56 protein-coding genes and 1 riboswitch (1 of these 57 running past the window's edge) are annotated in these 57,671 nt (G+C 43.7%); of the genes, 2 read left to right on the top strand and 54 right to left on the bottom strand.

The genetic code is table 11. The annotated features are described in order from the left end of the window. Nucleotides 1-159: 159 nt before the first annotated feature. Together GT575_RS06995 and GT575_RS07000 are read left to right on the top strand one after the other, a co-directional pair. Nucleotides 160-1,224, top strand: coding sequence for a tyrosine-type recombinase/integrase (locus tag GT575_RS06995; RefSeq protein ID WP_055144446.1), 1,065 nt, complete (start codon nt 160-162; stop codon nt 1,222-1,224). Nucleotides 1,225-1,254: 30 nt separating this feature from the next. Then, nucleotides 1,255-1,974: a tRNA 2-thiocytidine biosynthesis TtcA family protein gene (locus GT575_RS07000; protein ID WP_161171783.1), complete on the top strand. Its 720-nt coding sequence runs from the start codon at nt 1,255-1,257 to the stop codon at nt 1,972-1,974. Between the two features lie 156 nt (nt 1,975-2,130). On the opposite strand, the gene GT575_RS07005 is transcribed toward GT575_RS07000, so the two are convergent. The 54 genes from GT575_RS07005 to feoB form a co-directional block, all read right to left on the bottom strand. Further along, entirely contained in the window at nt 2,131-2,745 is a 615-nt protein-coding gene (locus GT575_RS07005; protein WP_022216466.1) for a cytidylate kinase-like family protein, read from the bottom strand. A 183-nt stretch (nt 2,746-2,928) separates the two neighbouring features. After that, nucleotides 2,929-3,852 carry an RluA family pseudouridine synthase gene (locus GT575_RS07010; RefSeq protein WP_161171784.1) on the bottom strand — a complete coding sequence of 308 codons (924 nt, stop codon included), beginning with the start codon at nt 3,850-3,852 and terminating at the stop codon, nt 2,929-2,931. A gap of 3 nt (nt 3,853-3,855) precedes the next feature. Continuing rightward, nucleotides 3,856-4,374, bottom strand: coding sequence for a signal peptidase II (gene lspA / locus GT575_RS07015; RefSeq protein ID WP_015534938.1), 519 nt, complete (start codon nt 4,372-4,374; stop codon nt 3,856-3,858). A gap of 23 nt (nt 4,375-4,397) precedes the next feature. Then, nucleotides 4,398-5,483 carry a 3-dehydroquinate synthase gene (gene aroB, locus GT575_RS07020; protein WP_015534937.1) on the bottom strand — a complete coding sequence of 362 codons (1,086 nt, stop codon included), beginning with the start codon at nt 5,481-5,483 and terminating at the stop codon, nt 4,398-4,400. Between the two features lie 32 nt (nt 5,484-5,515). After that, on the bottom strand, nt 5,516-6,232 hold the full coding sequence (locus GT575_RS07025) for a DivIVA domain-containing protein (protein ID WP_015534936.1): 717 nt from the start codon (nt 6,230-6,232) through the stop codon (nt 5,516-5,518). Between the two features lie 25 nt (nt 6,233-6,257). Beyond that, nucleotides 6,258-6,911: a cell division protein SepF gene (locus GT575_RS07030; RefSeq protein WP_015534935.1), complete on the bottom strand. Its 654-nt coding sequence runs from the start codon at nt 6,909-6,911 to the stop codon at nt 6,258-6,260. Nucleotides 6,912-6,923: 12 nt separating this feature from the next. Beyond that, nucleotides 6,924-7,619, bottom strand: coding sequence for a YggS family pyridoxal phosphate-dependent enzyme (locus GT575_RS07035; RefSeq protein ID WP_161171785.1), 696 nt, complete (start codon nt 7,617-7,619; stop codon nt 6,924-6,926). 22 nt (nt 7,620-7,641) lie between these two features. Continuing rightward, complete coding sequence (locus GT575_RS07040) at nt 7,642-9,048, bottom strand: HlyD family efflux transporter periplasmic adaptor subunit (RefSeq protein ID WP_161171786.1); 1,407 nt, start codon at nt 9,046-9,048, stop codon at nt 7,642-7,644. A 94-nt stretch (nt 9,049-9,142) separates the two neighbouring features. Beyond that, nucleotides 9,143-9,562, bottom strand: coding sequence for a hypothetical protein (locus GT575_RS07045; protein ID WP_015534931.1), 420 nt, complete (start codon nt 9,560-9,562; stop codon nt 9,143-9,145). Between the two features lie 73 nt (nt 9,563-9,635). Next, nucleotides 9,636-10,631, bottom strand: coding sequence for a D-alanyl-D-alanine carboxypeptidase family protein (locus GT575_RS07050; RefSeq protein ID WP_242849648.1), 996 nt, complete (start codon nt 10,629-10,631; stop codon nt 9,636-9,638). A gap of 52 nt (nt 10,632-10,683) precedes the next feature. Beyond that, a complete protein-coding gene (locus tag GT575_RS07055; protein WP_022216472.1) occupies nt 10,684-11,079 on the bottom strand; it encodes a methylglyoxal synthase in 396 nt (131 codons plus the stop codon). Between the two features lie 10 nt (nt 11,080-11,089). Further along, nucleotides 11,090-12,253, bottom strand: a complete 1,164-nt coding sequence (locus tag GT575_RS07060) for an FtsW/RodA/SpoVE family cell cycle protein (RefSeq protein ID WP_015534929.1) — start codon at nt 12,251-12,253, stop codon at nt 11,090-11,092. Further along, complete coding sequence (locus tag GT575_RS07065; protein ID WP_015534928.1) at nt 12,204-12,533, bottom strand: cell division topological specificity factor MinE; 330 nt, start codon at nt 12,531-12,533, stop codon at nt 12,204-12,206. Before GT575_RS07065 ends, GT575_RS07060 begins: the two co-directional genes overlap by 50 nt. A gap of 16 nt (nt 12,534-12,549) precedes the next feature. Further along, nucleotides 12,550-13,341 carry a septum site-determining protein MinD gene (gene minD, locus GT575_RS07070; protein WP_022216474.1) on the bottom strand — a complete coding sequence of 264 codons (792 nt, stop codon included), beginning with the start codon at nt 13,339-13,341 and terminating at the stop codon, nt 12,550-12,552. 25 nt (nt 13,342-13,366) lie between these two features. Then, nucleotides 13,367-14,071 carry a septum site-determining protein MinC gene (locus tag GT575_RS07075; protein ID WP_055144455.1) on the bottom strand — a complete coding sequence of 235 codons (705 nt, stop codon included), beginning with the start codon at nt 14,069-14,071 and terminating at the stop codon, nt 13,367-13,369. A 46-nt stretch (nt 14,072-14,117) separates the two neighbouring features. Next, the gene (locus GT575_RS07080; protein WP_161171787.1) at nt 14,118-16,955 is read right to left on the bottom strand and encodes a penicillin-binding transpeptidase domain-containing protein; all 2,838 of its coding nucleotides are present in this window, start codon (nt 16,953-16,955) and stop codon (nt 14,118-14,120) included. Further along, nucleotides 16,955-17,464, bottom strand: coding sequence for a rod shape-determining protein MreD (mreD, locus tag GT575_RS07085; protein WP_022216476.1), 510 nt, complete (start codon nt 17,462-17,464; stop codon nt 16,955-16,957). Before mreD ends, GT575_RS07080 begins: the two co-directional genes overlap by 1 nt. A 22-nt stretch (nt 17,465-17,486) precedes the next feature. Further along, complete coding sequence (gene mreC / locus GT575_RS07090) at nt 17,487-18,353, bottom strand: rod shape-determining protein MreC (RefSeq protein ID WP_070098451.1); 867 nt, start codon at nt 18,351-18,353, stop codon at nt 17,487-17,489. Further along, nucleotides 18,353-19,081: a RadC family protein gene (gene radC, locus GT575_RS07095; RefSeq protein ID WP_015534923.1), complete on the bottom strand. Its 729-nt coding sequence runs from the start codon at nt 19,079-19,081 to the stop codon at nt 18,353-18,355. The genes mreC and radC overlap by 1 nt, the downstream gene beginning before the upstream one ends. A gap of 59 nt (nt 19,082-19,140) precedes the next feature. Further along, nucleotides 19,141-20,427 (bottom strand): methionine gamma-lyase family protein, encoded by a 1,287-nt coding sequence (locus GT575_RS07100; RefSeq protein ID WP_055144461.1) that lies wholly within the window; start codon nt 20,425-20,427, stop codon nt 19,141-19,143. Next, nucleotides 20,424-21,380, bottom strand: a complete 957-nt coding sequence (gene miaA / locus GT575_RS07105) for a tRNA (adenosine(37)-N6)-dimethylallyltransferase MiaA (protein WP_192934963.1) — start codon at nt 21,378-21,380, stop codon at nt 20,424-20,426. Before miaA ends, GT575_RS07100 begins: the two co-directional genes overlap by 4 nt. Before the next feature lie 11 nt (nt 21,381-21,391). Then, the gene (gene mutL, locus GT575_RS07110; protein WP_055222636.1) at nt 21,392-23,545 is read right to left on the bottom strand and encodes a DNA mismatch repair endonuclease MutL; all 2,154 of its coding nucleotides are present in this window, start codon (nt 23,543-23,545) and stop codon (nt 21,392-21,394) included. A 16-nt stretch (nt 23,546-23,561) separates the two neighbouring features. Beyond that, entirely contained in the window at nt 23,562-26,159 is a 2,598-nt protein-coding gene (gene mutS / locus GT575_RS07115; protein WP_082419759.1) for a DNA mismatch repair protein MutS, read from the bottom strand. Between the two features lie 29 nt (nt 26,160-26,188). Next, on the bottom strand, nt 26,189-27,640 hold the full coding sequence (gene miaB, locus GT575_RS07120; protein ID WP_055222632.1) for a tRNA (N6-isopentenyl adenosine(37)-C2)-methylthiotransferase MiaB: 1,452 nt from the start codon (nt 27,638-27,640) through the stop codon (nt 26,189-26,191). A 53-nt stretch (nt 27,641-27,693) separates the two neighbouring features. After that, entirely contained in the window at nt 27,694-28,725 is a 1,032-nt protein-coding gene (locus GT575_RS07125; protein ID WP_055222630.1) for a patatin-like phospholipase family protein, read from the bottom strand. 10 nt (nt 28,726-28,735) lie between these two features. Beyond that, complete coding sequence (locus GT575_RS07130) at nt 28,736-29,308, bottom strand: 5-formyltetrahydrofolate cyclo-ligase (protein WP_055222628.1); 573 nt, start codon at nt 29,306-29,308, stop codon at nt 28,736-28,738. An 8-nt stretch (nt 29,309-29,316) separates the two neighbouring features. Beyond that, nucleotides 29,317-29,550 (bottom strand): DUF896 domain-containing protein, encoded by a 234-nt coding sequence (locus GT575_RS07135; protein ID WP_015534916.1) that lies wholly within the window; start codon nt 29,548-29,550, stop codon nt 29,317-29,319. 2 nt (nt 29,551-29,552) lie between these two features. Then, complete coding sequence (proB, locus tag GT575_RS07140) at nt 29,553-30,413, bottom strand: glutamate 5-kinase (RefSeq protein WP_055222626.1); 861 nt, start codon at nt 30,411-30,413, stop codon at nt 29,553-29,555. After that, on the bottom strand, nt 30,406-32,049 hold the full coding sequence (locus tag GT575_RS07145) for an NAD(P)/FAD-dependent oxidoreductase (RefSeq protein WP_055222624.1): 1,644 nt from the start codon (nt 32,047-32,049) through the stop codon (nt 30,406-30,408). The genes proB and GT575_RS07145 overlap by 8 nt, the downstream gene beginning before the upstream one ends. Then, on the bottom strand, nt 32,036-33,280 hold the full coding sequence (locus GT575_RS07150; RefSeq protein ID WP_055222622.1) for an aminoacetone oxidase family FAD-binding enzyme: 1,245 nt from the start codon (nt 33,278-33,280) through the stop codon (nt 32,036-32,038). The genes GT575_RS07145 and GT575_RS07150 overlap by 14 nt, the downstream gene beginning before the upstream one ends. A gap of 37 nt (nt 33,281-33,317) precedes the next feature. After that, nucleotides 33,318-33,725, bottom strand: a complete 408-nt coding sequence (locus tag GT575_RS07155) for a hypothetical protein (RefSeq protein WP_055222620.1) — start codon at nt 33,723-33,725, stop codon at nt 33,318-33,320. Nucleotides 33,726-33,815: 90 nt separating this feature from the next. Further along, entirely contained in the window at nt 33,816-34,913 is a 1,098-nt protein-coding gene (locus GT575_RS07160; protein ID WP_015534912.1) for a DUF3048 domain-containing protein, read from the bottom strand. Further along, on the bottom strand, nt 34,900-35,412 hold the full coding sequence (gene ybeY, locus GT575_RS07165) for an rRNA maturation RNase YbeY (protein ID WP_015534911.1): 513 nt from the start codon (nt 35,410-35,412) through the stop codon (nt 34,900-34,902). The genes GT575_RS07160 and ybeY overlap by 14 nt, the downstream gene beginning before the upstream one ends. A gap of 1 nt (nt 35,413) precedes the next feature. Then, a complete protein-coding gene (locus GT575_RS07170; RefSeq protein ID WP_161171788.1) occupies nt 35,414-36,436 on the bottom strand; it encodes a PhoH family protein in 1,023 nt (340 codons plus the stop codon). 28 nt (nt 36,437-36,464) lie between these two features. Further along, the gene (locus GT575_RS07175) at nt 36,465-37,736 is read right to left on the bottom strand and encodes a sporulation protein YqfD (RefSeq protein WP_161171789.1); all 1,272 of its coding nucleotides are present in this window, start codon (nt 37,734-37,736) and stop codon (nt 36,465-36,467) included. A 4-nt stretch (nt 37,737-37,740) separates the two neighbouring features. Further along, nucleotides 37,741-38,016: a YabP/YqfC family sporulation protein gene (locus GT575_RS07180; protein WP_015534910.1), complete on the bottom strand. Its 276-nt coding sequence runs from the start codon at nt 38,014-38,016 to the stop codon at nt 37,741-37,743. Nucleotides 38,017-38,128: 112 nt separating this feature from the next. Next, entirely contained in the window at nt 38,129-38,305 is a 177-nt protein-coding gene (rpsU, locus tag GT575_RS07185; RefSeq protein WP_004851031.1) for a 30S ribosomal protein S21, read from the bottom strand. A 148-nt stretch (nt 38,306-38,453) separates the two neighbouring features. Next, nucleotides 38,454-41,117, bottom strand: a complete 2,664-nt coding sequence (gene alaS / locus GT575_RS07190) for an alanine--tRNA ligase (RefSeq protein ID WP_161171790.1) — start codon at nt 41,115-41,117, stop codon at nt 38,454-38,456. An 18-nt stretch (nt 41,118-41,135) separates the two neighbouring features. Next, complete coding sequence (gene hisIE / locus GT575_RS07195) at nt 41,136-42,410, bottom strand: bifunctional phosphoribosyl-AMP cyclohydrolase/phosphoribosyl-ATP diphosphatase HisIE (RefSeq protein ID WP_015534908.1); 1,275 nt, start codon at nt 42,408-42,410, stop codon at nt 41,136-41,138. A gap of 17 nt (nt 42,411-42,427) precedes the next feature. Further along, nucleotides 42,428-43,030 carry an imidazoleglycerol-phosphate dehydratase HisB gene (hisB, locus tag GT575_RS07200; protein ID WP_015534907.1) on the bottom strand — a complete coding sequence of 201 codons (603 nt, stop codon included), beginning with the start codon at nt 43,028-43,030 and terminating at the stop codon, nt 42,428-42,430. A gap of 37 nt (nt 43,031-43,067) precedes the next feature. After that, nucleotides 43,068-44,360, bottom strand: a complete 1,293-nt coding sequence (gene hisD, locus GT575_RS07205) for a histidinol dehydrogenase (protein ID WP_161171791.1) — start codon at nt 44,358-44,360, stop codon at nt 43,068-43,070. Nucleotides 44,361-44,469: 109 nt separating this feature from the next. After that, entirely contained in the window at nt 44,470-45,120 is a 651-nt protein-coding gene (gene hisG / locus GT575_RS07210; protein WP_022216493.1) for an ATP phosphoribosyltransferase, read from the bottom strand. 58 nt (nt 45,121-45,178) lie between these two features. Further along, complete coding sequence (gene hisZ / locus GT575_RS07215) at nt 45,179-46,429, bottom strand: ATP phosphoribosyltransferase regulatory subunit (RefSeq protein WP_022216494.1); 1,251 nt, start codon at nt 46,427-46,429, stop codon at nt 45,179-45,181. Between the two features lie 130 nt (nt 46,430-46,559). Further along, complete coding sequence (locus GT575_RS07220; RefSeq protein ID WP_022216495.1) at nt 46,560-47,093, bottom strand: Holliday junction resolvase RecU; 534 nt, start codon at nt 47,091-47,093, stop codon at nt 46,560-46,562. Next, entirely contained in the window at nt 47,094-48,098 is a 1,005-nt protein-coding gene (locus GT575_RS07225) for an RluA family pseudouridine synthase (RefSeq protein ID WP_161171792.1), read from the bottom strand. A 6-nt stretch (nt 48,099-48,104) separates the two neighbouring features. Then, nucleotides 48,105-48,674: a hypothetical protein gene (locus GT575_RS07230; RefSeq protein ID WP_161171793.1), complete on the bottom strand. Its 570-nt coding sequence runs from the start codon at nt 48,672-48,674 to the stop codon at nt 48,105-48,107. Nucleotides 48,675-48,734: 60 nt separating this feature from the next. After that, nucleotides 48,735-49,502: an SDR family NAD(P)-dependent oxidoreductase gene (locus GT575_RS07235; protein WP_015534903.1), complete on the bottom strand. Its 768-nt coding sequence runs from the start codon at nt 49,500-49,502 to the stop codon at nt 48,735-48,737. After that, nucleotides 49,499-50,884 (bottom strand): RsmF rRNA methyltransferase first C-terminal domain-containing protein, encoded by a 1,386-nt coding sequence (locus tag GT575_RS07240; protein ID WP_161171794.1) that lies wholly within the window; start codon nt 50,882-50,884, stop codon nt 49,499-49,501. The genes GT575_RS07235 and GT575_RS07240 overlap by 4 nt, the downstream gene beginning before the upstream one ends. Before the next feature lie 11 nt (nt 50,885-50,895). Next, entirely contained in the window at nt 50,896-51,699 is an 804-nt protein-coding gene (locus GT575_RS07245; protein WP_022216499.1) for a GTP pyrophosphokinase, read from the bottom strand. Nucleotides 51,700-51,726: 27 nt separating this feature from the next. Beyond that, the gene (locus GT575_RS07250) at nt 51,727-52,545 is read right to left on the bottom strand and encodes a tetratricopeptide repeat protein (protein WP_161171795.1); all 819 of its coding nucleotides are present in this window, start codon (nt 52,543-52,545) and stop codon (nt 51,727-51,729) included. Nucleotides 52,546-52,731: 186 nt separating this feature from the next. Next, complete coding sequence (locus GT575_RS07255) at nt 52,732-53,910, bottom strand: phosphoribosylaminoimidazolecarboxamide formyltransferase (protein ID WP_015534899.1); 1,179 nt, start codon at nt 53,908-53,910, stop codon at nt 52,732-52,734. Nucleotides 53,911-53,936: 26 nt separating this feature from the next. Next, nucleotides 53,937-54,650, bottom strand: coding sequence for an IMP cyclohydrolase (locus GT575_RS07260; protein ID WP_022216500.1), 714 nt, complete (start codon nt 54,648-54,650; stop codon nt 53,937-53,939). A 112-nt stretch (nt 54,651-54,762) separates the two neighbouring features. Next, nucleotides 54,763-54,858: riboswitch (ZMP/ZTP riboswitch) on the bottom strand. A gap of 109 nt (nt 54,859-54,967) precedes the next feature. Further along, complete coding sequence (locus GT575_RS07265) at nt 54,968-55,123, bottom strand: FeoB-associated Cys-rich membrane protein (protein WP_022216501.1); 156 nt, start codon at nt 55,121-55,123, stop codon at nt 54,968-54,970. Nucleotides 55,124-55,239: 116 nt separating this feature from the next. Beyond that, on the bottom strand, nt 55,240-57,671 hold the 3' portion of the coding sequence (gene feoB / locus GT575_RS07270) for a ferrous iron transporter B (RefSeq protein WP_161171796.1). 58 nt of this gene lie beyond the right edge of the window; 2,432 of the gene's 2,490 nt are visible here — the last part of the coding sequence; its start codon lies beyond the right edge, outside the window — the gene reads right to left on this strand; the stop codon is at nt 55,240-55,242.

Raw genomic sequence — 57,671 nt, forward strand, 5'->3', positions numbered from 1 at the left:
AATGCCTTAAAATGCGAATGTAGGGGTTAATTCGTAATATGAATATGATTTAGTTGCATTAACTTTGTCATTCAAGCTTAGATTATGCTATAATCCATTTAGTCATATACATGAATATGCCCACAAATTAACATATATCAGGAGGTTTCAAATATAACGATGCCAGCCAAGCCATACAACAAACAGGTCGATGAGAATAATATATTATTGCTCAGAGATATTCTTTCCGAGTTACCACAATACGCAACGATCGCTTTTCGTGGAATTGAGAATACTACATCCACAAGAACACGCCTTGGTTACGCCAGGGATATAAAAACATTCTACGAGTATTTATGTGAAAATAACCCATTCTTTCGTGATAAAACTCCACTTGATATTACTACTGAGGATCTCAGCAGACTTGAGGCCGAGGACATCGAGGAGTTCCTGCATGCCATGAAGCTTTACACTAAAAACGGACGTACATACACCAACGGTGAACAGGCGTTAAAACGCAAATTATCTGCACTCCGGGTATTTTTTGCATACCTGTATAAAAACGACCGTATAAGCTCAAACGCTGCAGAAAAGGTCGACATGCCAAAGATACACGATAAGAAAATTATACGAATGGAGCCAAACGAGGTTGCAGATTTTCTTGATAATGTTGAGTATGGCAGCGGCCTGACTGAACGCCAGAAAAAATATCATGAGAAAAATAAAGTCCGTGACCTAGCGCTTTTATCACTTATGCTCAGCACCGGCATGCGTGTATCCGAATGCGTTGGAATTGATATACGTGACGTTGATTTCGATAATATGCGGATTAAGATCGTTCGAAAAGGTGGCAAGGAGGCATACGTATACTTCAGTGATGAGGCAAGTGAAGCTTTGCTTGAATATCTTGATGAAAGGAAAAAACTGATACCGGAAAAAGGCCATGAGGATGCGTTATTTCTGTCCGGTCAATTAAAAAGAATATCTGTCAGATCAGTTGAGAATATTGTAAAAAAATACTCTCTTACCTCCGTTCCTTTAAAGCATATAACACCTCACAAACTCAGGAGTACGTTTGGCACTGAGCTTTATAGGGCTACAGACGACATATACCTGGTGGCGGACGTATTAGGCCACTCGGATGTAAATACAACAAGAAAACACTACGCTGATATGGATGAGGACAGAAAACGTCGTTTCAGGAACGAAGTACAGCTTCGTGAAAAACGCACAATTAAACCATAATAATATTATGTTAACTTAAGGAGTATTTTTATGAAATCACAAAAGCTTTTATCATATACAAGACGAGCTATAACTGATTACGATATGATCAGTCCCGGTGACAAGATAGCCATAGGAATATCCGGAGGCAAAGACAGTCTGACACTTTTATATGCAATGTCCAAACTGAAAAAGTTTTATCCCATACCATTTGAAATTGAAGCTATAACCGTAGATCTTGGATTTAAGGATTTTGACACGTCCAGACTTAAGGAATATTGCGAGTCACTTGGAGTCAATTACACGGTTTGCAAAACTCATATAGGCGAGATCGTTTTCGATTACAGGAAGGAACCTAATCCATGTTCACTCTGCAGCCGTATGCGTAAAGGAGCCTTCAATGATTGTGCTGCAGAACTTGGCTGCAACAAGATCGCATATGCCCATCACAAGGATGACGTTATAGACAGCTTCCTGATGTCCATGCTGTATGAGGGGCGCATTCACACCTTCTCTCCTGTCACTCATCTGGAGAAATCAGGTGTCACACTCATAAGACCTCTTATATACGTCCTGGAAGGCGAAATAAGAGCATTTGCACGCGCCAACGATCTTCCAGTCTGCAAGAACCCTTGTCCCGCTGACGGCGTCACAAAGCGTCAGGAAAGCAAAGACATTATAGACGAACTCAAAGTACGCGTGCCTGATGTAAAAGATCGTATATTTTCCTCCATCGAGGGTGCCGGAATAGACGGATGGTCAAGGCACTGATTAATAGCTTATGGATATAAAAAATGAATCCAATCACAAAACAAAAATGACAGTAAGCGTTTAACAAACAACCTACTGTCATTTTTATATACAAGATTTTATAATGACATTATTATGATGATATATTACAATTTTCAATAATAATCATGACTGAGATCAATAATTATTTACAATGTCATACAACAGATCTATCGTCTTATCTATGCCGTACTTCGAAGTATTGATACATATGTCGTATCCCTTCATCTCGCCCCATCTCTTGGATGTATAATAGTTGTAATATGAAGCTCTGGCCTTGTCTTCCTTCTTGATCATATCCTTGGCCTTCGATTCACTTATGTTGTACTTCTTGGCGATTCTGGCTGTTCTGTCATCCATGTCTGCATACAGGAATATATTCACCACGTTGTCCAGATCCCTGAGTGCGTAATCAGCACATCTGCCGACAAATACACATGAACCATCTTTCTCTGCAAGATTCTTGATGGTGTCAAATGCCGCAAGGAAAACTTTGTGGTTGAGAGGAAGCTCTGTTGAATTGCCAAATCCCAGTGAATATGGATCCATCACCAGTGAGTAAAGAAAGCTATTCGTAGGCTTTTCGTCAAAGCTGTCAAAAATCTCTTCACATATTCCACTGTTCTTTGCTGCCTCTTTAAGTAACTCCTTGTCGTAAAATGGTATGTTCATCTTTTCTGCAAGAGCTTCTCCGATCTGCTTGCCTCCACTTCCGAACTGTCTACCTATAGTAATAATCTTCTTCTCTGCCATAGTAACCACTCCCATCTTCTCGTATTCTCCATGTAAGAAATATCAAAATATATTACTTATGTACAAAATACTTAAATTCCTATATGGGTTATTATAACATTTATACAATAAACTGTAAATAAAAAAGTATAGACAATTGCACGTAATTTGTGACAATTGTCTATACTCGTTTGTTACATTATATTAATTTAACAGTTTTAGCTTCTTTATAAGATCTTCAAAATATTCCGGCAGATCAGCCTTGAACTCAACGTATTCCCCGGTTGAGGGATGTTCAAAACCGAGAATACCAGCATGCAGCGTCTGTCCCTGCAGCTTAAACGGACATTTCTTCGGTCCATAAACTTCATCCCCAAGTATGGGATGTCCAATGGATGCCATATGAACTCGGATCTGATGTGTCCTGCCGGTCTCAAGCTGACACTCAATAAAGGTATACTTTCCTCCAAAACGCTCCAGAACCCTGTAATGTGTGACGGCATGCCTGCCATTTCTGGTATTGATCGCCATCTTCTTCCGATCCTTAGGACTTCTTCCGATCGGCGCATCCACAGTACCATCATCCTGTGCGATATTTCCATGGACTATGGCATAATACTTTCTGGTTATACTATGCTCGTGAAGCTGCTCAGATAATGATCTATGGGCATTATCGTTCTTACACACCACAAGTACACCTGTTGTATCCATATCTATCCTGTGAACGATTCCCGGCCTGAATTCTCCATTTATACTGGAAAGGGAATCCTTAAAATGGTACATCAGTCCGTTGACCAGAGTCCCACTGTAGTGTCCCGGTGCCGGATGGACCACCATTCCCTTTGGTTTATTCACAAGTATCACGTCATCATCCTCATATATGATGTCGAGCGGTATATTCTCAGGCTCAATGTCAATGCTGACCGGATCCGGCACAGATATATCAAAAATATCTCCGGTACGTACACTGTAGCTCGGCTTTGAAGCCTTACCGTTGACCTGAATATATCCGTCATCAAATAACTTCTTTATGAAAGATCTCGAATAATCGCTGAAATACCCGCTGAGAACCTTGTCTATTCTTTTCCCTGCCCAGTCGCCGCTGGCTTCGATGTTATATTCTTCCATATACTATTCCTGTCCATCTGTCTGTTTTTGGTGTATGATCTCTGAGAGCTCATCATCCTTATACTTGAACAGCACCAGAATAACTATAACAATAAAACTGCATGTGACAAATATATCTGCGACATTGAATACCGGGAAGTTAATAAGGCAGAAGTCAAACATGTCAACCACATATCCACGGGCAACTCTGTCGATCATATTGCCGACAGCTCCCGATATGAGAAATACCAGTGATATCCTGAGCGGTGTATATTTCTTTTCCTGATTGCCTGCAAGCCTGATGTATACATATATAGCCGCAAGCAGGATAACAAATGTTATCGCAAGCAGGAAAACGATCTTACCTGAGAAACTTCCCCAGGCCGCACCTCTGTTCTGAACATAGTTGAGCTGGAAAACTCCATCGATTATTTTCCTTGTCTGTCCAACCTGAAAGTTGGTTGATATGAGATGTTTCACCAGTTGATCTAAAGCTGTAAGAATAATAATGGCAAGTATAGCCATCGGTATTCTCTTTTTCATAATATCCGTTCCTCCTTTGAACATCAATGCCACTCAAATGCCTTTTTCATATCATCAGGAACGACATTGGTATTGATATATGCATCGCCAATAGTGTGAAGAAGGATAAATTTTATCTTGTCCCCAACCATCTTCTTATCGTTCTTAGTGTACTCTATGACAGCATCTGCATCGACAGGGTAGTCCTTGAGAGTAGGGAAACCAAACATATCAAATGCATGTATGATCTTATGAAGCTCGTCCTCTGTGATGTCACCCCTATTGTATGAGATAACAGACGCAAGGCAGCATCCGATGCCGACACATGCCCCATGACTCAGCTTAAGGTCGAGGTATCTCTCTATGGCATGTCCAAGAGTATGTCCAAAATTGAGCAGAGCTCTGTCGCCCTTCTCCGTAGGATCGTTCTCCACAACAACTCTCTTGATGTTGCAGCTCACCCTGATCATCTCCATCAGGACATCCTTATCCCTTGCAAGTATTCTGTCGTGGTTTTCTATAAGCCAGTCAAAATATGCAGAATCCTTTATGAGTCCATGTTTTATGATCTCTCCCATTCCCGAAATAAACTGCTCATCGGATAACGTGGTGAGTGTTGACACATTGATATACACAAGCTTTGGCATGTGAAAGGCTCCGACCATGTTCTTATATGAATCAAAGTCAACGCCTGTCTTTCCACCAATACTGCTGTCCACCTGTGCCAGAAGACTTGTAGGTATCTGTACAAAGTCTATGCCTCTGAGATACGTTGCAGCAGTAAATCCGGTTATATCGCCCGTCACGCCGCCTCCAAGAGCCACCAGAAGATCTTTTCTGTCAAACTTTGCAAGAATAAGCTTCTCGTAGATCATCTTTACTGTATCAAGATTCTTCTGAGACTCACCGGCCTCAAATATAATAGATATCAATTCTTTGCATTTTCCATCAAGCTGATTCCTGATCTCATCGAGATAAAGAGGCGCAACATTACTCTCTGTAACGATACATACCCTTCTATCAGCAATTCCCTGTCCGGCTAAAAGCTCAGGCAGGGAATTAAAATCGTTTGCAAAGAAAATGTCATAGATTGGTTCATCATTCAGATGAACTGTGAGTGCATTACACATATAAACATTCTCCATTAGTATAAAATATATTGTTAGTTTCCAAATGGATTAACAAATGACTTACCGCCAAGATTCTTTGTGTATACAGACGAATCACTTGTAACACTTCCGCCACCGGCACCGCCAAGTGTTGAATCACCCATGGCTGAGCCGCCTCCTGATCCGAGAGTTGATTCCTCGCGGCCCTGTGGATCGCCGTCATAGGAGTTCATAAACGAATTCATAGCTGCGCTCTGTGTCGACTGTGAATAAGAAGCATTTGAACTGCCCTCGCTTAATACATCGTCGAAATTAAGTCCCATCTCCTCATTGATAGGATTCTGGGCAAGGTAATTCATATGGGCTTCCATCAGAGCCTTGAATGCACATACATAGTCCTTGTACTGCTGTTTTATTCCATCAATACTTCCCTCTATGCGCTCAAGCTCCTCCCTGGCCTCCTGCACTATATTATTAGCCTTGATCTTGGCATCATTCTCTATCAGTCTCGCCTTATCAGTGGCGTTCTTTGTAGACTCCTCAGCATTCTTCTCTGCTAGCATGAGAGATTTCTGGAGCTTTGACTCGGTTGTTCTGTAATGTACTAAACTGTCAGTCAGAGTTTTCACCTGATTGGTAAGATCTGCATTGGACTTATACAGTTCTGTGTAGCTGAGCACAACTATGTCAAAAAATGCATCTACATCTTTTCGCGCATATCCCATTCCATGCGTGAACTTCTTCTGTTGTAAATCAACTGGTGTAAGCATATGTAATCCCCCGTAAAAACATATATTAATAAGTTGCCTTACTTGAAAGAGTTTCCCCCTGAAGAGATCCTCCAGCCAATTCCTCTCTTAAATCACCAGATACGTAGGTTCCATTAGGTGTGGCAAGGAATATGTTGCCCGAAATAGCCTGAAACAGACCATCCACAGCATAACTTGCTCCTCCAATGAAATCCGCTATTCTCTGTGCAGTTGGAAGATCAAGATCCTCCATGTTTATTACGATTATCTGTCCTCGATTGAGATGATCGATTATCATCTGCGCATCGTCAAACTCGTCCGGCTTGATAACAAATACTTCACTGTCATCCATTGCTCTGGATCTGCTGTTGATCGATACGAGCTTTCCATTACCTGCTCCTGACTGCTGACCATGAGAAGATCTTGCAGCTTTTGATCTGGCCGATCCATTGTCAGATGATGCAGAACCTTTGTACTTATTAAAGGACTTGAGCGGTGAAGCCTTCACTCTGGACTCTGTCTGAGGCGCATCGTAATCATCCTCATCATCGTACTCATCGTCTAAGCGATCGTCCATATCGTCTTCATCTTCATAGTCATCTTCATCTTCATCAAACAAATCATCATCAAAGTCATCGTCGCTTGAATCACTTAATTTGAAATAATCAAGAAAACTTTTCTTTGTATTTCCCTTTGCCATGATTGTTCTCCTTTAAATATTATAATTTCTGGCACCGAATATTCCCGTGCCAACTCTAACCAACGTTGCACCTTCTTCAACTGCAACTTCATAGTCGTTTGTCATACCCATCGACAAGACGCTCATATCGATATTATCAATGCTTTTAGATTGTATGTCAAGTGATAAATCTTTCAATTTGCGGAAATAGACCCTGTTGTCCTCGGGATCATCCACAAATGGAGCGATAGTCATAAGACCCTTAACCCTGATATGAGGGAAATCTTTTATCTCCTGGATAAGCGGAAGTACCTCGTCGCATGACAGTCCAAATTTTGTTTCTTCCTGTGCAACATTTACCTCAATGAGAATATTGACTGTGACATCATGCTTTGCAGCCTCCTTCTCAATGGTTTTGGCAAGATTTAACGAATCAACGGAGTGTATCATACACACCTTATCTACAATGTATTTTACCTTGTTCGTCTGCAGGTGACCTATCATATGCCAGTTTACAGGTCTTGAGACATTCTCGTATTTGTCCACAAGCTCCTGAACCTTATTCTCACCAAAATCAACGGCATTCGTATCACTGAGCAATTCCTCTATATCTGACAAAGGCTTTGTCTTGCTAATGGCGATCAGAGTGACATCCTCCGGTGATCTGCCGGCCTTTTCACATGCCCTGACTATGTTCTCTTTTACTTTTTCGTAATTTTCTTTAAGCATATTATCATCTCCTGTGTCTGTACTATTGATATATAAGCTCTCCCTCTTTCATGGAATGTCCGTCCAGTAATATTCTGTCATATCTGGATATTCCATATGAAAGATCCGGCTTGATGATCGAGTAATCATCACCCGATACGATAACCTCTATTCTTCTGAATTCCGCAGTTCCTCTTGATACACACAGAACACCATCCATCGTATACTTGGCGGCTGTGGCAACGGAAAATGTCTCCTTGGAATTATTCTTCTGCAGTACCGCATCTGAATCTATACTTGACGGATCAACATAACAGAATCTCTTGTCGGTAAAATATATTATCGGTGATATCTGTTTTATTGAAGTGCTTCCCGAATTGCCATATGTTACCTGATTAAAATGAGTCAGATCTGAATCACCACTGCCTCCTGTCAGGTAATCCACAGGTATCATATATACATCCTTTGTTATTACGGATGAAGCCGGTATCTTCAGACCGCTGGATTCCTCGAACATGAAGTTGATGTCCAGAAATCTTTCATTTACATACTGCGCGATATATTTGTTGAATGATACCACTATATAATAATGACCATCTTTTTCGATCTTATCGTATGTCGATCTGATCTTTCTGCTCGAATTATTGATGGTAAATGAAGCGTATTCATTCTGTGTAACCTTGTCAAATTCATCCTTGCTGAGCGATATGGCAATATTCCATTCCTCATCGTTGATAAGCTTACATACAGCGCTGCCCGCAGAAACCTGGCTATCTGACTTGAGTGACTGTTTTGTATACACAGTTTTATCAAAAAACTCAGGTGTCAGATTCTTCACATCGACGCTCTCATATCCATCCTGATAGTATGTGACAAGTCCGCTGAATGGCGCCTTCTGGGCATCAAGTGAAAATGATGAAGAACCATTGCTGACCTGCTCAAGAGCAAGCTCCTCATAGAGCTCTAAAAGCTTGTTGTCGATGCTTGTCTTGAAATTATATACATTACCAAAATTGGATGCCGAAAATCCATTTTTGAACATCTTTATCTGATTGTTCAGACTTATGTAATCTGCGCTCGTGAGAAGTGCTGAACCATTCTCCTGCATATCGCTCATTGCTGCCTGCATGGAGCCCGAGCTGTCAATGGCATATATATTTGCACCCTTGGATACCTTCTCGCCGTCTCTTATATAGTAGCATGGTGTTCCCGTCGCCGAGGCGGTTATGACAGTCTCACTTCTTACCGCAAGCCCTGTAGCCGTGAAATCAGTATCGTACGTACTCTGCTCAACCGTGAATATTATCGGATCAGAATCATTAACATACGCAACGACCCTGATGAGTATATATATGAATACGAGTGCAAAAAGGAATGTTCCAAAGCCCGGCATTTTGAGCTTTGGAAGTTCGATCTTTGTCTTTTGTTTTTTTCGTTTTATTGTCGCCATAATATGTCTCCCGTAATTTACTCTGGCACAGAAAATGGCTGGCAACATACATATGCCAACCACATTCTATCTGAAATATAAGGCGGCATCCAGCTTATAATGCCGCAATAACGCAGTCCTTGAAATCCTCTGGTACGTCATTGACATCTGTTGCCAGACAGATCACTATATCAACATTGAACATATCGGATATGTTCTTTATCTCGTCCAATGCCTCAACGATATGTGACTCTCCAACGTATGCAACCGTCTTAAAATTATCTATATAAATCTTCTCAATATCACTGTTCTGGGAGATTATTCCTCGCACGAATCCGGTGAACGAATCCAGCTTGCTAATTCCATAGCTTGTACAGTTGATCATCTTGACTCTGTTGCTGAGCTCATAGAGATGCTTGTTGTTATTATCAAGAAATACTACCGTACCGGAAACAACCTTTACTTCATTGTTGACCTTATCTATCAGTGCCTTTGTCTTTCCCTTACCCTTATCTCCTGCAATAATGTGAATCATTTTTCATGCCTCCTGAATCTTGATGTAAAATTTATACAAATAATGTCCGTATCATATATGTCAGATACACACATCACTTTGCCTTATTTATAAGTTCAGTCATGGCGCTGTACAGTGCCTCTTTTCCATCTGCTCCGGCTACAAGAGCAATATACTCTTCACCGGTGGAATCGTTCTTAAGCTCCATGATAAGACAGTTGAGTGCCTCCTCTGTGGTTCCGGTCTTCCACGAACCTATCGAGTATCCATCTGGAAAATTTACCTCACCAGTTAAGAATTCATTTGTCGGCTCTATGGTTACCACCTGTTCATTGCCATCTGCATCCGTGTATGTGAAATCATATGTATCAAGTGAATCTATCACATACGCAAGGTCATGCTTTGAAAATTCCTTTATTATAAGATACAGATCATACGCTGTAGTGTAATGGTCATCGTCGTGAAGTCCATGACAGTTGACAAAGTGGGTATTTGTCGCACCGATCTCCTTCGCCTTTTCATTCATCATGTCACAAAATGCTGATTCGCTGCCGGCTATCAGCTCTGCAAGTATAACACCACAGTCATTATATGATGTTATCATGAGACCGTACAGCAGGTTCTTGACCGTCAGGCTGCAGCCTCCGACCAGGTCACTGGCCATGGCATCCCAATCGTCAAATGTTACCTTTCTGTTGAGAGTTACCACATCGTCAAGGGATATATCTCCCTTTTCTATGCTCTCCATAACGAGTATACCTGTCATGATCTTGGTCATACTTGCCGGATATATCTTTCCATGTACATTATGAGCCACTATGGTATCCTTGGTCGTCTCATCGACAAGCATAGCGGCATAACATCCGTTGTAGTTTGCGGCATCTATCTCCTCGCCCTGTGCTATCACAGCGTTATCGTATGCCATTCCGAGCTCCCCATACACCGGAAGATCAGGCAACACACCTATGTCGAGCTGTTTTCCAGCTTTGTAGGTCTTGCTTCCGCAGCCGGTCAGAAGGACCATCGACAACACAAGTATCAAAGAGATACTTCTTCGCATGTATTTTCCTATTCTGCTTTGATTAAACATAATATAACCTCCGAAATATATTCAACAGCCTGATAACGGTGCTGAAATATATTTACTTGTAGAATTCACGCCAGTCAAGATCTCCTCTGTCAAGTGCCAGTATAAGAAGCTCGGCAGTTGCCAGATTAGTCGCAAGCGGAATATTATGTGTATCACACAATGTAAATATGTTGTTTATATCAGGTTCATGATTCTTTGGATGAAGCGGATCTCTCAGAAAGATGACCATATCGATGTCATTGTTCTCTATCTGTGATCCGAGCTGCTGCTCACCGCCAAGATGTCCTGCAATATATTTGTGAACTGTAAGATTGGTAACCTCCTCAATAAGTCTTCCGGTAGTTCCTGTTGCGTAAAGCTCATGCTTATTAAGAATTCCTCTATATGCTATACAGAAGTTCTGCATCAGTTTTTTCTTAGCATCATGTGCTATCAAACCAATATTCATGAAAATCCTCCTAATACTTTTTCTTTTGCAAATTTATATTGAGAACCATGCCCATTCCGGCACACAAACTGACGAGTGAACTCAGTCCGTAACTTATGAATGGCAAAGGTAATCCCGTGTTCGGAAGTATGGATGTGGCAACACCAATATTGATAAATGACTGGATGCTGACCAGTGCTGCCATACCTGTTGCTATATACATTCCCTTTTTATCACCGGAACGCCTAGCAACCCTAATACATTGTAACACTATGAGCAGTAAAATTGCAATAATAATAACACTTCCGATGAAACCTAATTCTTCTCCCACTGCCGAGAATATAAAGTCTGTCTGCTGCTCAGATATGAGATTTGTATCTTTTACGGTTGCCACATCAGAGCTGTTGATCCCCTTACCGGTCAACTGTCCCGATCCTATGGCCATGATCGAGTTGTTCTGCTGATCCTGGGTGGATCCGCCTCCATACATATGTCCAAGTATACGCTGTCTCTGATATCCGTTCAGAAACTGAGGCAGGTTGTCCTGCTGGATATACCAGAAGAAGCCTCCAAAGAATGGTATGAGTATCAGTACCGCAATACCTATTATCTTGAGTGAGAGCCCCGCTATAAATATGACTATAAACAATGTTGCACATATACATATCGTGGTTGAAAGATCCGGCTCGGCAAATATAAGTCCGATCGGTATTGCAAGGAAAGCTGCAAGCTTCAGCAGCGTCTTTGCCGTGTTCAGATCATCCGCATGTTTTTCAAGAAAAACAGCCGTGCAGATTATCAGTATTATCTTGGCAAACTCCGATGGCTGTATGGTAAATGAATCGGATATCTGGAACCATCTGCTGGCTCCATGGGAATCCGCACCTGATCCTACCACCAGTACAAGTCCCAGCAGCACTATATTTGCAGCGTATAGTACCATATAGTATTTGCATATGAAATTATAGTCTATGAGTGATACTATTATCATTCCCAGTATACACACCCCGGCACCGATCAACTGCTTTGTGAGTTTTGTCTCATCTACGCTCACTATGATCACAGTACCCATGGCCATGGCTGCTATTATCAGGAAAAACAATTTGAAATTGTAATCCAGTATACTGTATTTTTTTTGATCCTGATCAAGACTGAATTGTTTTAAGTTCAGTTGATCCTTCTTGAATAAGTTCATAATTCACTGATCCTCGTCCTGTTGTTCTGTATGTATATTCGTTATCCTTCTTCTCTGTATCCACGCTTAACAATGGAATATATGCCACTAGCATACGCTCCTTGACCTGGATATCGATATCTGATTCCTTTACATTGATGTATCTGTCTATCTCCTGCTTTATGGTATGCTTCATATCGTCCAGGAAATCCGGATTACACCCTATCCTGTCTGAAGCCAGCATGCTTATAAGCCTTTCTTTGGCATAACTTCCTGTGTTATATAAATATATCTTATTCATCCCCATATTCCTCCCTTCAGGCTCTTTTACGTCTGAAAAGCGAACGCAGTGAGCGGTTCTTCCCTGAATAATAATCTTCAACTTCAAGGGAATCATCCACTATCTTTCTGCATATATTCATATATGCATGTCCCGATTTCGTGTTGCTGCACACGACCGGTTCTCCTTTGTTTGTCGATATGACTATGTCCTCATCGTCGGCGATCACTCCAAGCAGATCCACTGCAAGTATATCAACCACATCATCGACGGACATCATATTGCCCTTTTTGACCATATCATATCTTATCCTGTTGATTATGAGGTGCTGTTTTTCAATTCCATACGCCTCGAGCAGACCGATTATCCTGTCTGCATCCCTTATGGCCGAGACCTCGGGAGTTGTCACTATGACAGCCCTGTCAGCAGCAGCTATGGCGTTCTTAAAGCCCTGTTCTATACCGGCCGGGCAGTCAATGATTATGTAGTCATACTCGTCTCTTATCTCGTCTATGAGCTTGATGATCTGTTCCGGGCTGACCGCTGTCTTATCCCTGGTCTGCGCGCAAGGCAGCAGGTACAGATTGTTGTAGTTCCTCGCCTTTATAAGAGCCTGCTTATATCTGCAGTTTCCCTCTATTACATCTATCAGATTATAGACTATGCGGTTTTCCAAGCCAAGCACAACATCCAGGTTTCTGAGACCTATATCTGTATCTATCATCACCACTCTGTTCCCGAGGGACGCAAGACCGGTTCCTATGTTCGCCGATGTGGTCGTCTTGCCAACTCCGCCTTTTCCTGATGTAACAACAATAACTTCACACATAATAAAAATCCTCCTAAATTTACTATCATATGTAGGTTATATTTATGATCCCTTCATCATTCGTAGCTATCATTGGCATTCTTTTTGCACCCGGAAGTCTGATTCCTGTACTTTTCGCTTTTCCTATCTGCAAAAGCTGTGGACACATTCTCATCGCTATTATGAAATTGTTTCCAGCCGCCAGCTTACCCGCTATGGCAGCTCCCGCCAGTTCCCCAACGACCACAATATTCTTACCGGATACAACCCTGGCATCCCTGGCAACATCTCCGAGGATAATGACATTTCCCCTGATCTCAAGGGTCTGCTTTCTCCCTATGTCACCGCGGAAGATATATGGTCTTTCATTGTCACTGTGCGTTTTAGTCATATCCGGCAAAGCCATACTGACTTTTGCCTGTTGTGGTTCACGATCCCCATCATCCCGGACACCGGAACCTGTATATTGATCTATGTCAGGTTTAGCTGCAAATCTGACATGAATCTTATCAATGCTGTTTAAAAAACTGATTATCTCCTCCGTGTCTCCACGCTCCAGGGTACATCCCCTGAAAGATATACATACAGTTCCTTTTTTCTGGAAGGCACTTATATTATCGAGGATCCTGCAATACAGATCGCAGCAGATATCATTTACAGACATAGCCGCCGGTACATAGACAACTATGCCTGATCTGTCTGCCTTGATTGATAATCTGTCCATACCATCCATATCATCTGCTCCTGTCATATTATTTCCTACACACAGGTTCTGTGATATATCTTTGGTATCTCAATTAATCTGACATCTGGTTGTTTCCTGTTATGTCAAGCGTATCAAGCTTGTCAGGGTCATACATATATGCGTACACCATTCCGGCAAGCTCCTCTGCGTTACCCGATGTATATCCATGTGGAATAACACATGTTACACTGACCTCAGGGTTCTCATAAGGCGCAAATGACACAAACAATGCGTGATCCGGCCTTGTGGTATCCTCCTCTGCTGTTCCCGTCTTGCCGGCAACATTGACATTTATCTGATTTATAAGAGCCGATGGACTTGTGTGGTCACTTACCATCTGACGCATTCCCTGTTTTATGACCGCCCACTGGCTGTCCGTCAGATCAACTGTATTCTTAGGAACGTTGTCACTCTTATACACTGTTCTTCCATCTATATTTTTTATCTCGTTCACCAGTGTCAGGTCATAACAGTTGCCCTCATTGGCGATGGTTGTCACATATCTGGCAAGCTGGACAGGCGCATAGTTATTTGTACCCTGTCCGATAGAAGAACGTACCGCATCAGTATCTGACACATGCGGATCCATCTCTTCTATCTCCACACCTGACTTCTGGTCAAGTCCAAATAACGAAGCGTACTTCTGTATCTTATCTATACCCTGTGCATCCTGATATACTCCCTTGCTGTCTGTGGCAAGGCGGTATCCAACCTCATAGAAGAAACCGTTACACGATACCTCTATGGCGTCAGCGAGACCAAGTGTTCCGTGTCCGCTTCTGAGCCAGCAGGCCGGTGAAGGAACAACCTTTGAGAATGTACCGTAATCAGTTATAACTGATCCAACGTCTATAACGCCCTCCTGCAGACCAGCTGCAGCAATGAGCATCTTGTATGTGGAACCCGGTGCAGTTCTCTGCATGGTTGCACGATTGTACATAGGGGTCGTCTTATCTTCTGTTATCTTGGCATAATAGTCAGGATCGATCACATTTGTGAGCTTGTTGTTGTCGTAGCTTGGGTAGCTTACCATAGCCCTTACAGTTCCTGTCGCCGGATCGACCACCACGATGGATCCCGAGCATGGGTCAAGAGCAAGCATGGCAGGTGTTATCTCAAGCTTTTTGATCTTTCTGTAAATAAATTCAAAATTGCTGAGGACACCTGACGTAAATTCCTCGTAATCTTCGTCTGTTGTACTATTAAGGATTCCCTGGTCGTATAACAGGTATATTACCTGGGAACCTGTTATTTCACCTGATAATATCATATATTTGAAAACTCGTTTGTCGAAATCGGAGTCATCCTCAAATTCTTTGAGTACATAATCGACAATAACATTGTATATCTCATCCGTATCATAATAATCACTGCTTGTCTGAATGCCGGTTATGTCTATTACTCCCTGGCTTATGCAGTATTTCAGATACTCATATAATGATATCTTGTCATTTACATAGTTGTTATATGTGTCACTGTCCTTATCCACTGCACTGCTGTCATATATGCCGTTTGAGCTCAGCGTCTCGCATATAAACTCCATATAATCCTTGTACTGATCCGAAAGATTATACAGTTCCGTGTGACTGCTCTTCAGAATGTCCGAAAGCGCATTGAGTGTGTACTGCTTGCTTGATACAAATGTGTTGTACACATTCTTTTCATTGTCAGTTGCATTCGCAGCACTAAGGGCCTTTATGTCTATAATGTTGTTGTCAAAGAATGCCGAGTACACATCCGTTATAGGTATATCCTCTTTCTCCTTGGATGTCGTCACGTTCTTGAGATTTGCAAGGAGAATATACGACAATTCCTTTTCAAGTGCGTTGTAGCAGTATTTCTGAAGATCAGAGTCAAGTGTGAGGTAAATATCGTTTCCTGCAACAGAATCAGTCTTTTCTATAATCTCAAGGACTTTTCCCATGTTGTCAACGTACATCTTCTGGGAACCGTCAACACCACGAAGCTGATCCTCGTACGACTGTTCCAAACCAAGCTTTCCAACCATATCATTGGAATCATACTGCTGATTCTCGTCAAGCTTCGCATTGTACTCCTCGAGCTCCTCATTTGAAATGTTGCCGATATATCCGATTATATGCGAAAAATATATTGCATCATTGTATACTCTGTTTGATTCAATACTCACATCCATTCCGAGCAGTGTATCCATATTCTCAGTTATCGCAGCATAGCTCTGCTGACTTATATTGTTGGCGATATCCACTGTCATGTACTGCTGGTATCTGTTGAGCCATACCTCATATCTCACGGCAAGGATCTTAAGCACATAGGCATCCGAATAATCACCCGAGATATTGAAAAGTTCATCACTTCTCATATAGTCAAATACTTCCCTTGCTGTAGCATTCTTCTGTGCATCGGTGAGGGCATCAACTGAGCTTGCACCATAAACATTCATATAAAATGTATTGAGCTGTGAGCCACTTATCGTGAATTTCATGTTGCCATTTGCATCCAGCTTGATCGGAAGCTCCACGGACAGACTGTCTCCATTCTGCTCAAGTATAAGTATCGTCTTATAAACTATCTCATTTCTTAGCTCATTGACCGACATATTCTTCTTGTCTGCCGCCTCAGTGAGGTCTGCATTGCTGGTGAAACTCAGATTGTATGAAGATTCGTTATATGCAAGCAGTTTTCCGTTGCAGTCGAAAATCTTTCCTCTGGTGGCCTTGACCGACACCGTCTTAAGTGATTTGTACTGGAAGCTGGACTGATATTTTTCTCCATTTATGATCTGAAGATTAAACAATCTGTACACAAGCACGCCTGACAGGCACAAAAAAAACAGAGTGACATAAAAAATACGGCTCTTTAACTTTTCTACTATAAAATCTTTGATTATCTCTAATATATCTCTGATCACTATGTCTCACTTCCTTTTTCAGCGCGCTTCAGCCGCTTGTTTATAAAGACAAACAGCTTGAATACTATCATCGTAAGTATGGCTGTGTATATCATATCCGGCAAAATAATATCCTTCATGTACAGCCCAAAACTGAGTCTGTTACGCATTACAAAGAATATTATAAATGTTATGAAATTAAATATGAAATCATCAAGTGTTATGATGATGATAGGCAGCAGTACATCCTCTACGAGGTACAGTCTGTGGAAAAATCCGTTACAGTATCCAATGAGCATATATATGATCATAAAAGGGCCTATGGCAAAGCCAAAGTACAGATCATATAAAAAGCCACAGAAAAATCCCACCAGCATTCCCTCTTTTCGACCTCTCATAAGTCCAAAGGACACCGTGAGGATGAGCATCAGATTGGGAGTCGCACCCGCAACTGAAATATATGGAAAAAGTGCTGACTGAAGCACAAAACATATTATGATTAATAATCCAAGTGTGATAACTCTTCTCAATGTCTGTTTAACCTCTTTACTTCTACTCCGAAACAGTTTTCTTGGTCTGGAGGACTATGAGTACCTCCTGTATCTTTGAAAAATCACATGCCGGAGTGATATATGCAGTCTTTGTAAGATTGTTGGAATCTTCCTCTATTTTTGTTACATACCCTATGTTAATTCCCGACAGATATTTGCTTGACACATAGGATGTGACGACCTGATCGCCGACTTCCACCTCTGCGTCCTTGTCAATGTTTTCAGCGATAAGATAGCCATTCTCATAATTGCTGGCACTTCCCTCAACATTACAAATAGCCTCTGATGGTAATATCATTCCGTTTACATTTGATGTATCGTCTATGATGGCTCTTACCTTGGCATAATCCTTTCCGGCCTCTGTGACTATTCCACACAGGCCGTTGCCATACATGACATTGCAGCCCTCGACAACACCATCATCTGTTCCCTTGTCGACATAGAACACCTGAAACCATCCGCCGGTATCCTTTGATATGACCCTGGCAGCAGTCTTCTTATAATCGTAATACTGGAGATCAAGCTCATAAAGTGCCTGAAGACGTTCGAGCTCATACGAATTCTGCTGGTACTGTGCCACCTGCTTCTGACTCTGTTCAAGCTGATCCTTGAGTGTTTCATTCTCCTTTAACAGTGCGTCGTAATTCTGGAATGCCTCAGTTTTGCTCTGAACCCATCTGCCTATGGTATTTACCCCTTTCTGCATGGGCTGGACAAATATGTTGGTAAAATTCCTCACCGGTGCAAATATTCCCCCCGCAAAGAGAGATACAAGCATGAGCACAACGCAAAAGCCTGTGAGTCCAAGCAAAAAATATCTCGGTGTGATCTCTATTCTTTTTCTGTTCCTATTTCGTCTTCGTTTCATTATAAAATACCTCGCTCAGCTAAGCTGACATAGCAGTTATTTCCTAAAATAATATGATCTGAAAGCTCTATCCCTATCAGTTCCCCGGCTCTGTCCATCTCTCTGGTGATATCTATATCCTGACCGCTCGGAGTCGGATCTCCGGATGGATGGTTATGCACAAGTATGATATAGACAGCATCGTATCTGAGCGCCTCCACAAACACCTCTCTCGGAGATAACATCGAACTGTTCACTGTTCCCTCTGAAATGCGGACATCCTTTATGAGCTTATGCTTCGCATCAAACATGAGGAGATACACGTATTCCTTTTCGAGATATCTTGTGTTCTCCATGAAATAATCCGCAATGCTCTGTGGGGACTGGAACGACAAAAACGGCTTAAATGAAGCCCTGGCCATCCTCCTGGATATCTCAGCCAGACATTTCATCTGTATCGCTTTTACCTTTCCAACTCCGCTTATCTCTTCAAGTTCACTCACAGTCAGGTAATTAAGCCCCACTATACCCTTGTGGACCGGATGGGCATCCAGTATCCTGTAGGCTGTGGACAGCGCATTTGCCTTCCTGCTTCCGGTTCTGAGGATGACTGCCAGAAGTTCAGCATCTGTGAGAACCTCAACTCCATACTTAAAGCTCTTCTCATACGGTCTCTCAGTCTCCGACATTTCTTTCATGGAGACCGAAAGTCCTCCTGCAAAATTCTCTTTGCAATAATTTTTATCCATATTTCCTCCTTCCGCCTCTCCAAGCTCCAGAGAAAATTTTATATGGCCGACTAATTAATCTACCATACTATAAGGTTTTTTTCTACCATTTTCTGTAATGACATTATTATGCCGTACTTGGCATGGGGATATGTAAGTCCCCCCTGAAAATATACCGCATAAGGTGGGCGCATAGGTGCATCCGCTGAGAGCTCAATGGATGAACCAGACACAAATGCTCCAGCGGCCATGATGACCGGTGAATCATAGCCCGGCATGTCCCAAGGCTCAGGTCTTACATAACTGTCAACCGGCGCTGCAGCCTGGATTCCTTCACAGAATGCCACGACCCTCTCAGGAGTCTGAAGCTCAACAGCCTGAATAATATCGTATCTGTCCTCTGTGCTGTCAGGAACAGCCTTAAAGCCCAGTCCCTCGTATACATTTGCTGCAAATATCGCACCCTTAAGCGCACTTGCAGTAACTGTAGGTGCCATGAAAAGTCCCTGAGTGAGAGCCTTTGTATTGCCAAGTGAGGCTCCAACCTCCTTGCCAAGTCCCGGAGTTGTGAGTCTGTATGAAGCATTCTCCACGTACTCCTTCTTTCCGCATATATAACCTCCTATCGGTGCAAGACCGCCACCCGGATTCTTAATGAGAGAACCGACCACAAGATCGGCACCCACATCCGACGGCTCTATATCCTGTACGAATTCTCCGTAACAGTTGTCTACCATGCATATGATGTCAGGATTTACACTCTTGACTGCTTTTATGGCCTCACCGATCTGCTGTACAGACAGCGTCTTTCTGACCGCATATCCCTTGGATCTCTGTATCTCCACAAGCCTTGTGCGGCTATTGATCGCATTCTTTATTCCATCAATGTCAAAGTCTCCGTTCGGCAACAGATCCACCTGGGCATATGTGACACCATACTCTGCAAGTGAACCCCTTGACTCCCTGATACCAATGATCTCATCCAATGTGTCGTACGGCTTTCCCGCTATGGCAAGGATCTCATCTCCCGGGCGCAGATTACCGAACATGGCCGTGCAGAGTGCATGGGTTCCGCACACTATCTGTGTCCTGACAAGGGCATCCTCCGTGTGAAATACGTCTGCATATATCCTCTCAAGGGCATCTCTTCCGTCATCCGTATAACCATAACCCGAAGAGCCTGCAAAATGTGCCTCAGACAATCTGTTGTCCTGCATGGCCTTAAGGACCTTGAGCTGGTTAAGCTCACTCACAGCATCGATGGCTGCAAATCTATCCTTAAGTTTCTCCTCCACACTGTTGCAGTATTCAAACACCTTTTCATCCACATTCAGTGATCTGTAGTAATCCTTTAACATATCTTTCATCTCTGTATAATCTCCTTTTCGCGAAGCCTGTCCAGCATAAATGACAATATTTCAGACTTGCTGTCGTACTCACTTTTATCAACCCAGGTCACATGTTTTTCCCTCTTGAACCATGTGATCTGTCTCTTGGCAAAATGCCTTGTATCTCTCTTTAGCGTATATACTGCCTCATCCAGAGTGCATCTGCCCTGAATATAATCGATTATCTCCTTGTAGCCAAGCCCCTGCATGGACACCAGCTCCCTGCTGTAACCCTCGCTCACAAGCAGTTTTACCTCGTCCAGAAGCCCTGCCTCAAGCATGATATCTATCCGTCTGTCTATTCTATCATATAATTTCTGTCTGTCATCATTTAACACAAAATATTCAAAATTATATGGTGACTCCTTCTGGGACTCCGTCTCATTGTGCTCAGATATCTTCATGCCCGTCTTTTTGTAAAATTCCAGAGCCCGGATCACCCTCTTAACATTATTCTCATGTATTTTCTCGGCGGATTCAGGATCGACCTCCGCAAGCATATCATGAAGAAATGTGTTGCCGTGGGTATCTGCAAGGTTCTGCAGCTTTTCCCTGTATGACATATCATTGTCATTTTCCTCAAAATCTATATCATACAAAAGCGCCTGGATATAGAAGCCAGTACCACCTACTATGATTGGAATTTTTCCCCGGGAATATATATCCTCCATAGCACGAAGAGCATATTTCTTGAAAAGCACAACGTTGAACTCTTCTGCCGGATCCAGAATATCTATCAGATGATGCCTTACCCCCTGCATCTCCTCCGGCTCTATCTTCGCCGTTCCAATATTCATCTTTCTATATACCTGCATGGAATCTGCGGATATGATCTCGCCGTCCACCGCCTTTGCCAGTCCTATGGACAGCGACGTCTTGCCGACAGCCGTGGGGCCGGTGAGGATTATCAGTGGTTTCATATTCTTATCCATCCTGTTATCTCCTATACTATTCGCTTAAACTTCTTCTCAATCTCCGCCTCCGTCATGGATATGACAGTCGGACGTCCATGAGGACATGTGTATGGATTTTCAAGCTTTAATAGCTGATCTATAAGTGCGTCAGCCTCCTTGAAACTTATCTCCGTGTTACCCTTTATCGCAGCTTTGCACGCCATGGTGGAAAGCTTGTGTATAAATGTATCTATGGTCACCTTTTTAGCACTGCTGCTCGCATCAGCTATGAAGTCTATGAAAAGCTCTCTGCCATCAAGGCCAAACAGGTTGTCAGGAACAGCGTTCAGCTTGAACTCCCTGCCTCCAAAGTTCTCGATCTGATATCCAAGTGCCTCGAACATCTCCATATTTTCATGAAGAAACTCTATCTCTGCGGCACTGAGTGTAACAACCGCTGGAGGCATAAGATACTGTGAGTATATCTTCTTATTCTTGTAATTCTCCATAAGCTCTTCGTACTTAACCTTCTCATGGGCGGCATGCTGATCCATTATGAAGAACTTACCATCGTACTCTATGAGCCAGTATGTCTTGAAAAGCTGTCCTATGAGTCTGTGCTTCGCACGGGCCTCCTTTGTCAGGAACTTCTCCTGGAACATATCCTGCTGTACGTATTTTTTCCCGGCTTCCTCAATATAAGCTGCATCTGAAGCTGCAGATACTGTTGAGTCTTGTGTCGCCGCTGTGACCGAAGGTCTAGCTGGTGCCGGAGCTGTATATGCCGGACTCTCGTTTACCACATTCCTGTTTTGTACTATAGCTCTCTCAAGATCATTATTCCTATCCGCATATATGTAGTTTCCTGCCGGCTTCTCCGTCTTGTTATTATCTATGACGTCTGATCCTTTATTGTTTGAGCTGCTAGTCTCATCTATGATTTCTATAACCGGGGGGACCGGCTGTGATGATGTCTGTGGTTCGATCGGGCAAAGCTGCTGTGGTGATGTCTGCGTCTCCGCCGAGCGAAGCTGCTCAGGCTGATTCTGCGGTTCTGCCGGACGATGCTGCTCAGGCTGACTCTGCGGTACAGTCCGCTCCTCTGCCCTGACTATCGCCTCACGCCTCTTATTCTCGAACGCCTCCGGTGCCTTGCCAACATCCCTCTGCTTGAAGGTCTCCGGCTTTGGATCCTTCCCCGGCGCCACATCAGGAATGAGCTCCTTGAATAACAGTGTCTCCCTTATGGCATTGTAGGTGAAGCTGTATATATCCTGACTGTTGGCGAATTTCAACTCCATCTTGGTCGGATGTACATTTACATCAAGGAGATCAGGTCTCACCTGGAAATTGATCTCGGTGAATGGAAACTTGTGTATCATGACAAATGTCCTGAAAGCATCCTCGATCGCCTTGGTGAGCACCGCACTCTTTATATATCTGTGATTTACATAGTAGCCCTCAAATGATCTGTTGCCCCTTGATATACAAGGTCTTGCTATATATCCGGAGATCTTCATATAGTCATTTTCCGCATTTATCTCAAGAAGATTTGAGGTGATGTCTCTTCCATAGATATGGTAGATTATGTCTCTGAGTTTGCCATTGCCTGATGTGAACAGCTTGTCTGTTCCATTTGCAATGAACTTAAATGAGATCTCCGGGTGTGACATGCATATACGGCACATCAAGTCGTAGATATAGCTTGTCTCCGTGGCATCAGTCTTCATGAACTTCTTTCTCGCCGGTGTATTGTAGAAAAGATTTCTGACAATTATGGTTGTTCCACCCGGAGCACCTATCTCCTCGCTGGATATCTCCTTACCGCCATGTATCTGGTATCTGAGACCGGTCACATCATCAGCGGTCTTGGTTATCATCTCCACCTGGGCAACCGCCGCTATACTTGCAAGTGCCTCACCACGGAAACCAAGAGAAGAGATACTCAGGAGATCCTCGACTGTCACAAGCTTACTTGTGGCATGTCTGAGAAATGCAAGCTTGACCTCATCCTTCTTTATACCTGCTCCGTTGTCGGTGACTCTGAGAAATGACAGTCCGCCTCCCTTTACCTCGACGGTTACCGCTGTGGCACCTGAGTCTATGGAATTTTCCACAAGCTCCTTGATGACCGAGCTCGGCTTCTCTATAACCTCACCGGCTGCTATCTTGTTAATCGTATTTTGGTCTAATACTTTTATCATTACTTATCGCTCCTTATTATTTAAGTCGCTCCTGCAATTCATTTAAATAAAGCAACGCCTTCATAGGTGTCATGTTGGACAGATCAACACACTTTATGTCCTCGATCACCTGTGATTCGGCAAGTGAGCCGAACATTGACATCTGGGTGTCTTCTTTCTTCGGCTTGAAATCATTTGTAACCTTTATCTCCTTCAGCTTGGTGGTTATGTCCTTGTCTATAAGCTGATTACATATCTCATTTGCTCTTGCTATAACGACATCCGGCACACCGGCAAGCTTTGCAACCTGTATACCGTAGCTTCTGTCGGCACCGCCCTTGACGATCTTTCTGAGGAACACTATGTCGTCTCCGTCTTCCTTGACCGCTATACAGTAGTTGTTGACTGCCGACAGCTTACCCTCAAGCTCCGTGAGCTCATGGTAATGTGTCGCAAACAGAGTTTTTGCTCCGAGCAGTTCACTGTTGCTTATATATTCAACGACAGCCCAGGCGATCGCCAGACCGTCATATGTGCTTGTTCCTCGACCTATCTCATCAAGGATGAGAAGGCTGTTCTTCGTGGCATTTCTGAGTATATTGGCGACCTCGCTCATCTCCACCATAAATGTGGACTGTCCTGATGCAAGGTCGTCGGAAGCTCCCACTCTTGTAAATATCCTATCGCATATGCCTATATTGGCAGATGCCGCAGGGACAAAGCTTCCAACCTGAGCCATGAGAACTATGAGCGCAGTCTGTCTCATATATGTGGATTTACCAGCCATGTTAGGACCGGTGATGATAGATATCCTGCTCTCATGGTTGTTCAGATATGTGTCGTTTGTGATGAACATATCGTTGTTCAGCATCTTCTCAACGACCGGATGACGTCCGTCCTTTATGTCGATGACTCCATCTGTATTGATCTCAGGTCTAACATACCCATTTGCAACAGCCACATATGAGAGTGAACACAGAGCATCGAGCATGGCTATGCTGTGTGCTGTTCTCTGTACCCTTGTGAGCTCTGCAGCAAGGGTGTCCCTGAGCTCAACATATGTGTTGTACTCCAGCGCAACAAGCTTGTCGGATGATCCGAGTATAACTCCAGCCAGTCTGTCAAGCTCCTCGGTTGTGTATCTCTCAGAATTGGCAAGTGTCTGCTTTCTGATGAAATAATCCGGCACAAGACTCTTATATGAATTGGTTACATCAAAATAATATCCGAACACCTTATTAAACTTTATCTTGAGATTCTTGATTCCGGTCTTTTCCTTCTCTCTGGCCTCAAGCTCTGCGATCCAGTTCTTGCCATCAGTTGTGGCATTCTTCAGAGTGTCTATGTCCTCAAGATAGCCATCTTTGAATATTCCGCCCTCTCTGATAAGTATAGGCGGCTCATCAACTATGGCACGGTCAAGAAGGTCATAGAGATCCTGTAGATCATCTATTCCATCCCTGATCTCGGTGAGCTCATCCGAATGGAATTCACCGAGAAGCTGTATTATAAATGGAAGAAGCTGTATGGACGTCTTAAATGCCAGAAGATCTCTCGGATTCGCTGTTCTTAACGATATCCTCGTCATAAGTCTCTCGAGATCGTATATGGTATTCATGTACTCACGGAGTTCGTCTCTGGTTATGACAGAGTCGTTGAGCTCTGTTATCGCGTCAAGTCTGGCTTCTATATCATCTTTGTGGATAAGGGGCTGCTCTATCATATTTCTGAGCATTCTCGCTCCCATGGCCGTTTTGGTCTTGTCAAGCACCCAGAGTAGTGAGCCTCTCTTCTGCTTATCCCTGAGTGTCTCTGTCAGCTCCAGATTTCTTCTGGATGAGCTGTCTATGATCATGAAGTCCTCTATGGAATATATATCTATTCTGTTGATATGATCCAGTGAGTTCTTCTGTGTCTCATGTAGATACTGGAGAAGTGCGCCCGCTGACAGCAGCATATCCTCCTGCTCATCTATGCCGAGACCATCTATTGATCCGACCTTAAACTGTCTTTTAATGAAATCCTCACAGGTGTCATCGTTAAAATAATGAGACGGAGCCTCCGATATCGTTATCTTCATCTTCTCCTTCATGTAATCAAAGTTCAGGCCACATGACAGAAAAACCTCATTCCCTATGATCTCCGTCGGTGAATATTTGTTGATCTCGTCGTACAGCTTGGATGTGGATGAGATATGACATGATCTGAACTCTCCGGTAGTGATATCACACACTGCCACGCCATACTCATCATTACAGCCAAATATACACATGAGATAGTTATTCCTCGTCTCATCAAGAATAGCCTGGGACATATTTGTACCAGGCGTAACTATACGTATAACTTCTCTTTTTACTATACCCTTTGCGAGCTTCGGATCTTCCATCTGCTCACATATGGCTACCTTGTAGCCCTTCTCTATCAGCTTGTTCAGGTATATGTCACAAGCATGATACGGAACACCGCACATCGGTGCGCGCTCCTCCTGACCACAGTCCCTGCCGGTCAGTGTTATCTCAAGTTCCCTGGATGCCGTCAGGGCATCGTCGAAGAACATCTCGTAGAAATCTCCCAGTCTGTAGAAGAGAATACAGTCCTTATACTGATTCTTAACTTCCATATACTGAGCCATCATTGGTGTTAATGCTGCCACTTCAACTACTCCTATTCTGCTAATTCACCCATGTAATAAAATCCCTTACATTCAACAAGCTTTACATTCAGGATCTTTCCAACCATCTCCGCACACCCAGGGAAATGGACAAGTATGTTGTTGGAGAGTCTTCCGGTCAGAAGGCCGTCGCCCTTCTCGTCAAAGCCCTCAACCAGAACCGGCTGTGTCTGTCCCTTTATCGCAATGGTCTTCACATCACTTATCTCCTGCACACGCCTTAAAAGCCTGTTGTATCTATCCTGTATCTCTTCCTTTGTGGAACCATTCTCCATTCCGGCGGCAGGAGTTCCTGTTCTCTTTGAATATATAAATGTAAATGCGGTGTCATACTGCACTTTCTCAACCACGTCCATGGTCTCAAGGAAATCCTCCTCGGTCTCACCAGGGAATCCCACAATTATATCAGTGGTGAGTGATATCTCCGGAACCTTTGCCCTTATGCGGTCAACCAGTGCAAGATATGACTCCTTTGTGTACCGTCTGTTCATCGCATTCAGTATCTTTGTCGAGCCCGACTGTACCGGCAGATGGAGATGTCTGCAGATCTTTTGATTCTCCGCGATGACATCTATCAGTTCATCCGACAGATCCTTTGGATGTGAGGTCATGAATCTTACTCTCTGTATCTTCTCTATGGCACACACACGCCTCAGCAGTTCCGCAAATGTGATCGGATGCTCAAGGTTCTTGCCATATGAATTGACATTCTGCCCGAGGAGCATGATCTCCACCACTCCGTCGTCAGCAAGCCTCTCGCACTCAGCTATGATATCCTCCGGATTTCTGCTTCGCTCCCTTCCTCTTACATATGGAACTATACAGTAGGTACAGAAATTGTTGCATCCAAACATGATATTTACACCTGATTTGAATGGGAATTCCCTCACCGCAGGAAGATCCTCCACGACCTCCTTGGCATCCTTCCAGATATCTATGACCATGCTTCCAGATTCTATCCTGCTCACAAATATCTCAGCAAGCTTATATACATTGTGTGTTCCAAATACCATATCGACAAACCTATAGCTCTTGCTTATGGTTGTCACCACATGCTGCTCCTGCATCATGCATCCGCACAGAGCTATCTTCATCTCAGGATTTTTCTCCTTGAGGTGCTTCATGAGACCAAGGTGACCATAAACCTTTCTGTTGGCATTCTCCCTGACCGTACATGTGTTATATATTATAAAGTCCGCATGTTCAGACTCGGTCCTAACATATCCCATCTGCTCAAGTATTCCGGCAAGCTTCTCAGAATCCCGGACATTCATCTGACAGCCAAATGTCTGTATAGAACAGGTAAGGTCACGTCCCAGCTCTTTGCTTCTTGCTGTGACATACTCCCTACCCTTTTTTATAAAATAATACTGCCTCTCCGGTTCCGCAAACGGAGCTGGAAGCCCCAGATCTATGCCGTCAATAACTTTTTCCAAATCATTCATAATCTCTATGTATCCTTATCTATTTCTTTAAAGCTGCGTAAATCCGACTGGAGTTATTCCTCTATGCCCAGCTTACCAAGTATCCTGCCTATGTTATCCATAGTATTTTTCACGCTGGAATCCGCGGCATCCATCCTCATCTGAGTCTGTATATCCGCAAGATCAATATCCCTGTAATAATCCAGCGCCGCGATGTAATCAGGATCATTCTCAAAATGAACCTTAAGTGCCCTCATGGCATCCTTATAACCGAGCAGGCTTCTGAATTTTACTGAATTTGCAGAGAAATTCAAGGTTCCATCTATCAGATCTCCCAGGCTTACACTTGGATATATCTCTATGATATCCGCATCTGTATATGCAGATATGTCTTTCTTTGAGTCGGGATTAAGGCCGCACACAACGATATTCCTGTATCCCATATCATACAGAGGCTTCACCGGAACATTGTCGGCAAGACCGCCATCACAATACTCCTTACCATTATAAGTCACAGACTCATAGAGCATAGGAAGGGTGGATGATGCCAAGACAACTGTCCTGATATCATCCGCATCCATTCCTGCAAGACTGATATACTCAGCCTGTCTTTCACCATCCTGCACACACACAGCTATGGTTGCATACACTGTAATCTCAGCTTCCGACAGCTCTTTATAATCCACATAGCTGTCCATGAGCTTTATCATCTCCCTGCGCGACATGAATCCCGATTTGTCGTTGAACATCAGATCAGGATCAACGTCAAACACCGTATCAAAATGTATCTTCTTCCATGCCTCCTCGCTTCTGTCAGGATCATTGCACGCGAAAAGCACGGCATTTATCGCACCTATGGAAGTTCCTGATATGGCTGTAACCTTGTCCATAAGTCCATACTCTGCAAGTGCTCTGTACACCCCGAGCTGGTACGCTCCTTTACCGCCGCCACCGCCAAGGCACAGCGCATAGCTGTCAGCCATATCACCGGACTGAGTGCGTCCTGCAACTTTTCCGGCATCATCCGCCCCGGCATTTTGCAGCTTATCCATCTGTATCTTCTTTTCAAGTTCAGCGATCTTTGCTGTTATCTCGTCTCTGTTCATTGACCCTCCATTATGATATAACTTCCGATTCTGTTACTATGATATGTGGTCTGATATCTGTAGGTTCACTGTCTATCTTATCAACTATCTGGAATTCATACGCCAGTGCCACCGTGACAAGCCCTGCATGCCTCGCCAGATATCTGTCGTAATACCCTCCGCCAAAGCCTATGCGGTTGCGGCTGTGATCAAATGCAATCCCAGGCATGAACATAAGCCCATCTTCGATCTCCTCAAAATCATCAGAAACCGGTTCGAGTATCCCAAAGTTTCCGGATGCAAGTTCCCCGTAGTCTGTGATCTCAATAAATTCCATGTCTTGTCCATAAACCTTTGGAACATATACATGCTTTCCATCCGCCCACGCCCTCTCAACTATGAGCCTTGTATCCACTTCGTTCCCTTTGGAGATGTATGCACATATATTGATGGCATTCACATATTCAGGAAGCGCTGACAGCCGTCTGCATATAAGTTTTGATCTCTGCGCACGATCATCCCTGTCCATGTCATTTCTGACTGCTTTTATTCTTTTTCTTATAACTTCCTTGCTGCCGGAATTTACACTATCCTCGCTATTCATAAGCCAGCCTATGCCTTTCTGGTAGGATCAAGGTCCTGAAGTCTGGTTATGGAGCCGTCCTTCTCTTTGATATCTATATTGTTGAGCGTGCTCCTGAGATTATTCTTCACAGCAAATATATATTCCTGCCTTAACTGCTGCTGTTCCTTCTTCTCAGCGTCGGTGAGCCCCTCAGCCTTGGACTTGTGATATAACTCATTTATACGTGCGATCTTTGCCGCATCGATTATCGTCTCTTTCATAACTATATAAGATACTCCTTATTCAAAATAAATCTGACAACGTCAAAGTCATGATCCTTATATTCTGTGAACAGAGTTCCTATACTTTCTCCGTTCATTACCTTAACAATATTGTCCATATCCGCTCCGGATACTATGACCATATCCGAGTTGGAGTTGGTTGCTATCCTGGCGGCTGCGATCTTGGTCGTCATTCCGCCGGTTCCGTACTTGGAGCCTGCACCTTTACCCATATCCATTATATGGTCGTCTATACAGTTCACCTCTGGTATAAGCTTTGCATCAGGGTTATTGTGTGGATCATCAGTGTACAGACCGTCTATATCCGTGAGAAGTATCAGGAGATCTGCATGGATCATGGATGCAACTATGGCAGACAATGTATCATTGTCGCCAAATGCCACGCTGTCATCCAGCTCATCGATGGCAACCGTATCGTTCTCATTGACGATCGGTACGACACCGAGCTGAAGAAGCTCGTTGAATGTGTTGATGGCATTCTTTCTCCTCTCATCCGACGATATAACATCAAATGTTAGCAGAACCTGAGCTGCTGTGCTGTGATACTCTTGAAAAAGCTTCTGATATATCATCATTAGCTGTCCCTGTCCCACTGCAGCACACGCCTGTCTGAGCGAGGTCGTCTTAGGTCTTCTGGCAAGTCCCAGCGCCTGTACTCCGACTCCGATGGCTCCCGATGATACGAGGACCACATCCTTGTCCTGATTTCTCAGATCACATATGATGCGCACCAGCTTCTCAAGCTTTGTATAGTCAAGTCCACCCGTCTCCTCGTGAATAAGTGAAGATGAACCAATCTTTATTACTATCTTTTTCTTGTATTTCAAATACTCTCTATCCATTTATATTCTCCTGTGTACCGTCTGTTATTGCCTCATTGCTGAATCTGGATGCTATGGCCTCGGCCACCTTCATACCATCGACAGCGGCTGAGGTTATTCCCCCTGCATAGCCCGCGCCTTCCCCGCACGGGTATATACATGTCCCCTCACAGCGCAGCTCATCGCCTCGTATCATACGAACAGGTGATGAGGTTCTGGCCTCGATTCCTGAGAGAACTGCATCGTCAGATGAATATCCCGGCATCCTCTTATCAAAGGACACAACTCCTTCTATTATAGCATCCTTTATATACTCTGGCAAACAGCATTTGAGGCTTGTAAGCCTGCACTTACCCTTAATCTGAGGCTTAACACCGCCCAACTTTTCCGTAGGAATGTCCCTTCTGTAATCTCCGAAGAGCTGCACCGGAACAGCCCCCTGTCCGGCCTCGTATGCGGCCTTCTCCCATCTTCTCTGAAACTTCATTCCCGCAAGAGGATGATCTGACCCGTAATCCTCCGGGGTAACATTTACCACAATGGCGCTGTTGGAATTCTCACCATCCCTGCCGCTGTAGCTCATACCATTCACACACGTCTCACCGTGCTCGGATGATGCATTCACCACGTAACCTCCAGGGCACATACAGAATGAATATACAGCCCTGCCATTTGACGCCTGATGCGTCATCTTGTAGTCTGCCGCCGGCAGCAGCTTTGCATACGCCGGATCATCGCCATACTTCATGACATCTATATCTGCTCGCTTGTGTTCGATACGAAGTCCCATGGCAAATGGCTTTGGCTCCATCGGAACACCTTTTTTGTAAAGCATCTCCACAGTATCCCTTGAGCTGTGTCCAAGTGCCAGAACAAGGGCATTTGTCCTGTATTCCTTCTCACTGCCAACTGAAAGGTTCTTTATATGTACACACACCTCATCCTGTGTGATCTGATCATAACCGGTAAAAAGTGAATCAAAATGTACCTCTCCGCCAAGTCTCTTTATATCCTCACGCATATTCCTTACAATACCAGACAGCACATCAGTGCCCACATGTGGCTTATTTATATACATTATGGACGGATCTGCACCATACTCCACAAATGTCCGCATGACCTCAGTGCGTCTGCCCGAGCCATCCTTTATGACCGTATTCAGCTTGCCGTCCGAAAAGGTTCCTGCGCCGCCCTCTCCAAACTGTACATTACAATTTGGATCAAGTCCTTCCTCACCCTTCCAGAATCTCTCTATATGCTCCATTCTCCTGTCAACATCCATGCCGCGCTCAAAAACAACCGGTCTGTATCCGGCTCTGGCAAGATACAGTGCAGCAAATAAGCCACCCGGTCCTGTTCCTATCACCACAGGCCTATAGGTCATTTTGACATTTCCCGGCTCCGGAAATCTATATTGGGTAGCATTTGTTAACATAACATTATTATTGTGAAGTCTTTTCAATAATTTTTCCGGATTCGGAACATCCACATCTATGGATGCAATATATTTCACCTGGTTTCTCCGCCTGTCATCAAGAGACAGCTTGAAAAAAATATACTCAAACTCCTTATCTGTCTTCAGCGTCTTTTTAATAACACTTCTAACATCTGCCTCTGTAAATCCAAGCTGCAGTTTTACATTGTTAATTCTGATCATCTTTTATTCTCTTTCCTGCAGACTCCCCGGCTCTCATGCCGCTTATAACAGCCCACATTATATTATATCCACCACATTTGCCGGTCACATCGACATACTCTCCAGCGGCGTATAAACCTCTGTGTCCAGCAAGTTCCAGGTTATCTGCCCTGAGCTGCAATGTGTCAACTCCACCGCTTGCCGCCTGGCTGTCCTCATAGCTGCCGAATCCATCTATGTTGAATCTCATATGTTTGAGCATATCACATATGGATGTTATATCAGCCGCGTCAAGTCCGGCCGCTTCAGAAGCTTTGATACCAAGACTTTTTATAATATACCCGGCGATCTTCTCGTTGACAATACCATTGAGCATCGCCTCGACTCTCCGTCTGCCATTTACCTCGGCAAATCGTCTCATCCTGTCCGCCAGCATATCATCACTGATGTCCGGAACAAGTTCAAGTTCTATGTATGGCTTCTTGCCAGTCTCCATCAGGTCTATACACTGTATACTCATATTAAAAACCGCTATACCCGAAAGATATCCCGATGCAAACTGAACCTCGCCTCTCTCGTGGTCATACTCCTCGCCATCACACATTAGGCGGACAACAGCCTTTGCACGTACCCCTGACATATCAGATATATATTCATGGCATTTTAATTTACACAGAGCCGGATGCGGTTTCACAAACCGTACATTCAGATCATCCAGAAGTCTGTATACTCTATCAGATCCGCCAAGCTTTGGCGCAGCCGCACCTCCGGGTGCAAGTATCACCTGGGTCGTCCTATACCCGCCTTTGTCTGTGTCTACAATATATGTACCATCTTTTCCCTGTTTTATACTCAGGACTTCCTCCGATGTGCTGTTTTCTATACCAAGAATTTTGAGCCTGTCCGTCAGTGCCCACACTATGGTAGATGCCTGCAGCGATGCAGGATATATATATCCATTATCATCATAGCTGGAAACACCAAGACTTTCAAAAAAATCCATGACATCATTATGACTGTCCGTTGTTACGAACTGAAATGGGAAAAATTCATTTGCACTGGAATAGCACGACAGATCAAGCTTCGTATTTGCAATGTTACATTTGCCATTTCCCGTCGCATACAGCTTCTTTCCGAGTTTTTTGTTTTTATCTATAAGCTTTACCGAAGCCGATGGTGCTGTCTCTTTTGCTTTTATTGCGGCTGTCATCCCAGCCGGGCCACCGCCGATAACTATAATATCATAAATCATTCCGATACACCTTTCCCATAATCATTTATCATACGTTTTACAGGCTGTCAATAAACCTGTTCATGTCATCTATATCATTGAAATACACGTGCTTGTGGATCAGTTCTCTTATACGTTTGTCCAATGAATCCACTGTACAAGTCGTCTCCCTGCAAAGACTGCCAAATCTGTTGTACACCGCCACATGTCCATAATAAGTGCTCACATAGAAATTGCCATGTGGTGTTCCACCCTCAGCAGCAATCACGAGCCCTCCGTAAAGCTCCGGTTCACTCTCATTTGATATGGGTAATATATGCCCGCTATCCATACCGTCAAATTCTCTATACACACTTTTACTGTCTCCGGATCTGCACGCCGTACTCACCACGATCTCTCTAGTTATAAAAGATAACACAAATACCGCTATAATGATAACAAAAAAATACATAATTCTTTTAAACATTACCACACCTTCTCTTCATAACAAAAAACAGAAGACAGGATATTCCATCCCATCTTCTGTCCTTGTTAATATATGTGGTTTATGTCTGTATTATTCCCATACAACTCCGGCCTTATTGTCACTCTCAAATACTGTGACATATGTCTTGCCCGGATTGAGCTGAAGTTCTTTTCCATCTGCTGTTGAATACTTTGTCACGGAGTCATCGGTTGACTTTGTCCATGTGATAGGAACGATCTTTCCATCTGAAACATAGTATCCGTCTCCTGTGCCAACGAGATCGATCATCTGTCTGTCGTGATCATCAATGCTGGTGTAGTGAGCAAACTGTATGATGATATTCTTGAATGTGAGCTGCTTTCCTGTGAGGTCATCGATCTGCTTGTCACCATACTGGAATCTGTTATATACCTTATTCTTTGAATCATATTCAAACCAAGGCTGTGTGTAAACTGACATGTTGAGTGTGAGCTTGTTTACAGACTCGCCCTCAGGAACCGTATCTTCCTCATTGAACTCAAACTTGCTCTTGTATCCCTTGTTGTGGGTAGTTGAGCATCCAAGATAATCAAGACCAGCCTTGATCATATCGCTGTTTGTGTACACATTGTGTGGAGCCTCGCGGTCTGATGATCTGTAGAAAGATACAGATCCTTCTCCACCAAGTCCGCTTATATGATCTATTCCTGTCCTGTCAAGCTCCTCCTGTCCCTGTGGAGACTGACCATAATGCATGTATATAGCATCAAACTCCATGGCAGTTGTAACATAGTAAGGTCTGCAGCTTCTGATCGAACCGACCTTCTCAAGATTGTCATAGTCGTTGAATATTGCAAGCATTCTTGTTATTCCGCCCTCAACGACAAACTCATATAAAACATCAGCCTGGCCTATACCTGACTGAGGAATCGCATTCTCAATATTGTTGATCATTATAGCGATCGGTCTTCCGTACTCTTCCTTTCTGTCGGTGTTCCACTCGCCTGTAAGATCATTATATACTCCCTCATGGTAAGTCTCATCAACCGCTGTGGCAGACTTCATCATATCGGCCTGTGATACATCCACCTCTGCCTTAGCCTCCGTTGTAGTGACATTCTCCTCCGTTTTCTTCGAGCCGCATCCAAAAAGTGATAATCCCATCACAAGAGCGGTTGCCAGAACTAATCCCGTCTTAATTCTCCTCATAGTCTCTTGTATATCCTTTCATTGTAAGTATTTTTTCCTGCATCTCTTCCATGACCCTGCGCTCATCGTCCTCCATATGGTCATATCCTGACAAATGGAGCATGCTGTGGGCTACAAGAAAAGCCAGCTCTCTCGTCTTTGAGTGATTGTACTCAGTTGCCTGCTCATACACCTTATCAATAGATATAACGATATCTCCCAATAGCAGTTCATCTGTAGTAAGATCAAAGTAGTCACACCGGCTATCCTCGAGACCATCAAAGTTTCCAGGAATTGTATAATCAATCAGTGGAAATGACAGAACATCTGTCGCCCTGTCTATATTCCTCTGCTGGTTATTGATTTCATGTATGGAGTCATTGTCCGTGAGCAGCACGTTCACTTCGCAGGGATATGGACACCCAACGAATTCCAGCGAAGCCTGGACGATACTTGTTATGACATCCTCATAATTCTTAATATCAATATCTCCATACTCATTCTCAATATTAACTGACATATTATTTTCCTCTGTTTTTCTGAGCAGTTGTGGTTTTTCTAGGCTTTGCCTGTCTGCTCATCTTATCCTCATATTTTTCATACGCATTTACGATCTTCTGCACCAAAGGATGTCTCACAACATCAAGACTCGTCAGATGGCAAATGCTTATGTCATCAATATCCTTTAACACCTTGAGTGCAACATCAAGACCTGACTGCGCGTCGTGTGGAAGATCCTTCTGTGAAAGGTCTCCTGTTATTATGGCCTTTGAGCCAAATCCTATTCTGGTAAGGAACATCTTCATCTGGGCAGGAGTGGTATTCTGGGCCTCATCCAGCACAATATACGCATTATCAAGAGTTCTTCCTCTCATGTAGGCAAGAGGAGCAACCTCGATCAGTCCCTTTTCCATATTCTTCATAAATGCATCAGCACCCATTATCTCATACAATGCATCATAGAGCGGCCTAAGATAAGGATCAACCTTGCTCTGAAGGTCACCCGGAAGAAATCCCAGTTTCTCACCGGCCTCTATGGCCGGCCTTGTAAGTATGATCCTTCCAACCTCATTATTCTTAAATGCCGTTATGGCTTTTGCCATGGCAAGATAAGTCTTTCCTGTTCCGGCAGGTCCCACTCCGAATACTATCATGGACTTTTCTATTGAATTGACATATGATCTCTGTCCGACAGTCTTCGGTTTGATCGGCTTGCCGCTCATCGTGTGACAGATTATGTCCCTGTCAAGCTCAGCAAGACTCTCCTTAGCCTCCTGCGGGTGTTCATTGACTATCGATATAGTGTAGTCTACCTTCTGTTCATCGATGGACGAGCCACGATCTGCCATCTGGAAGAGCTGTTCTATAACCTGAATAGACTTCTTCACGCCTTCCTCGGAGCCGCTGACCTTAAGCTTGTCATCGCGAAGTATCATTGACACACTGTATTCTTTCTCAATCTTTTTTATATTGGCATCAAACTGTCCAAACACAGTCTGTATATAGTTTGATGCAACAGTTACGGATTCTGAATATTCGCTCAATACTTGTATCCCCTGTCATTATTATTTATCAGTCAGGCTCCACCTCTTCGCTCCCCGATGTATTGTTTACGTCAATATATCTCGGCACAGCAACCGGGAGTCTGATACTGATATCGCCTTCAGCCGAAGCCTCACCGCGTTCATTAGTAATAATAACATTTTTTCGGACAATTTGCACCCCTTTTTCTTGCATTTTGCCAATATAAACATGCAGATGCTGGTTAAGTCTGTCTTTCTGCTCCTTCTCCGTAAGCTTACGTGTATTTACTTTATAGAACACTTTTCGCTCTATATTCACGGATAACGGAAAATACATATCGCCGATATGCAGCCGTTTTTCCTCGGCGGAAAGGTCGTATGAGCCATCGGAGGCAGCAGTTTTATACGGAGTAAATACCCGGCGTCCAATTTTTATATCTACTTTGTTTACCTTCCTGTCTGTAGTCTCCTTTTCCTGGAGCTCACTCTCAACCACATCTCTGTACTCTACATCACAAAGACCATATATCTCTCCGGAAGCAGGTACAAACACCGTATCCACAACCTCACTGTCATCATTGTATATGTTAACTGTTCCCGATATAAGAGTATCCCCTTTTTTTACTTCATCTCCAACCGATGCAACAGGCGTCCCCGCCGATGCAACAAGGGAATAGATCGTACAATCCATTGTGGCCACGAGATCACACGGTCTGCCATCTTCCGGAACTGTAAATACATCCACGGACTCCTTGAGCGCAACTGTAAGCTTTGTCCCACTGATGCTGCAGGATGCCCAGCATATCTCCCCAAGATTATCCGTCAGCATGTCTGTCAGTTCACTCAGATCAATACTCTTTTTTCTATGTCCATAGCACGGATACTCCATCTCGATAAGATCTGCAATTTCCTCACTTGTATAATCCTCACATCCGTCAATTTCTATGTACCATACATACCCTGATTCCCAGTATACAAACAGCAAAAATAATAAAACTCCGAGTAATATCGAGATCCTCTTCCTATTGCCCAGCAAACCGGTTCTCAAAGTCTTCTTCTCAGCTATTCGGATATCTATCATACATTTGTCCGCTATCTCTTCAAGTCTTTTTCTGTCATCGGAGTATATGCAGAAGTTTTCTGCCTTGCCATTCCATTTACTGTCATTCTGTATACTGCCATTCTTTTTTCTGTTCTTCTTTACATCCCTCTCGCACCATGTACGTATTCCTTTATGGCTGCATATATTCATCAGGCGCAGAGCTGCGCGGCTGTCACAGCTCACATAGCACACACCTCTTATTTCCCTTCTAATATTCATGCAGTCACACTGTCAGCCAATCTACACTGTTTATCGAACCGCATATTTTCACTTCATAGGATGCGTAGTAAGCGATCTGTAATCTTTCCCCATATATATTCAATATCCCTTTCCGGGTCTTAACAGACACTCTCTCGTCGTCAGAGTAGATCACATGTCTGAAATTCTCTATCACCAGCTCATCATTGTTGAACATGGTGAGTCTGGAGGTCGTTCCCGCCGAGTCCGGACACCAGCACGGAGGTTCAAATGCTATAACTTTTTTCGCTCTGTCTTTCATGAATACCACCATAACGCTTTTGGAACATTATATGAATACACATAAAAAAAGAGTACCGAATAAACTCGGTACTCTTAGAAATCAATTTAAAATCAAATATATATACTATGATTTATTTGTACTTGCGCTTTCTAGCTGCCTCTGACTTCTTCTTACGCTTTACACTAGGCTTTTCGTAATGCTCTCTCTTACGAATCTCCTGCTGAATACCAGCCTTCGCACAATTTCTCTTAAATCTGCGAAGAGCGCTATCTAAGTTTTCGTTCTCTTTAACTATTACACTTGACATTCTCTCACCTGACCTCCCTCCAGTTGTAAAATTATGCTACCAAATAACAACTGATTGGGTATTTTTAAGCACAAAATGTATTATATACATAAAATTCCTAATCGTCAACAGGAAAATGACAAATTAATAAAATATCTGTCACGAAACCTTAAGCTATCTGATTCTGAGCCTCTGTAACCGCATGGGCAAGAGCTGCCTCGATTCCGTCAGGATTCTTTCCACCGGCCTGAGCCATGTTAGGACGACCACCGCCGCCACCACCTACAAGGCCAGCCACAGCCTTGATGATATTACCGGCATGGGCTCCCTTAGCAACTGCGCCGTCTGTAGCCATGGCAATGAGATTTACCTTGCCATCCTTTGCAGATGCAAGAACAACAACGCTGTCACCAAGCTTGCTCTTGAAATCATCTCCGAGGTTTCTCAGTGAATTCATATCTGTATCCGGGATAGCCGCTGTCAGGATCTTGATTCCGTCCTTGTCTATAGCACTTGAAAGAACGTCTCCAGCTGCCTCCTTTGCCATCTTATCCTTGAGCTTCTTATTCTCATTCGTAAGTTCCTTAACCTCTGCAAGAAGCTGTTCTATTCTCGATGCCACACCATAGATATCAGTCTTAGCTGCCTTTGCAGCATCCATGAGCTCCTGCTCTACATTTCTGTAGTAATCAAGTGCTCCGACAGATGTAAGTGCCTCGATACGTCTTGTACCTGCGGCCACACCGGCCTCTGATATGATCTTGAATGTTTTTATAGCTCCTGTGCTGGCAACATGTGTACCACCGCAGAGCTCCTTTGAGAAGTCTCCCATTGATACCACACGGACCTTCTCACCATACTTCTCACCAAACAGAGCCATGGCTCCGGTCTCCTTAGCCTCATCTACAGACATTACATCCGTGCATACAGGTATATCGAGCTGGATCTGCTCATTTACAATATCCTCAACCTTCTTGATCTCTTCCTTAGTCATCGCCTGATCATGTGAGAAGTCAAATCTCAGTCTTCCCGGCTCAACGAGTGAACCTGCCTGCTCTACATGATCTCCGAGAACCATCTTGAGTGCTCTCTGAAGAAGATGTGTTGCGGAATGGTTGTTACATATGAGTGCTCTGTTCTCAGCATCAACTGTGAGTTCTGCCTCATCACCAACATTGAGTTCACCTGACTCAACATAACCGATATGTGCGATCTTGCCGCCTACAACCTTGACAGTATCCTCAACAACGAATGTACCGTTCTCTGTCTTGATGATTCCCTTATCACCGATCTGACCACCCATGGTAGCGTAGAAAGGTGTCTCAGGAACTATAACTGAAGCCTGTGCTCCCTCAGATACAGTATCTGCAAGAACTGACTTCTTATCATCACCCTCACCAACCTCTGTTGTGATGGCTGATATAGTTGACTTGTATGTCAGCTTGTCATATCCGACAAACTCAGATGTCATGTCAACAGGAAGCTGCTCATATACGGTTGCGTCTGCACCCATGTATGTTGTGGTCTTTCTGGCCTTTCTTGCAGTCTCCTTCTGGATATTCATGCACTCGGTGAATCTGTCCTCATCAACCTCGATCCCCTCCTCCTCGAGGATCTCCTTTGTGAGATCAAGAGGGAATCCATAGGTGTCATAGAGCTTGAATGCCTTGTCACCTGAGAGAACCTTCTCACCTGCAGCCTTAGTCTCGTCTATATAATCCTTGAGGATCGCAAGACCTGTATCTATGGTCTTATTGAAGCTCTCCTCTTCCTTGTCTATCTTATTGAAGATATATTCCTTCTTCTCACTGAGCTCAGGATATGCATCCTCTGACACCTCGATAACTGTCTTTGCAAGCTCTGACAGGAACTTGCCCTTGATGCCGAGAAGTCTTCCGTGTCTTGCAGCACGTCTGAGAAGACGTCTAAGAACATAACCACGGCCCTCGTTCGATGGAACGATACCATCTGATGTCATGAATGTAACTGAACGGATATGATCAGTTATAAGTCTGATCGATACATCCTTCTCATGATCTGTCTCATATTCCACGCCTGCCATCTCACATACCTTGTCGCGGAGAGCCTTGATCGTATCAACATCAAATATAGAATCAACATCCTGAACAACAACTGCGAGTCTCTCAAGACCCATACCTGTATCTATGTTCTTCTGCTCAAGCTCTGTGTAGTTGTTGTGTCCGTCATTGTTGAACTGTGTAAATACGTTGTTCCAAACCTCCATGTATCTGTCACAGTCACAGCCTACAGTACAGCCAGGCTTACCGCAGCCATACTTCTCGCCTCTGTCATAGTAAACCTCTGAACAAGGACCACAAGGACCAGCTCCGTGCTCCCAGAAGTTGTCCTCCTTGCCGAATCTGAATATACGGTCAGCATCGACACCAATCTCCTTATTCCATATATCAAATGCCTCATCGTCATCCTGATAAACCGATGGATAGAGTCTGTTCTTGTCAAGTCCTACAACCTCTGTGAGGAACTCCCATGTCCATGATATAGCCTCATGCTTGAAATAATCGCCAAATGAGAAATTACCCAGCATCTCAAAGAATGTACCATGACGGGCTGTCTTACCTACATTCTCGATATCTCCTGTTCTGATACACTTCTGACATGTTGTCACACGTCTTCTAGGTGGTACCTCCTGACCTGTAAAGTAAGGCTTAAGTGGTGCCATACCTGAATTGATCAGCAGTAAGCTGTTGTCATTGTGTGGAATAAGTGAAAAGCTCTTCATTCTAAGATGACCCTTGCTCTCCATGAATTCCAGGAACATTTTTCTCAGTTCGTTCACGCCATAATTTTGCATTGTCTAATATCCTCCACTCTATCTTCTGTCAGCCAGTTCTTCTGTAATATCTTTCCAGCTGATTCCTCTCTCTACCATCAGACACATGAGATGATAAAGGAAGTCAGATATTTCATATTTTATATCCTCTGAATCAGGATTCTTGGCAGCTATGACTATCTCCGTAGCTCCCTCACCGACCTTCTTCAGGATCTTGTCAATACCCTTGCCGAACAGATAATTGGTATAAGAATCATCTCCTGGCTGATCCTTTCTGTCGCGTATGGTATTGTATACCTCCTCGAATACCTTCATAGGATTGGTATCATTGTACTCCTTTCTCACCAGATCTGTAAAGAAACAAGTACGGCTGCCTGTATGACACGCAGCTCCTATCTGTGACACCTTGGCAAGTATGGTGTCCTTGTCACAGTCTATCGTAAGAGACTTGACAAACTGATAATGACCGGATGTATCACCCTTGGTCCACAGCTCATTGCGGCTGCGGCTCCAGTATGTCATGCGTCCTGTTCTGATGGTCTTCTCATACGACTCCTTGTTCATATAAGCGACCATGAGCACTTCACCGGTCTTATAGTGCTGTGTAACACATGGAATAAGTCCATCCGAATTGAGTTTGAACGCCTCAAAAGGCATGGACGATTCAAACAGATCCACATCTATATTTGCCTCACGGCAATGCTGTTTAATCTCCATTATATCCATCTTCTGGAGATTGTACAGAGAAATTGATTCAGCATTTGTCTCATTGAGCATCTCTGCCACAGCTTCCCCGTTAGTGGAATAGGTAGAAACTATAACAGGAAGTGCAACATTTTCTCTTATGGATTTTACTATATCCAGATATTCCGGCACCATGTTGTTGTGAAGCAGCAGAAGTTCTCCCGCTCCAAGCGTCTTCAGTTTTCTGGCATATCCGACAGGATCATCACACTCACTAAGATCTATAGTACAGATTATTCGCTCTGAACCAAATCTGTCAGAAGCCTCAGTGACAAGCTCCGGCGTGTTCAGCGCCGCAGATTTCATACATACCTTGGATGCACCTGCATACAGAAGCTTCTTGACATCTTCAAGCTCCCTCACACCGCCACAGGCAATAAGTGGAATATCAACACTGTCACATATCTGTCTTATAATGGCAACATTGGGTTCTCTGCCATCTTTTGTTGCCTTGCTGTCAAAATAAGCTATCTCATCAGCTCCGGCATCATTGTAATATTTTGCCATCTCGACCGCATTGTTCAGATCCAGACATGGAATTATCTTTTTGCAGATCATATCATTATCCATAGTGAACCAGCACCTCCTTAAAGTGTGCCCTTGGTAGAAAGCACCTTTCCGTTTAATCTTCTGTCATAAGTTGTCGCCTCATCAAGAGCCTTCGCAAATGCCTTGAATGCGGCCTCTATGATGTGGTGATCGTTCTCCCCTGAGAACTGCTTAATATTGAGATTCATCTCAGCAGCGTATGATACTGCATAGAAGAATTCCTTGACCATCTGTGTGTCGAAGTATCCAACCCTCTCTGTGCGGAGGTTCAGATCATAGACAAGATATGGTCTTCCCGACAGATCTATGGCACACATTACGAGAGTCTCGTCCATCGGCAGGAAGAAATTGCCAAATCTCTTGATGGCCTTCTTGTCTCCAAGAGCCTCCTTGATGGCCTTGCCCAGCACAATTCCCACATCCTCAATGGTGTGGTGACAATCCACATACAGATCTCCCTTGACTGTAACGTTGAGATCAAAGAAACCATGCTTCGCAAAACTTGTGAGCATGTGGTCAAAGAAACCGATTCCTGTGTCGATCTTTGACTGTCCTTTTCCATCTATATTAAACTCGAGGGTTATGTCTGTCTCGTTTGTCGTTCTTGTACATTTGGCGATTCTAGCTGCTTTCTCTGCCATATCCCTGTCTCCTTCCCATATTCTATATCATTATGTCTTATTTTTCAAATCTTACTGCTATTGAATTAGCATGTGCTGTGAGCTGCTCAGCCTTGGCAAATGCCTCAATGTCAGTGTGAACTGCCTCAAGTGCCTCTCTTGAATAGTAGATTATGCTGGATTTCTTGATGAAATCGTCTACTGAAAGCGGTGAGAAGAACTTTGCTGTACCGTTTGTTGGAAGTACATGGTTAGGGCCTGCAAAGTAATCTCCAAGAGGCTCTGATGAGTATTCTCCGATAAATATAGCTCCAGCATTCTTCACTCTTGTCATCACGTCAAATGGATTGGCTGTGACGATCTCGAGATGCTCTGATGCAATGTCGTTGACAGCATCTATGGCATCGCTCATGTTGTCTGCAAGAAGAATATATCCATAATTGTCTATAGACTTTCTCATTATCTCTTTTCTTGAAAGCTCATCGATGAACTTGTCAACCTGAACTGATACCTTCTCGGCAAGCTCCTCTGATGTGGTCACAAGTATGGCTGATGCCATCTCGTCATGCTCTGCCTGTGACAGCAGATCTGCAGCCACGTATCTAGAATTGGCAGTCTCATCGGCAAGTACCATTACCTCTGATGGGCCGGCTATGGAATCTATGCTGACATGTCCGTATACGGCACGCTTTGCAAGAGCGACAAATATGTTTCCAGGGCCAACTATCTTGTCAACCTTAGGTACTGACTCTGTTCCGTATGCAAGGGCAGCTATGGCCTGCGCGCCGCCTGCCTTGTATATCTCATCCACTCCTGCTTCCTTTGCTGCAACGAGTGTTGTGGCGTACACCTCACCCTCAGCATTACATGGAGTTGTCATGACTATCTTCTCAACGCCTGCAACCTTTGCCGGCATAACATTCATCAGAACTGATGAAGGGTAAACAGCCTTTCCACCCGGAACATAGACACCTACAGATGCAAGTGCTGTAACCTTCTGTCCGAGAAGAGTTCCATTTGGCTTGGAGTCAAACCAGCTATACTGCTTCTGCTTCTCATGGTACTCCCAAATGTTCTTCTTGGCTTTTCTGATAACGTCAAGGAGCTCAGGGCTGACCTGTGTATATGCGTAGTCTATCTCTTTCTGTGTAACCTTGACATTTTCTGCTGTTATATCTGCCTTGTCGAACTTCTTTGTGTATGAGAAGAGTGCGGCATCGCCGTTATCTCTCACATCGTCAACTATTTCCTGTACAGTCTCTGCATAGTTATCGAAATTACTTGGACTTCTCTTCAGAAGATTCTTCAGAAGATCCTTCTTTGTCTCTGCATTAAGCTTTACGATTCTCATCTCTGTTATGCCTCCGTGTGATTATCAATTTGTTATATTATAGGTCGTCGTGCGTGAGCGCGATGACCTGCGCATGGCTCACTTGCGCTCATTATATCATCTATATATGCTACTTGTTCTCTTCCTTTATAAGTCTGTTGAGATCTTCCAACAGCTTGTGTATCCTCTCATTCTCCATCTTGAGACTTACCTGGTTCACAACCATGCGGGCTGAGAGTGGACAAATTTCCTCAAGCACCTCAAGTCCGTTCTCCCTGAGTGTGCTTCCTGTCTCAACTATATCTACGATCACCTCTGAAAGTCCAACTATAGGAGCGAGCTCCACTGAACCATTGAGCTTGATTATCTCAACTGTCTGGTGCTTACGGTTGTTGAAGTAATCCTTTGCGATCACCGGATACTTACTTGCAACTCTTATGATCTCATTCTTCTTGAGAAGCTCTCTGGCAGATGCCGGTCCGCATACACACATGCGGCACTTTCCGAAACCGAGATCCATGACCTCATACAGGTTTCTTCCCTCCTCAAGTATTGTGTCCTTACCTACAACGCCTATATCGGCCGCACCATATTCTACGTAAGTAGGAACATCTGTGGCCTTTGACAGGAAGAACTTCATCTTAAGCTCCTCGTTCACAAATATAAGCTTTCTTGTGTCGGGATCCTTCATCTCCTCACATGTTATACCTATCTGTTCAAGCAGCGCAAGTGTCTTTTTTGCAAGTCGCCCCTTAGCAAGGGCAAATGTTAAATATCTCATCTCTCCATAACCTTTCATCTAATTCAATCTATTCTCAATCAAGCCGTAAAAGTTTCTTCTATAAATTGCCATCCCACTTGGAGTGTGATCGGCTTATCAGATCGTATGCCACCGCATCGCCTGACTGTTCAAAATATATAAGGCCTGAGAAATGCTCTCTACCCGCATACTCGATATAGTCATCAACCGATTTCTTCTGTGACTTTCTTATGAGCTCTATCTTGCGTCCCTCACTTCTGAGCTTCATACCGGCCTTGATAGCCTTGCCCTGATTCTCTATATCATAGAGGATGATCGTGTTTGAATAATCCACATCTATGTCTATATTCTGTCTGTTCATGGCCATTATGAGCTCCTCAACAGTGAAGGCAAAACCGATAGACGGTGCATCCTTTCCAAACTGCTTGAGAAGATTATTGTAACGGCCGCCCTTGACAACAGCATCACCGGTTCCATAAGTATATCCGCGGAATATGATTCCTGTATAATAGTTGTATCCGTCAAGCATACCGAGATCAAAGCTTATGTGATCCTGATATCCGTAGCACTCAAGGGCTGCATATACTCTTCTGAGCCTCTTCACAGCCTCAAGTGATGTCTCATTTGACACATATCCCTCAGCCTTGTCAAGCATGGATATTCCGCCGAACAGAGAATCAAATGCAACAAATGCTTTCTTAAGAGAGTCACTTATATCAAGTGCATCCACATACTCCTCAAGTCCGAAAAAGTTCTTGATATGGATGTACTCTTTTATCTGATCCTCCTCGTCCTCACTGATACCAGATTCAGCAACCAGACCCTTGAAGTAGTCTATCTGGCCTATCTCTATCTGGAAATCACTGATCCCGATCTCGTTGAAGCAGTCTATCACAGTTGCGATTATCTCAGCGTCAGCAGCGGATGAATCATCATTTACAAGCTCGGCACCGATCTGTGTGACCTCCTTGAGTTTTCCCTGAAGCTTGAGTGTGTTTGTATAGGTATTGCCTGTATAGCAGAGTCTGACAGGAAGCTCCTCATCTGCATAATATTTTGCAACACATCTCGCTATTGAAGGTGTTATATCCGGCCTGAGCACCAAAGTATTGTTGTCCCTGTCAAAGAACTTGTACATCTCATTGGAAGGTGCTGAACCCTTATCCCTGTTAAATATATCAAAAAACTCAAATGTAGGTGTCTCTATATCGTGATAGCTGTATAACTCCAGAATATGATGGAGTTCATGCATAACCTTTCTCTTCTTCTTACATTCTACATCGTAGGTGTCTCTCACTCCATCCGGGGTCTGTAACAGTTTGTCCTGCATAATCATATCTCCTTGTCAATTAAACTTTGCCATGCTTCACGTTCTTTTTTTGCTTTATCGCATTAAAGTGGTAATTTGCTACTTTGGTAGCATGTCAACGTGCACATTATATTAAAGCGGATTGTATTTGTCAACCTCTATCATCAAGATCCCTGCTTAGAGGTTCAAGATAATGTACCAATGCACCACCCTTGGCTCTTATAAAGAAATTGGGATCAAGTTCATTGTACTTGAAGTTGTTGGCATGCCCATTCTGGACTCTCTCAAGATACCCCTTAAGCTCCTCGAATCTCATATAATACAGTTCATTTCGTCCGGAGAACATTATGATAAGAAAGCTTACACCGTTCTGTCTCTCGAAATCCTCCATGAACCTTATCTGATGCTCATGAATGTTACGCATTGTAAATGTATCAGTGGCACATTCCTTTGCATCGAAACATACCGGAACTCCCTGGACAACACCTATATAGTCGACGGTTGAATCCTTCTCGAAATACGCCAGGGTGATCTGGCTGCTGTCCTTGTCAATCTTTATCGGCGTGATAGGTGTCGGGATCTTCTGGACCAGCGCGAGGTTCTTCTGTCTGTAATATTCATTTGTGTTGTTTATCATATCCTCCAGTGTGGAGCCACGAAGCCCTCGCGAATTCCATGTAGCCATCTATTCAAACAAATCCTTTTCTATTCTTTTATACATATCAGGCTTGAATGCTGAGAAGCTCTTGCCCGTCAGATAATCCAGTCCACCGACAACATCGGTAAACTCCACCTCGCCGCAGTGCAGAATCTGGTTTCTAAGCTTGTATGTCTGTCTGAAATGTATGTTTGTCTCCCTGTCACCATACTTCTGGTCACCGATCACCGGATACCCCATGTGCTGGAGCTGTGCCCTTATCTGGTGAGTCTTACCCGTTATGAGCTTTACCTTAAGCTCTGTATATTTTCCATTTGTTCTGACCGGCTGGAATATGGTGTGGATCTTATCATAGCCCAAGTCCCCGGCAGCCCTGCGTATCTCCTCCACGCTGTCACGTATTGTCACAGTGTTCTTCTTATCATCCTTCACGAGATATGCCATAATATCCTGCGTCTCTGTCATATTTCCCTTGACTATGGTGTAGTAATATTTGTCTATGCGTCTCTCCCTTATGATCCTCGAAAGCTCCTGACTTCCCATAAGTGACACTCCACACAGAACAAGGCCGGAGGTATTCCTGTCCAGCCTGTTGCATACAGAAGGCTTGAAGGTTCTGAGCTGAGTCTCAGTTATATACTCATTGTCAAGCAGATAATCGATGACACTCTCATTGATCGAGTAATCGTCCTTCGATGCCTTCTGTGACAATACACCCGCCGGCTTATTGACTATAAGTATGTTGTGGTCGTGATATATGATCTCCGGTTTAAACCTGTTTCCACCTGTGGAAGCACCGGCTCTCACGCTGTCATCCCTGAATGATTCTATGGTCTCATCCGACAGATAGAGCTGTATCACATCTCCAACATACACGATCTCATTTCCAACCGCCTTGCCGTTATTAAGTTTTATGTTTTTCTTTCTTATCATCCTGTAGACGAAGCTTGAAGGAGCCTTGTTAAGGTACTTCATGACCAGCTTGTTAAGCCTCTGGCCGGCTTCGTTCTTTGAAATAACTATCTCTCTCATTTTTGTCTATATTCCCAGCTCATATAATCTGTTTCTGATCTTCTCATCGGCACCGACAAATTCATCTGAAGGTGCTTTGATCTTCTCGGCCTTTGCCACAAAACCATCAATGTCTGTGGCTATGATCACAACATATTTTTTCTGGTCTGCCAGAGCCTCTGTAATGATCTTCTTGAGCGCTGCCTCATCAGGTATCTTTTTGCCATATCCACCATTGTAGTAAAACAGCATTCTGCCATCTCTTATGACCGCAGCAGGGAAATACACTATTCCCTCGTACCTGCTTATCGACACATCATATACAAGTGACAGATCTCCAAAGTATGATAACTTCTCAAGTTTAGCGTACTCATCCTTCGTGAGTTCCTTGAACCCTGCACACATTATGTATGCCACAAGCTGTTTTGCAAGCGGCAGGGCGACGAGTATCGGTATGACTATAAATACAGTCTTTCTTGTGTCAAACATAGCCACAGTAAAGAATACTCCGGCTATAACAAACAATCCAAGTACAATGATACTTATAAGAACATTTCTCTTATGCCTGTTCATGTATCCGTGTTGTCCTTTTTCCATATCATCCTCCATTTATCTCTGGTCTGGCTGTAGAGCTATGTCCGCCTGCAGCCCATATATCTACTTCATAAATCTGATCAGCAAACTGTGAGGCAGGTACTTGCTCACAAGTCTGAACGCCTTCATAAGCGGCGAATACACCGATATATCGCTCATATAATACGCGTCAAACAGTGCCTTTTTTACAACCTTCACAGGATCTGCTCTTAGAATCATCTTATACGGCTTGGACTTTGTGTACTTCTGCGCAACATCGAAGAACTCTGTCTTGACAGGTCCCGGGCAGACAGCCGTAACAGTTATCCCCTTTTCCTCAAGCTCTCTGTTAAGTGCTCTTGAAAAGCTCAGCACCATTGATTTGGATGCCGCATATATAGCAAATGATGGCTGAGGCAGAAAAGCTGCAGATGAAGCAAGATTGATTATATTTGAAGGGCCTGACATATATGGCAGAGATATATGTGTTATGGCAGCCAGCGCCCTGCAGTTGAGATTCAACATTCCAGTCACGTCGTCCACTGTCATATTCTCAAAATGGCCTGCTATTCCGTATCCAGCTGCATTTACAAGTACTCTTATTGATGGAGCCTGTCTCTCAAGAAGATTTCTGTAGAACTTGATATCAGTCTCATCGGTTAGGTCAAGCGCAAGTATCCTTACAAGCTTTCCACTTACCGCGTTTATCTCGGTCTTAACCTCAGCAAGCCTGTCTTTTCTCCTTGCTATAAGCCATATCTCGTCGATTGTCCTGTATCGCTGTGCTATCTGAAGTGCAAATTCTCTTCCAATCCCTGAAGATGCTCCTGTGATTATCGCTACCTTTCTCATGACATCATCCTCCATCCCGATAAATATTTGTTTTTTAATACTCCTCTGTTGTTCTTGGCCCACCCGAGCGGATATCCATCCACGCAGACAAGCACATACCCATTCTCTATATCCTGATCATCTTCCAGCTCGACGGTCTCTCCCTTTAAATACTTTATGACCCTTATGTCATCCGCCAAAAAACTCACAACATTGTCAAACTGATCTGACTTGAGATACATCGCAAGTGACTGACTCGGTTCAAATCTGTTCTTCTTGACCTCACCGAGGAACAGTCCATGCCTCAAAAGCCTGAGTCCCTTAACATCAGGCATTCCCTCTGATATATAATAAAGTCTTCCATTATTTTCCTCTATCCTGTCTGTCTTTATACCCGCAGACTCAGATACATGCTTTATAAATGCGATGAAATCCTCATCCGGCCTGTACGACTTGAACGAGTATGTTGAGTTTCCTCTATATGAGTCATCCTGATCCTTTTCAAACAGAGCTATGAAATGACCTTCGCCCTTCACGTGATGAGGCCACAGTCTTGAACATTTCACAAGCTCAGGATTGCCGGTCTCTCCCCAGGCCGGATTGCCGTCATCAAATTTCTCATATTTAGGAAAATCCACAAGATGCATACTGTCATCTATCGACAGCAGATACTCCACCGACCTCTCATCCTCCTCGGGGGAAAATGTACATGTGGAATAAAGCAGCTTTCCGCCCGGTTTCAACATCTTGCACGCTTCATTTAATATTCCTCTCTGCAGTCCGGCAAAAAGTTCAGTTCCGTTGTTCTCCCATGCAGTCATCATCGATGAAGATTTTCTGAACATGCCCTCTCCGGAACACGGTGCATCTATAAGTATCTTATCGAATGTACCCTCAAATGCCTTTGACAGATTATTTGGAGGTTCACTTACCACACACATGTTTCCTATTCCGAAAAGTTCCAGGTTCTTCAGAAGCGCCTTGGCTCTCGAGTTGCTTATATCATTGGATATAAGTATTCCCGTGCCATTAAGCTTTGCCGCAAGCTCGGTGGATTTGCCTCCCGGTGCCGCGCATATATCTAGTACCACATCTCCATCCTCTATATCCAGAACGCTGGCAGGTGTCATGGCACTTGGCTCCTGTATATAATAGAGCCCCGCATAATAGTATGGATGCTTGGACGGCGTATACTTCCTGTGATCATAGTAAAAACCATTCTTAGTCCACGGCACAGGCTCCAGCTCGAAAGGACTTATCTTAAGAAAGTCCTCCACGGATATCTTGGATGTATTCACCCTGATTCCATGATACATATCACTGTCAAAACACTTTATATAATCCTCGTATTCATCGCCAAGCTGTATTCTGATCCTCTCGTCAAACGCCTTTGGTAAAGCCATAACAAACTCCTTTATCTTACGCTCTGGGCCTTGTAACCCTCAGCTATTATGTCAAGCTGCTTTGCAAAATTCTCAAGCAGCTCCATATCATCCTTCTTATATATAGAATAAAACTCATCCTGAATCTTCTGGATCTCTCTTGGATTTCCCACCTTGTACAGATTCTGGATGTTAACAATGATCTCCGAAACTATATTCGCCTTGATATTGAACGAATTCTGTGCATCCATGATCTCTCCGCGGACATATGACATCTCCCTGTCAAGTGCAACGGTGGCATCCGCAGCGTTCTTGAGCTTCGCCCTTATATCCTCTGGAATTCCCTTCCTGTACTTGTACTGCAATGAATGTTCTATGGTTGCCCAGAAGTTCATCGCCATTGTCCTTATCTGGATCTCCGCCTGTATGGTGGTGCATCCATTTACCGTATATACATCGTAATCAAGTATGATGTGATAGCTCTGATAGCCGCTGGCCTTGGCATTTGCTATATAATCCTTCTCCTCACGTATCCTCATGTCCTGTCTGCCACGTATAATCTCAACCACCTTGCTGATATCCTCGGTGAACTGGCACATGATCCTGATTCCGGCTATGTCATCCATCTCCTCAACGATCCGGTCCATAGGAATATTCTTCTTCTGAAGCTTATCGATAATACTGGAGACCGTTTTCACCCTTCCGGTCACACTCTCTATAGGTGAGTACTTTCCCATACTCTTGTACTGCATTATTATGTGGTTGAACTTCACGAGAAGCTCATCAACCGCCTGCTCGTAAGGAGACAGTATCTCCTTCCAAAGCTGAATCTCCATATAAAATAACTCCTCCCAATACAAATACTACTGTGACACTCTTGTGCTCAGGAATGTATACTCCTTCTGTCCTTTCTCATAATCCGGATACTCAGACACAAGCTGTCCCGCTATCTCATAAGCCTTATTGTAATCCTCGTTCTTCTCATAATATGTTATCTCAAGCATCAGGAGCTCTTTTCTGTATATCTTGTCTCCACTGTCAAGTCCATTTGTAATATATGCGATCGCAGACTCCATATCACCGTTATTCAGATAATATGAACCGTACATGGCATATACATACGAGTTGAATCCAAATGTCTGGACATATTTTTCATAGCTCTCAAACATCTTATCGGACTCATCAGTAACTGCGTAGCATGTTCCTATGTACATATAAAGCTCCGGATATGTCTCCGCCTGCTTCAGAAGCACATCGAGAGCACCGCCATAATTTCCCTGTGAGAAATCACTGAGCGCAGTTGCCAGTTCCTTCAGATCTTTTACATTTGATCCGGTAAATGAATCCTGTATCAATTCGTTGTATGTATTTGCGGCCTCTGTGTACTGCGCGCTCTTGAGATATGCATCAGCCAGATACAGCTTTATATTCTGATCCTTTTTCTTTGAGAACAACTGATTCTCTGCCAAGGCATTGTCAAATGAATCTATTGCCTCCTGATACGAACCTGACTTGTAATATTTTACGCCCTGATCGTAAAGTTCATCCTTCTGTGACACTATTGCCGATATAGCGTATGAGATCAGCAATACAGCCACACACGCAAGTATCACCAATGCAAAAATTAGTTTATAGTTGATCTTTCTTCTCTCTTTAAATATGCTGCGTTTACGTCTAGACATATGTTATCTCCTTTGAATCACAGTATTTTTATTACACGGCATAGCTACCGCAGTTTATACATCATTTTATATTAGCACAATCCAACAAATATATAAAGTAAAAAAGCGGCTTTGCTGATTTTCATCAGCAAAACCGCTCTCAATTCTTCTATAAATACAATATCTGACGCCGACAGGTCTGGCAGATTAGTGATGGAATAATCTGATTCCTGTAAATACCATGACCATATCGTACTTGTCAGCACACTCGATAACAAGATCGTCACGAACTGATCCGCCAGGCTGTGCAATGTACTTGACACCGCTCTTGTGAGCTCTCTCTATATTGTCTGAGAATGGGAAGAATGCATCTGATCCAAGGACAACATCTGTGTTCTGCGCAAGCCATGCCTTCTTCTGCTCTGCTGTGAACACCTCAGGCTTAACCTTGAATCTCTTCTGCCACTCGCCTTCCTTAAGAACGTCCTCATACTCATCACCCATGTATACGTCGATGGCATTGTCTCTGTCGGCTCTTCCAAGTCCGTCAACAAACTGAAGTCCCATAACCTGTGGTGACTGACGAAGGAACCAGTTGTCTGCCTTCTGTCCTGCAAGTCTTGTACAGTGGATTCTTGACTGCTGTCCGGCTCCGATACCTATAGCCTGTCCGCCCTTTACATAGCATACTGAGTTTGACTGTGTATACTTGAGTGTGATGAGCGCGATCTTCATATCGATCTCAGCCTGCTCTGGAAGATCCTTGTTCTTTGTAACAAAGTTTGACAGAAGATCCTTGTCGATCTTGAGCTCATTTCTTCCCTGCTCAAATGTAACACCGTATACCTGCTTTCTCTCGATCTCAGCAGGAACATAGTTCTCATCTATCTGGATGATGTTGTAATTTCCCTTCTTCTTTGCAAGAAGAAGTTCCATAGCCTCATCTGTGTATCCAGGAGCGATAACACCATCTGATACCTCTCTCTTGATAAGGCGTGCTGTGTCTGCGTCACATACATCTGAAAGTGCGATGAAATCGCCGAATGATGACATTCTGTCAGCACCTCTTGCTCTTGCATATGCGCATGCAAGTGGTGAGAGCTCTCCGAGATCATCTACCCAGTAGATCTTTGCAAGTGTATCTGTAAGTGGAAGTCCAACTGCAGCGCCTGCTGGTGAAACATGCTTGAATGATGTTGCTGCTGGAAGTCCTGTTGCCGCCTTGAGTTCCTTTACGAGCTGCCATCCGTTAAATGCATCAAGGAAGTTGATGTATCCAGGCTTGCCGTTTAAAACCTTAACAGGAAGATCACTGCCATCCTCCATATATATTCTTGATGGCTTCTGATTTGGATTACAACCGTACTTTAACTGAATCTCGTTCATGATCAAATATCTCCTTTATTCTTTAATTACTTATTCTTGTTCACGATCTTTGTCTCATACTCACCTGTTGCGATGTCAATATATCTGACGAACAGTGACACCTTGTTGTCCTCATTGAGGCTGTTCCATACCTTGTCTGTGAACTCATCGATATCACCGGATATCTTAACCCACTTTGGCTCACCCTCGAAGCTTGGGAGCGGATTGCCATCATGCATATATGTGTGAATGAAATGTCCCTCACCGGCTACAGGGTTCTCGTATGAGAATGTGTATCTGTTATTTGCAGCAGGGTTGCCGTTGTTGCTCTTAAGTATGGACATTGAATAGTCGAACACACCATTCTTTATGTGCATAACACCTGAGATTCTAGGTGTGTAGTTAGGGCCGTCAGGCTCAAACTGTCTGCTTCTGAGTGACTGCTCAAATGTGAGCTCATCGTCAAGTCCGTCATATATAGTGTCTGTCTGATCGCCATTTGTAACTATAGTCTTGTTGCCAAGAACTCTTACAGGTGCATAGATGATAAGGCTTGGATCCTCAAGCTTTGATGGATCAAACGCCTCTGTTCTGATTCCTTCGCCCTCTGTCACAAATACTCTGTTACGGCTGTTTGAGCTTCTTCCCATGATGAAATAAGCTGTCACTGCCTTCTTACCATCCTCGGACACACCGATAACGATTCCGCGTCCTGGATATGCATTTTCGCTAAGTTCCTTCTCAAGTGATAACATTTCCATTTTCTGTTGTACCTCCATGTGTTTTCTCGTACCTGTGAGCTGATGTTATGCTGCAAAGCATCCTAAAAAAGAAAGCCGGCCACCTGCGCACACAAATACATGTCTTGATATATTTGCTTGCCCAGGCGGTCGGCTTGTCTTAACAGTACACTCCCTGTAGGTAATTCCTACCAGCCATCGGCTGTCTCCGCCAGTCGTGTACCAACATGTTTTTATAATATAGTAAATCCTTCCTTATTGCAAGCACATTGTAAATAAATGTGCGCCGTAATTTTTTACGACGCACATTCTATTTAAAACTACAACTATTATTTTATTTAGAGCTTGTGACTACATCCGCCATGACAGTTCGAACAGTCGCCACCACATATGTGTTTGCCCTTTTTTCTATCCTTTACCATACCTCTGACAATGAAGAACACCATCAGAACGATTATGGCTGCCACAATGATTGTACCAAGATACTCTGACATAAGTCACCACTCCTTTTATATTATATGGAGCAGACGCATTTAAATGCGCTTACGCGCGGCGTCTGCGTGCTTCATAAGGATTCCTCCCACTTACGTGGGTCCCTCCTTATGAAAAGTTAAGCGTTGAGGAACTCCTTGCTTGTCTTTACCTTCTTGTTTGGATCCGGACGGAACAGCATGAAGAAGAACAGAACAACAAGTGCAATTGCTACTACTGACCATACACCGAATGTACAAGCTCCTGTGAAGAGACCTGCGATTCTGTATACAACAAGTGCTACAAGGTAAGCAAATCCACACTGATATCCGATTGCGAACCAGAACCACTTAGCACTGTTCATCTCTCTCTTGATAGCACCCATAGCTGCGAAACATGGTGCGCAGAGAAGGTTGAATACAAGGAATGAGAATCCGCTTGCTGTTGTGAATGCGCCTGCAAGTGCCTGGTAAACTGTACCATCTCCACCACCGTAGAGGATACCCATTGTACCAACGATGTTCTCCTTGGCAACAAGACCTGTGATAGATGCTACAGTTGCCTGCCAGTTGCCCCAGCCCTGTGGAACGAAGATCCATGCTATCGCATTACCGATCTTTGCAAGGATACTGTAATCGATCTGGCTCTCATCAAGCATCTGGAATGAACCATCAACAAATCCGAAGTATGTTGTGAACCATACAGCAATTGTTGAAAGTGTGATTATCGTACCAGCCTTCTTGATGAATGACCAGCCACGCTCCCACATACTTCTGAGTACAGAACCTACTGTTGGGATATGATAAGGTGGAAGCTCCATAACGAATGGTGATGGATCTCCGGCGAACATCTTTGTCTTTTTAAGTATTATACCAGAACATATAATTGCTGCAATACCAATAAAGTAAGCACTTGTTGCAACTATTGATGAACCACCGAATATAGCACCGGCGATCATAGCGATAAATGGAACCTTAGCACCACATGGTATAAATGTTGTTGTCATGACTGTCATACGACGGTCTTTCTCATTCTCAATTGTACGTGAAGCCATGATACCTGGCACACCACAACCTGTACCTACAAGGATAGGTATGAATGACTTTCCTGAGAGACCGAACTTTCTGAAGATACGGTCCATGATGAAGGCGATACGTGCCATATATCCACAGTACTCAAGGATTGCAAGTAAGATGAACAGTACGAGCATCTGAGGTACGAAACCAAGTACAGCACCAACACCGGCTACAATACCATCGATGATAAGTCCATGTAACCAATCTGCACATCCAATCTTGTCAAGTCCTGCAGAGATGAGATCTGGGATTGAAGGAACAAATACGCCATAATCAGCAGGATCAATCTCTGCCATCTGTGTCTCGTTGAAGTAATCAACTGCATCAAGATATGACATTGCGTTTGTTGTCTCTTCGTCAGCATTTGCTGGAACCTCTGAGTAGTATACATCGATATCGTATGTATCGAGTGTCTCCTCATCTTCCATCTCATACTTAACGCTTGCCTCTGTGTTTGTGTTTGCCTCGATAGCTGCCTTTGTGGCATCTACATCAACAGCATCCTCGTCATCTGTTACGAGTACGCCGTATGCATCAAGTGCTGTTGTTGCTGCATCATAGTCACCTGATGCATCTTCATAAGCTGAGCTTCCGATGCCGAAGAGATGGAAACCATCGCCGAACAGGTTATCATTTGTCCAGTCTGTGCACCATGCACCTACTGTTGACATTGCTATATAATATACGAGCCACATGATGAGAACGAATATAGGAAGTGCAAGGATACGGTTTGTTACAACACGGTCGATCTTATCTGATATTGTAAGCTTCTGTCCATTTGCAGCCTTCTTTACACACTTGTCAATGATTGATGAAATGTATGAATATCTCTCACTTGTGATAATACTCTCTGTGTCATCATCGAAGTCATCCTCAAGCTTCTTGATCTCTGCTGAGCAATCTGGAGCATTCTTCATCTGCTCTATGATCTTGCTATCCTTCTCGATGAGCTTGATCGCGAAGAATCTCTTTCTGTTCTCCTCCATGTCAAGCTTAGTGCTTACGCTCTCGATTGCAGCCTCAACAGCCTCATCAAAGTTGTGAACTCTTGCATTTGCTGTCTTGGACTTTGCTGCTGCGATAGCCTTCTCTTTAACATCGTCAATACCGGTACCCTTAAGAGCTGAGATCTCAACGACCTCACATCCAAGAGCTTCCTTCAGGTTCTTGATGCTGATGGAGTCGCCGTTCTTCTTTACAAGATCCATCATGTTAACAGCCATGACAACAGGGATTCCGAGCTCAATAAGCTGTGTTGAGAGATAAAGGTTTCTCTCTATGTTAGTACCATCGATAATGTTGATGATGGCATCAGGATATTCTTGAATAAGATAATTTCTGGCAACAACTTCCTCAAGAGTGTATGGAGAAAGTGAATAGATACCAGGAAGGTCGGTTATGATAACATCCTTGTTACCCTTAAGCTTACCCTCTTTCTTCTCAACTGTAACACCTGGCCAGTTACCTACGTACTGGTTAGCGCCAGTTAAAGCAT

Source organism: Coprococcus sp. BIOML-A2, assembly GCF_009875795.1.
In the GTDB taxonomy this organism is placed as follows: Bacteria; Bacillota; Clostridia; order Lachnospirales; family Lachnospiraceae; genus Coprococcus; species Coprococcus aceti.

Coding starts and splice junctions, on each gene's coding strand:
- GT575_RS07055 (WP_022216472.1), bottom strand. CDS start 11,079: ATGAATATTGGTTTGATAGCACATGATGCTAAGAAAAAACTGATGCAG.
- GT575_RS07260 (WP_022216500.1), bottom strand. CDS start 54,650: ATGGAAATGTTATCACTTGAGAAGGAACTTAGCGAAAATGCATATCCA.
- GT575_RS07240 (WP_161171794.1), bottom strand. CDS start 50,884: ATGGCTTTACCAAAGGCGTTTGACGAGAGGATCAGAATACAGCTTGGC.
- GT575_RS07130 (WP_055222628.1), bottom strand. CDS start 29,308: ATGAATAGCGAGGATAGTGTAAATTCCGGCAGCAAGGAAGTTATAAGA.
- GT575_RS07150 (WP_055222622.1), bottom strand. CDS start 33,280: ATGATTTATGATATTATAGTTATCGGCGGTGGCCCGGCTGGGATGACA.
- GT575_RS07000 (WP_161171783.1), top strand. CDS start 1,255: ATGAAATCACAAAAGCTTTTATCATATACAAGACGAGCTATAACTGAT.
- hisG (WP_022216493.1), bottom strand. CDS start 45,120: ATGAGATATTTAACATTTGCCCTTGCTAAGGGGCGACTTGCAAAAAAG.
- GT575_RS07125 (WP_055222630.1), bottom strand. CDS start 28,725: ATGAACAGAGACGAGATAACAGCAAAGATCGCTGAACTTGAAAAGAAG.
- GT575_RS07245 (WP_022216499.1), bottom strand. CDS start 51,699: ATGGAGATTCAGCTTTGGAAGGAGATACTGTCTCCTTACGAGCAGGCG.
- GT575_RS07265 (WP_022216501.1), bottom strand. CDS start 55,123: ATGTCAGAGTATCTTGGTACAATCATTGTGGCAGCCATAATCGTTCTG.
- hisIE (WP_015534908.1), bottom strand. CDS start 42,410: ATGGATAATGATATGATCTGCAAAAAGATAATTCCATGTCTGGATCTG.
- GT575_RS07135 (WP_015534916.1), bottom strand. CDS start 29,550: ATGAAAGAGACGATAATCGATGCGGCAAAGATCGCACGTATAAATGAG.
- GT575_RS07235 (WP_015534903.1), bottom strand. CDS start 49,502: ATGAGAAAGGTAGCGATAATCACAGGAGCATCTTCAGGGATTGGAAGA.
- GT575_RS07045 (WP_015534931.1), bottom strand. CDS start 9,562: ATGATTCACATTATTGCAGGAGATAAGGGTAAGGGAAAGACAAAGGCA.
- proB (WP_055222626.1), bottom strand. CDS start 30,413: ATGGATAGAGAGTATTTGAAATACAAGAAAAAGATAGTAATAAAGATT.
- aroB (WP_015534937.1), bottom strand. CDS start 5,483: ATGTGTAATGCACTCACAGTTCATCTGAATGATGAACCAATCTATGAC.
- hisB (WP_015534907.1), bottom strand. CDS start 43,030: ATGGCAGAGAAAGCAGCTAGAATCGCCAAATGTACAAGAACGACAAAC.
- GT575_RS07030 (WP_015534935.1), bottom strand. CDS start 6,911: ATGGCAAAGGGAAATACAAAGAAAAGTTTTCTTGATTATTTCAAATTA.
- GT575_RS07145 (WP_055222624.1), bottom strand. CDS start 32,049: ATGATCAGAATTAACAATGTAAAACTGCAGCTTGGATTTACAGAGGCA.
- GT575_RS07010 (WP_161171784.1), bottom strand. CDS start 3,852: ATGGAAGAATATAACATCGAAGCCAGCGGCGACTGGGCAGGGAAAAGA.
- GT575_RS07025 (WP_015534936.1), bottom strand. CDS start 6,232: ATGCTTACACCAGTTGATTTACAACAGAAGAAGTTCACGCATGGAATG.
- GT575_RS07050 (WP_242849648.1), bottom strand. CDS start 10,631: ATGTTTAATCAAAGCAGAATAGGAAAATACATGCGAAGAAGTATCTCT.
- GT575_RS07180 (WP_015534910.1), bottom strand. CDS start 38,016: ATGAAAGACAGAGCGAAAAAAGTTATAGCATTTGAACCTCCGTGCTGG.
- alaS (WP_161171790.1), bottom strand. CDS start 41,117: ATGCAAAATTATGGCGTGAACGAACTGAGAAAAATGTTCCTGGAATTC.
- GT575_RS07040 (WP_161171786.1), bottom strand. CDS start 9,048: ATGGCGACAATAAAACGAAAAAAACAAAAGACAAAGATCGAACTTCCA.
- GT575_RS07065 (WP_015534928.1), bottom strand. CDS start 12,533: ATGAATAAGATATATTTATATAACACAGGAAGTTATGCCAAAGAAAGG.
- GT575_RS07075 (WP_055144455.1), bottom strand. CDS start 14,071: ATGACAGGAGCAGATGATATGGATGGTATGGACAGATTATCAATCAAG.
- hisZ (WP_022216494.1), bottom strand. CDS start 46,429: ATGCAGGACAAACTGTTACAGACCCCGGATGGAGTGAGAGACACCTAC.
- GT575_RS07005 (WP_022216466.1), bottom strand. CDS start 2,745: ATGGCAGAGAAGAAGATTATTACTATAGGTAGACAGTTCGGAAGTGGA.
- miaB (WP_055222632.1), bottom strand. CDS start 27,640: ATGAATGATTTGGAAAAAGTTATTGACGGCATAGATCTGGGGCTTCCA.
- GT575_RS07035 (WP_161171785.1), bottom strand. CDS start 7,619: ATGCTTAAAGAAAATTACGAAAAAGTAAAAGAGAACATAGTCAGGGCA.
- mutS (WP_082419759.1), bottom strand. CDS start 26,159: ATGATGGCTCAGTATATGGAAGTTAAGAATCAGTATAAGGACTGTATT.
- GT575_RS07250 (WP_161171795.1), bottom strand. CDS start 52,545: ATGTCTAGACGTAAACGCAGCATATTTAAAGAGAGAAGAAAGATCAAC.
- GT575_RS07255 (WP_015534899.1), bottom strand. CDS start 53,910: ATGAACGAGATTCAGTTAAAGTACGGTTGTAATCCAAATCAGAAGCCA.
- rpsU (WP_004851031.1), bottom strand. CDS start 38,305: ATGTCAAGTGTAATAGTTAAAGAGAACGAAAACTTAGATAGCGCTCTT.
- GT575_RS07225 (WP_161171792.1), bottom strand. CDS start 48,098: ATGAGAGAGATAGTTATTTCAAAGAACGAAGCCGGCCAGAGGCTTAAC.
- mutL (WP_055222636.1), bottom strand. CDS start 23,545: ATGATAAAAGTATTAGACCAAAATACGATTAACAAGATAGCAGCCGGT.
- miaA (WP_192934963.1), bottom strand. CDS start 21,380: ATGGATAAGAATATGAAACCACTGATAATCCTCACCGGCCCCACGGCT.
- radC (WP_015534923.1), bottom strand. CDS start 19,081: ATGGATAAAAATTATTGCAAAGAGAATTTTGCAGGAGGACTTTCGGTC.
- GT575_RS07220 (WP_022216495.1), bottom strand. CDS start 47,093: ATGGCTACATGGAATTCGCGAGGGCTTCGTGGCTCCACACTGGAGGAT.
- GT575_RS07060 (WP_015534929.1), bottom strand. CDS start 12,253: ATGAACTTATTCAAGAAGGATCAACTGAACTTAAAACAATTCAGTCTT.
- GT575_RS07230 (WP_161171793.1), bottom strand. CDS start 48,674: ATGGAAAAAGGACAACACGGATACATGAACAGGCATAAGAGAAATGTT.
- GT575_RS07160 (WP_015534912.1), bottom strand. CDS start 34,913: ATGAGGAGAATTAAGACGGGATTAGTTCTGGCAACCGCTCTTGTGATG.
- minD (WP_022216474.1), bottom strand. CDS start 13,341: ATGTGTGAAGTTATTGTTGTTACATCAGGAAAAGGCGGAGTTGGCAAG.
- GT575_RS07155 (WP_055222620.1), bottom strand. CDS start 33,725: ATGTTTAAAAGAATTATGTATTTTTTTGTTATCATTATAGCGGTATTT.
- mreC (WP_070098451.1), bottom strand. CDS start 18,353: ATGAAACGAAGACGAAATAGGAACAGAAAAAGAATAGAGATCACACCG.
- GT575_RS07175 (WP_161171789.1), bottom strand. CDS start 37,736: ATGAATATTAGAAGGGAAATAAGAGGTGTGTGCTATGTGAGCTGTGAC.
- lspA (WP_015534938.1), bottom strand. CDS start 4,374: ATGAAAAAGAGAATACCGATGGCTATACTTGCCATTATTATTCTTACA.
- GT575_RS07100 (WP_055144461.1), bottom strand. CDS start 20,427: ATGAAAGATATGTTAAAGGATTACTACAGATCACTGAATGTGGATGAA.
- GT575_RS06995 (WP_055144446.1), top strand. CDS start 160: ATGCCAGCCAAGCCATACAACAAACAGGTCGATGAGAATAATATATTA.
- ybeY (WP_015534911.1), bottom strand. CDS start 35,412: ATGTCAGTTAATATTGAGAATGAGTATGGAGATATTGATATTAAGAAT.
- hisD (WP_161171791.1), bottom strand. CDS start 44,360: ATGAGAATCGTAAAGCTTAATGCAGAGACAAAGAAGGATCTTCTGAAG.